The following is a 55,792-nucleotide window of genomic DNA, read 5'->3' as shown; positions in this document are numbered from 1 at the left end:
TCCTCGGGCTCATCCCCCAGCCCTTCATGGCCCTTTACGTCTCGGCGAAGCACGCGATCGAGGGCTTCTCCGAGTCCCTGGACCACGAGGTCCGCGAGCACGGCGTCCGGGTCCTCCTCGTCGAGCCCGGCTACACCAAGACCAGCTTCGACACCAACGCCGCGCAACCCGACACCCCGCTGCCGCTGTACGCGGAGCGACGGCGCGTCTTCGACGAGATGATCGCGGATGCGATGAAGGAGGGCGACGACCCCGCCGTCGTCGCCAAGGTGATCGTCACGGCAGCCACCGACAAGAAGCCGAAGCTGCGCTACACCGCCGGCCCCCTCGCCTCACGCATCAGCGCGGCGCGCCGCCTCGTCCCCACCGGGACGTTCGACAAACAGGTCCGCAAGACCAACCGGATGCCCACCTGACACCCCCATCCGGATCAAAAGGTGCCGACGCCATCCCGGTCCGGCTCCAAGGGCGGCGGTTCCGCCCGAATTTCTCCGGTGTGCCCGACATCACCGGCTCCCCTGACGACATGATCCGGGGCCGGGTCGCGACCGGCCCCGACGGTATTGCTTCCGGACGGCGGCGGTCCGGGGCGTTGCGCTTGTCGGCGAGTGCCTCGCTCAACGCGGACTTCGTGATCAGGTTCGGCAGCACTTGACCGTTGGCCGGGGTCAGATCGTCGGCCCGGATGCGACAACGTCCAGGGTGTTCAGGCGAGTCCGCGTTTGAGGATCTTGCCGGTGGACGTCAGGGGCAGTTCGTCGACGAACTGGACGACGCGCGGGTACTTGTACGCGGCGAGCCGCTCCTTCGCCCAGGCGGCGAGCTCCTCCTCGGTCGTGCCGCTCCCGGCCTTCTTCACCACGACGGCCTTGACCTCCTGGCCGTGGGACTCGTGCGGTACGCCGATGACGGCGACCAGTGAGACGGCGGGGTGTTCCATGAGCACTTCCTCGACCTCGCGCGGGTAGACGTTGAAGCCACCCCGGATGATCATGTCTTTGGACCGGTCGACGATGTAGTAGAAGCCGTCCTCGTCCCTGCGGGCGAGGTCACCGGAGCGGAACCAGCCCTCATGGATCGCCTCGGCCGTCGCCTCGGGCCGTTTGTAGTAGCCCTTCATGACGTTGTGGCCCTTGATCGCGATCTCCCCGATCTCGTCGGTACCGTCCTCGATGTCGGCCCAGTCGTCACGGATGAGCTTCATCTCCACGCCCGGGATCGGCACGCCGATCGAGCCGACGCGGGGCTCCTCCCCGAAGCGGGAGAAGGAGGCGATCGGAGAGGTCTCGGACAGTCCGTATCCCTCGAGGATCGTGACGCCGAAGCGGTCCTTGAACTGCTTGTGGATCTCGCCGGGCAGCGCTGAGCCACCGGCCGCCGCAACGCGAAGATTCGCGGCAAGGCGGGCGACGTCGACCGTGTCGTCCAGTGCGGCGAGAAGACCCCAGTACATCGTCGGGACGCCGGCGAAGAACGTCACGTCATGGTCGAGCATGAGACGCAGGGCTGAGCGCGCATCGAACCTCGGCTGCATCACGATCGTGCCCCCGAAGGCGAGAGCGCCGTTCTGGATCACGGTCTGACCGAAGGCATGGAACAGCGGCAACGCGCACAGGTATGTGTCGGGGCGCTCGGGATCCGCGGCGAACAGGTCGATGCCGGCAAGCGCGTTGTCGTACACGTTGCGGTGACGCAGCTCGGCGCCCTTGGGCCGGCCCGTCGTGCCAGAGGTATAGAGGACCACCGCCGTGTCGTCCTCGTCGCGCTCGACCGTCTGGAACGTCACCGGCTGCTCGGCGACGACCGCGGTGTACGACTCCGGCGTCCCGTCCCCGGCCCACGGAGCGCCACCGCCCTCGATCAGGAAGAACTCGCCACAGCCTTCGGCCGCCTGGAATCCCTCCCATGCCGCCTGTCCGATCGGCAGCTCCGCCGTGCCCTCGAACGCGAAGTACGCCTTCGCGTCGGAGTCGGTGAGGTGGTAGGCGACCTCGCGCGCCTTCAAGCGCACGTTCAGCGGCACGACCGCCGCCCCGGCCTTGAGAATGCCGAAGTAGATGCTGGTGAAGTGGGGCAGGTTGGGGCAGGACAGTGCGACCTTGTCACCCGGCTGAACGCCGCGCGAGACGAGCAGGTTCGCGACCCGGTTGGCCGCGGCGTCGAGAGCTCTGTATGTGATGAGTTCGTCACCGAAGACGATTGCGGCGCGCTCCGGGTACCGGGACGCGGAATCCGTCAGTACGCGTGACACGTTGCGGGTCGGTCTGTGCATCGTCGTTCTCCTGGTTCTCGAGGTGGCGGTCACGTCTGGACGAAGTCCCGAGGCGGGCACGAAGCCGTCGGCTTCCCGGCCCAGCAGCGCGGCGAACTCGATGGTGGTGAGATCACCCCCGCTCAGGCCATGCCTGCAGACCGATAGGCAGTCCGGTCCTGCCTCTGCGCGTGCGGCTCTTGCGCCTGCCGGACCGGAACCGCTCGGTCAGATCTTCGTCTTCTCCCGGACCCACGCGCCGATCTGTGCGATGGCGGCGTCGGTCTCCGGAATGCGGCCGGCGCCGTAGACGTACGAGTGCTGGCCGCCGGGGACCACGACGGTCGCCGTGTCGATTCCGGCGTCCTTGACGCGGGCGGCGAACTCCTCGTCCTCACCGGCCAGGACCTCGTACGTTCCCCAGGAGACGAGGGTCGGGGGAAGACCACTCAGGTCCGCCCGGTTCAGGTTGATCCGGGTGTCCGTGAACTCGATGCCCGTGCCGCCGATCCAGGACTCCCGGAAGAACTCCAGCAGACCCTTGCTGAGAATCTTGTCCGTCCCGGCGTTGGCCTCGATGGTCTCGTTGGCGATCTCGAGGTCGCACCAGGGGGAGATCGACACGATGGCGCCGGGCAGCGGCTGCTTCTTGTCGCGGAGGCGAAGCGCCAGGGCGACGGCGATGAACCCGCCGATGGAGTGGCCGATCGTGATGATGTTCCCCGGCTCGTACCCTTCGGAGAGCAGCCAGTTGAAGGCCGCCTCCGCGTCGTCCACCTGGGCCGGGTACTTGTGTTCCGGTGCCCGCCGGAAGTCCAGGACCAGTACGGGTGCCCCTGCGGCCTTGGCGATATGTCCGGCGAGCTTCCGGTCGACGAACGCCGACGACAGAACGGAGCCCCCGGCGTGACCGTGCAGGAGGACGTAGTCGGTGTCGGCATCGACCGGTTCGCACCAGATTCCCAGAACGCCACCCGCGTCCACCTCCCGATAGGTGACGCCTTCCGGCTCCCGGGCCTTGAGATGGACGCCCTCCGACACGATGCGCATCGCATCCAACTCGGACTCGGGAACCGCCAGTCCGGCGAAGAAGTCCGCGAACTCGGTCGCTTCCGGGCTCAGTTCAACTGCAGTGTGATCAGCCACGTGGCACCTCCATGGGGCCATTAGGGACATACCGGCCCGCCAGGACCGGTACGGCCGGGGATTGTCAGGCAGTGCGGGTGGGGTAGCCGGTTGCGTCGCCGGCGTAGAAGGTGGCGGGGTCGGGGGTGTTCAGCGGCGCGCCGGTGCGTACACGCTCGACCGTCGGGGTTGGCGAGGGACATCGAGCCCACGGTGACGACGTCGGCCAGGCCGTTTTCGATGTCCTTGACGCGGGTGGGTATGTCCGTGCCGGCCCGGTTGAGGAGCAGTGTGTTCGGCTGACGGTCCACGCGAGGTCGTTGCCGAGGATCAGCGGCCACTCGTCGGGCAGGACTTGCTGGAACTCACCTGCGCGGGCCTTTTCGCCCAGCGAGCTGAGCCCGGCGGCCTCCACCCGCACGAGCCCGTCGTGGGAGCACGACGGGCTCGTGCGAGTGGAGCTGCCGATCCGCAGCCGCGCGCGCTGCCGACCCCGAAACTGCCGGACCAACCGGCCTACCAGCGGATCATGGCGCTGCTCGCCGCGGCCGACGCGCGGCCGCTGCGGGGCGGTAGGTGTGAGAGGCGATGGACATGGATCGCGCCCAGCGACATCAACAACACCCGCCTGAAACTCAAACGGCTGACCGAGCGCGGAATCCCGGTCGAGACGAGCAGGGCCTCTTCACCCAGCCGCGGCCATAGCCGCCCGGCGACGCTGCGGCCGGCCCGCCTGCCCCTTGCGAAAGGGTGAAACAGACATCAACTCACGTCACCCTCTCAGGACTGCAACTGGGCGAAGAGCGTCGCCAGGTCGATGAGGCCCCAGTGCTCGGCGAGCTTCCCGTCGGCCACCTTGAACATGCGGAGCTCCAGCACCTTGATCGATCGGCCGGTGGCGGGAGTGCCGTTGAAGGGCCCGGTGTTCGTGCCGGTGAGGATGAAGCTGATCGCGAACCAATCGTCCTCGGCGACGACACGGACCGGCGTGGCAGCGAAGTCGGGGACCGCGTCGAGGAACGACGCCAGCACCGCGCGGGTCTCCTCGACGCCGGTGGTGGTTCCGTCCGCGGCGTAGGAGCGGAAGTCTGGCGCGTACAGGTCGAACAGGGCGTCGAGGTCACGCAGGTTGACGCGCCTGACGTACTCATCCGCAAGCCGGTGCAAGTCGGCGGTGGACCTTTGGGTTTCGACGTTCGAGGAAGACATGTGTTTCTCCATATGGATGGACGGAGCGGCTCCGCCCCTGTGACGGACCGTGGAATCAAATCGAACAGGCGGGAGGATGACCCACATTTAACTTATGACCATAATGCTATTGGGGATCATCTGTGCGTACCGGCCCGCCAGGACCGGTAGCGCCGGGGTTTGTCAGGCGGTGTGGGCCGGGTTCATCAGGCGGAGAGGGCGGGGTAATCGGTGTAGCCGGCCTCGTCGCCGCCGTAGAAGGTGGCGGGGTCGGGGGTGTTCAGGGGCGCGCCGGTGCGTACGCGCTCGACCAGGTCGGGGTTGGCGAGTGCCATCACGCCGACGGTGACGATGTCGGCCACGCCGTCTTCGACGTCCTTCGCGCGCGTGGCGATGTCGGTGCCGGCCCGGTTGAGGACCAGGGTGTTCGGCCACAGCTTGCGGAGGGTGTGCAGGAGTTCGTCGTCGCCGCCGTGGCCGATGTGCAGGTAGGCGAGGTCGAGCGGGGCGAGGGCGCGCACGAGTGCCGGGTACAGCTCGGGGGTGTCGCTCTCCGCGATGTCGTTGAACGGGTTGCCGGGAGAGATCCGGAACCCGGTGCGGCCGGCGCCGATCTCGTCCGCCACCGCGGTGGCGACCTCCACCGCGAAGCGGATGCGGTTGTCGATGGAGCCGCCGTACTGGTCGGTGCGCTGGTTGGTGTTGGTGGCGAGGAACTGATGCACGAGGTAGCCGTTGGCGCCGTGGATCTCGACGCCGTCGGCGCCGGCCGCGATGGCGGCCGCCGCGGCGCGCCGGAAGTCGTCGACCGTGGCGGCGACTTCCTCGGTGGACAGCTCGCGCGGTACCGGCATCTCCTGAGGGCCGGACGGGGTGAACATTTCGCCTGCCGGCTGGACCGGGGAGGGGGCGACCGGCTGCCGGTGGTGGGGGGTGTTGTCGGGGTGGGACATCCGTCCGGCGTGCATGAGCTGGATGACGATGCGTCCGTCGGCCTTGTGTACGGCGTCGGTGACCTTGCGCCACCCGGCGATGTGCTCCTCGGAGTAGATGCCGGGGGTGAGCAGGTAGCCCTGTCCGTCGGCGTTGGGCTGGGTGCCCTCGGTGATGATGAGGGCGTGCGAGGCGCGCTGGGCGTAGTACTCGGCGTTCAACTCGGTGGGTATGCCTTCCGGGGTGGACCGGTCCCGCGTCATGGGGGCCATCGCAAGCCGGTGCGGCAGGGAGATCTCCCCGGCGACGATCGGGTTCCACAGGGCGTTCAACATGGATGTTTCCTCAAAAGACAGAGTGACAGAGACTTGCGGGATGGCGGGCCGGATGGGCCTGGTGCCCTTCCACCGTGGAAGGGCAGACCGCTCGGAGGGGCAGTCGACGGTGCGGAGGAGCTTGCCGCGCTCATGACCGCCGCCAATGGAGGGCTGGGCCCCGGCTGTCCGTCCAGGAGGGAGGACGCCGAGTGCGTCGGTCTTCACCCACGCCCCGGGACGCATCGGTCGTGCGCGGCACCAGCCGCACCGTGGAAAAAGGACTCCCGCACCGGAGTCGGAGCGGCGGTCAGCCGCGGTAGCGATCGGCGGGGACCCTCAGCGACAGGTTCGGGACGAGCGTCTGACGCGCCTTCTCGAACGACTCCCAGTCGCTGATCTGGGGCAGCGACGGGATGGTGACGGGCTCCCCCGCGTCGAGGCCGGCGAGCGCCGCGTCGACCACGTCGTCCGCGCTCATGATCCACTCATCGGGAAACGCCCCGAGGTCGGCGCCGGAGCCGTCCCAGAACTCCGTGCGGACAGCGCCCGGCAGCACGGCCTGCACCACGACGGGGCTCTCGGCGAGCTCCTGCTGCAGGGCCTGGGTGAAGGTCAGCACGTAGCTCTTGGTGCCGCTGTAGACGGCGCTGACGGGCAGGATGTTGAGAGCCAGTGCAGAGGAGATGTTCACCACGGTGCCGTGCCCGCGGGCCGTCAGACCCGGCAGGACCGCGGTGGTCAGCCTGGTCAGCGAGGTCACGTTGAGGTTGATCAGCGCCTCGGAAGCCGCGGCGTCGGAGGTCGCCAGCGGCGTGAACAGCCCCCCGCCGGCGTTGTTGATCAGTACCTCGATGCTCTCGTCGGTGCGCAGACGCTCCTCGACCACGGAGATCTGCGCAGCATCGGTGAGGTCGGCGGTGACGACGTCCACCGCGCGGCCCGTGCGGCTGCGGATGTCCGACGCAAGCGTCTCCAGCCGCGCAGCGTTGCGGGCCACCAGGATCAGGTCGTAGCCCCGGTCGGCAAGCCGTTGCGCGTAGGCGGCACCCAGGCCGGCGGACGCGCCGGTGACGACAGCGCTCTTGTTCTGCGTGGTCATGGGGGGATCTCATTTCTGGGCTGGCGGATGAGTAGAGGGGCCAGAGCCTCGGCCCTGCTTTAGATTACGGTAGCTATCTAAAGTGCTCCGGTCAACTGCCCGCGACCTCGCCGGCCACCGCCCGCGACCGGAGACTGCAGCGGACCCACAGGCTCCCCGCCTGGCGGCAGCGAGAAAGAGCCGTACGGGAAGAGGGCGTCGCGACCGGCCGCCCGGCACTTCGCGTACGATAGATGCACTTAACTATCTAACGTGGGCAGGTGAGTGATGAGTCGGGTTTCGCAGGCACAAGCGCTCGAGAACCGCAGGCGCGCGGTCGCCGCGGCCTCTCAGCTCTTCCGGGAGCGCGGCGTGAACGGCATCAGCGTCGCCGACCTGATGAAGTCCATCGGGCTGACCACGGGCGGCTTCTACAAGCAGTTCCCCTCCAAGGAGGCCCTGATCGCCGAGGCGGCTCAAGCCGCTTTCGGGGACCTGGACGTACTCCTGGCTTCGTTCGACACGGACCACGGCGATCACGACACCGCGCGCGGTGCCCTCGTCGACTTCTATCTGTCGGCCGAGCATCGTGACCAACCCGGCACCGGTTGTCCCACCGCGGGATTCGCAGGCGACATGGCTCGCGAGCCCCTAGCCGGGGAGGTGCGCGAGACGTACGCAGGGGGAGTCCAGGAATTCGCCGCGTGGATGTCCACCGACGCCAACGACGGCCTCCCCATGGTGGCCACACTGGTCGGCGCGATCCTGCTCGCCCGGGCCACGGCGGGCACAGAACTGTCGGAGAAGATCCTGGAATCGACCCACAAAGCCCTGACTGCATCACAGGGCCTCGAACCGGAATCCTGAGACGGGCCATTCGACTGCGGCAACGCCACGGGCGAGCGGACCTGAGCGCCCCACACTTCCTGGACCGCTCTCCCGCCCGCAACCGCCGCCGACGCTCCATGTCCCGCTGCGGCAACCGCACCGAGGTCCGCCCCCACCAAGCCCGCGGCCAGGCGGAGCGGCCACACCCCGACGGCCTGAACCCACCGGCGGACTGAGCCACCACGAACACCTGGCGCAACCGCGCACAGCTCACTCGGCGGGCCTCATGCGAAATGCGGGGCCGGGGCGCTCCCGATGTCCTGCGCCTGCACGGCGTGGCCCCGTTTGCAGCGGATCTGGGCGTCGACGCGCGCGCCGCAGAGGTACCCGAGCCCACCGTCGGGGACCGCGACGTCCTGGTCAGAGTGAGCGCCGCCAGTATCAACCCGCTGGACAAAATGGTCCGCAACGGGGAGTTCAAGCAGCTCCTGAAATACAAGCGTCCGTTCGTGCTCGGCCACGACGTGGCCGGCGTCGTGACGCGGGTCGGATCCGCCGTACACGGCCTCGAAGTCGGCGACGAGGTCTACGCCCGTCCACGCGACCTGCGGATCGGCGGCTTCGCGGAGTTCATCGCGATCGACATGGACGATGTCGCGCCCAAACCGGCCTCCCTCACCCTCCACGAGGCAGCCGCGGTGCCGCTGGTGGCCCTGGCCGCCTGGCAGATTCTCGTCGACCGTGCCCACGTGAAGCCGGGACACAAGGTGCTCATCCACGCCGGTGCCGGCGGCCTCGGCTCGACAGTCATCCAACTCGCCAAGCACCTGGGCGCCACAGTGGCGACGACCACGAACACCGACACCGAGAAGCTGGTCAGGAGCCTCGGCGCCGACATCGTCGTCGACTACACCAAGGAAGACTTCTCCAAAGTGCTGTCCGGCTACGACCTGGTGCTGGACTCCCTGGGCGGAGCGAACCTCGAGAAGTCGCTGACCGTGCTGAAGCCCGGCGGCCTGGCCATCAGCGTCGTCGGCCCGCCGGACGCCGGCTTCGCCAAGCAGCTCGGCGCCCCCTCCTTCCTGGGCCTGGTCATGAACACCCTCAGCCGCAAGATCCGCAAGCAGGCGAAGGCGCTCGGCGTGCGCTACCAGTTCTTCTTCATGCAGGCCAACGGCTCCCAGCTGCGCAAACTCGGCGCCCTCTACGACAGCGGGAAGCTCCGCCCGATCATCGACAGCACCTTCCCGTTCGACCAGACGCTCGAGGCGATGGCGCACGTCGAGCAAGGCCGCACCAAGGCCGGCAAGGTCGTGGTCTCCATGGGGCCCGACAACGACTGAGACCGGACCGGCCACAGACCCTCCGTCCAGCGCAGTCACCGGAGGGGCGACGACCCGTCGGCGATCCCATGGCGCCTACGGTCGCGTAGAGCCGCCGCTGTAGGCGTCTCGGTGTCACCGGCGCGCCATATGGCTCGCGACACAGCGCGCCACGCGGCTCTACACCGGCCCGAGCCGTGGTCAGGCTCCCGCACCCCGTTGCGTGTCTGGAGTGTGATCATGGCGGGCGGCCCCCTCGCCTGCGTGAGCCCGCCCAGGCAGAGAGACGAGGATCTCCCCGGTCGGGCGAGACGCACCGACGGCTCGCACGCCGGCCCCGCCCCCACCCGCCGCATCGCCCACGACCAGCCCCTTACTCCGGTACGCCGGGCAATGTCCTGCCCACGGCGGACATGCTCAGGACGGCAGCGTCCGTCCACCAAGCGACGCACCTTGCCAGTGGGGAGTGCGGTCCTTGTCGACCAGGGCCGCACGGACGCCCTCCAGGAAGTCCGGCGTGCGGATGGTCGTGCGCGTGAGGGCGAGTTCGTCGTTGAGGCACTCGCGCAATGTGTGCTGCCTGCCCCGGGCCAGCAGGGCGTGAGTGATCTCCAGACTCTGCGGCGAGGCGGACTCCAAGGCGGCCAGCGCGTCTGCCGCCCAGGGGGTGTCGAGGTGGCGCAGGCGTTTCTCGATCTCGCCGAGGGTGGGCGCGCCGAACGCCCGGTCCACGTTCCCGCGAACCTCTGCCAGCCTGCTGCCCGCCACCGGGGAACGGCCGGCCAGGCGGTTCAGGACCACGTCCACCGGGTCGCCGGGGGTGTCGGCCAGCGCATCGCCGACCGCCTCGAGCCCGTCCGCGGGGACGAAGTGCGTGGCCAGCCCCGTGTACAGCGCGTCGGCCGCGTCGAGCCGGTGCCCGGTCAGTCCCAGGTACATGCCGATCGCGCCGGGCAGCCTCGGCAGAAAGTAGCTGGCCCCGACGTCCGGGAAGAACCCGATCCCGGTCTCGGGCATCGCCAGCACCGCGCGCTCGGTGACGACGCGGAAGCTGCCGTGGACGGACAGGCCGAGACCGCCGCCCATGCACAGGCCGTCGATGAGCGACACGACCGGCACGGGATATTCGGCGATCCGGGCGTTGAGCCGGTACTCGGAGGCGAAGAACCGCTCACTGGCCTCGGCATCCCCGGCGAGGCTGTACTCGCGGATCGTACGGATGTCTCCGCCGGCACAGAAGGCCTTCGTGCTGGTACTGGCGATCAGCACAGCGGACAGCGACAGGTCCTCCCACGCGGCGAGCACACGGTCGATGGCGACGACCATGCCTGTCGTCAGGGCGTTGAGCGCCTGGGGCCGGTTCAAAAGGATCCGGCCGACGCCCCGGTGGACGTCGACGACAATCTCGGCCGCAGCGGTGTCAGTCATGGGTCAGCACCTCGTAAGCCGCGCGGACCTGGCTGTCGTGGCCATCACGTTCCTCACTCGCCGGGTGTCAGGCGTAGATCTGCGCGTAGAGATCCTGGATCTCGTCCACGGTGGGTACGACGGGGTTGTTGGCGGGGGATCCGGACGCGAGCGCCTGCTCGGCCATGAGGGGCAACAGGCGGAACCAATCGTCCTTGTCGATGCCGTGGGCTCTTGGGGTGGGCACCTCAAGATCCTGGCACAGGGCTCGGAGCGCCTCCACGAGCCTATCGGCGGCCGAGGCGTCACTGTCGCCGTCGGTGGCGGCTCCGAGGGCGCGGGCGCAGTCGGCGTACCGGCTCTCGGCGGCGGGCACGGAGAACGCTGTCACCGCGGGGAAGAGCATCGCGTTCGACAGACCGTGGGCAACGTGGAAGTGAGCACCGATCGGACGGCTCATGCCGTGCACCAGCGCCACGCTGGAGTTGGAGAAGGCGATGCCGGCCTGGGTCGCGGCGAGCATCATCGCCTCGCGCGCCACGAGGTCTGCCCCGTCGGCGTAGACGCGGCGGAGGTGCTGGCCGATGGTCCGGATCGCGTTCAGGGCAAGGCCGTCGGAGAACGGATTGGCCCTGCGGCTCACGTACGCCTCGACGGCATGGGTGAGCGCGTCGACACCGGTGTCGGCGGTCAGCCGGGCGGGCATCGACAGGGTCAGTTCGAAGTCGACGACGGCGGCGACGGGCAGGAACGCCGGCCCCGGACAGAGCATCTTCTCGTCCGTGGCGCTGTCGGTGATGATGGTGAACTGGGTGGCCTCCGAGCCGCTGCCTGCGGTCGTCGGGACCGCGATCACCGGAAGCGCCGGACCGAGGTTGGTGTGCGGCGCCTTGTAGTCCCGCATCCGGCCGCCTTGGACGCCCAGCAGGCCGAGGGCCTTGGCGGTGTCCATCGGGCTGCCGCCGCCGAACCCGATCACCGAGTCCGCCCCGTGTTCCCGCAGCACGGCCAGGCCCGCCTCGAGCGAGTCGGTCGTCGGATCCGGGACGGTACCGGCGAACAGACACGGTTGCAGCCCGGCGTCCCTCAGCGCCGACATCAGGCGTTCCGCCACACCGGTCCCGGCAAGGAACGCGTCCGTCACCAGCAAGGGGCGGCGCAGGCCCAACCCTGCGACGACGTCACCCAGTTCGCCGACGGCGCCGCCGCCGACGCGCAGGATCCGCGGGAGGGAAAGGCTGGCAACCATGGCGGCCCTTTCGGCAAGAAGCGGAGCATGTCGCGCCCACTGCCCCGACTGTGCGGCCCCGCACCGTGTGCAAACAACTACCAATGACGCACACCCACTGTGCGCAATTGCAGATACGGTTCGGGCCGTGCGCCCCCATTTCCCGGACGAGAACGCTGCCCCGCAGCCGGCCGACCCCCATCGCTCCGTCGATCCGCGCAGACTGCGCGCGGACGATCTGCGTTATCTGCTCGCGCTGTCCCGTACCGGACGCCTGGTGACAGCCGCCGACGCGCTCGGCGTGGATCACACCACCGTGTCACGCCGTGTCGCCGCATTGGAGAAGAGCATCGGCCTGCGCCTCATCGAGCGCGGCCCGGAGGGATGGACGCTGACGGACATCGGGAGAGCGGTCTCGGAGCACGCGCGTTCGATCGAGGAGGCCGTCGACCGCGTCGCCGACACCGTGGCGGGTCAGGACTCGCCGTCCCTGCACGGTACGGTGCGCGTCAGCGCACCCGACGGCTTCGGTACCGCCTTCGCCACACCCGCCCTCGTACGGGTACGCCGCCGGCACCCCCGCCTCCAGGTCGAGCTCATCACCGCGACACGGCAGCTCGCTCTGCGCCCGTCCGGTTTCGATCTCGCTCTCGTCATCGGCGTTCCCTCCAGCAGCCGCCTGGTGACCGAGCACCTCACCGACTACACGCTGGGGCTCTACGCCTGCGACGACTACCTGTCCAAGTACGGCCGGCCGGAGACGGTGGCCGAGCTGCGCGAGCACCCGCTCATCTTCTACATCGAGTCGATGCTGCAGGTCGGCGACCTCGACATCGAACGCCACCTCCCCGGAATGACTGCGGCCTTCTCCTCGACGAACGTCTTCGCCCAGCTCGAAGCCACCCGGCAGGGCGCCGGCATCGGCGTCCTGCCGGCCTTCATGACCCAGCGGACGCAACTGCGCCGACTCCTCGCCGACGAGATCGACATCCGGCTCCCCATCACCCTGGCCGTCCGCCGCGAGGCCGTGACACACCCCGCCGTGCGCGCCCTATGGGCTGCTCTACAGCATGAGGTCGCCGAACGGGCCGACGAGCTGATGCCGGAGTGAACGCCAACGTGATTCCGGTGCGGTGAACTCCCGCCGATCGAACCACAGGCCGCCAGTCCGCGACCGTACGGGTTCGGGGTCATTGATCGCTTACCGAGGGACTGGCGGGGGTCTGGTGTTGTCGTCGGCGCGGGGGGGGGGCGACGTCTGCCTCCGCCGCCCCCTCATGAGCGTGCTGCGGGGGCGGCCCCGCAGCCTTGGACGGCATGATGTCCGGTCCCGGCCAGACAGCGGCGGCTGTCGCCGTCAGCAGACCAAGGCAAAGCCGGCCTTGTGGAGAAGGCGATCGGCCAACTCCGCCGAGTGGGGCCTCCGCGATTCGCGCTGTCGCGGAACGGACGGTCGTGTCCGCCACCTTATCTCTACGAGGACCCGGACTTCCGCGCTCTCGTCCAGCGGCCGTCGCCGACAGCAAAGGCGGCGCAACCGGCGGGCGGGGAAGAGACATACAGGCGATGTGGGAGCCGAAGGCGCCGCCGCGGTCAGGATCAGAGCCATGACGCAGCCGAAGACCAGCCTGATGATCGCCCGGCCCTGAGGCTGGGCCACGCTTCAGCGAGGCAGCAGGACGTCGACCTGCCTCCGGATGTCCTGCACGATCTCCTCGACGCTCAGGGCGATGTTCACGCTCGCCGCCGTGCTGAGGAACATCACGGCGGACACGATGTGTGCCAACGTCGCGGCGTCGCCCTCCGTGACCCGCTCGTCTCGGCGCAGCACGGCGGCGATGGCCTCCTCGGCCTGCGCGACGATGGCGAGTGCCGCGCTGTGCCGGGGCTCCTCGGGGTCGCCGAAGACCATCTCTCGCAGGTAAGTGCGTCCGTTGTCGATCTGGGTGCGGTTGCACTCCACGATCGGCCGGACGATCGCCATCACCGCGTCCAGCACGCCCGGGATGACCTCGGCGTCCGCCCGGCCCTGCTCAAGTGCTTCGGCGTACTTGGCGTTCTGCACAAGCAGGAGGAGTTCACCCTTGGTCTTGGCATAAAGGAACAGGGTCCCGGTGCCGATGTCGGCCTTGTCGGCGATCTGCTGGGTCGTGACCTCATCGACGCCGTGTTCGGCGAACAGCTCAGTGGCGGCAGCGACAATGCGGTCGAATTTCTCCTGCTTGTTCCGCTCGCGCCGTCCGACCGACTGGGAGGCGACAGACATGGCGGTGTCCTCCAGGAATAGATTCTGACTGCAATCAGTTATGATTGTAGTCAGTACTGTGGGGGCTCGAATGTGGCTCCGCTCATTCTCCCACGGCAGGGCGAGGAGTCATTGCTCCGTCCGTGCACAGCCACGCACTTCACATCCCCTTGGAAAGAAGGAACACCCATGCCCTCCCTCGATGGAGCAGTCGTCCTCGTCACCGGCGCCAATGGCGGCATCGGCACCCACTTCGTCCACGACGCCCTGGCTCGCGGCGCCGCCAAGGTCTACGCCACCGCCCGTTCCCCCCGCGTCTGGGACGATGAACGCATCGTCCCCCTGCCCCTGGACGTCACCGACCCCGCGTCGATCGACGCGGCCGTCGCCGCCGCGGCGGACGTCACCGTGCTCGTCAACAACGCGGGCGCCATCCCGCCGAGCGCGAGTCTGCTGGACGTCACCGAAGCGGACATCCGGGCAAACATGGAGACGAACTTCTTCGGACCGGTCTTCCTTGCCCGCGCCTTCGCACCGATCCTCGCCGGCAAGCAGGGGTCAGTCCTCATCGACGTGCACTCCGTTGCCAGCTGGTACGCCTTCGGCGGCATATACAGCGCGTCCAAGGCCGCACTGTGGTCGGCCACCAACGCGCTGCGCATTGAGCTCGCACCCATGGGCATCCATGTGACGGGTGTGCACATGGGCTACGTCGACACCCGTATGGCCGCGCACGCTGACGGACCCAAGATGCTGCCGACGCAGCTGGTGAACACGGTCTACGACGCGGTCGAGGCCGGCGAGTACGAGGTCTTGGCCGACGAGTTGACCCAGGGGGTCAAGGCGGCTCTGAGCGGGCCGGTTGAGGCGCTTTACCCGGGCCTGCACAGCACGAACGCCTGAGCTTGTTCTCCGGTCCCGACATGATCTCTTCACGCCGGCCCCCGTGATCCATGACGTTCGAACGATTGGCCGGCGTCGAGGAGGCGTGCACCGTCGCGGCCGTCGAGCCGCCGATGATATCGGCGGTCGCCCCGGCAGCAGCCCGATCAGCAGTGCGGCACCACCGTGATGACAGACCGTCGCGGCTGTCGGGCCACGGACTCAGGCGGTGTCAGGGGCCGCGAGTTCGGCCCGGTCGGTGTCGGTGAACTCGGTCAGGCCGTGCTCGCGAGCACTTCGTCGAGCATCTCCCGGTGTAGTTCGTCCAGCGACCGCCAGGGCACTTCCCCGAACGCCACCCGCAGCAGTGTCGGCGGGTACCGGCTGCGCCACGCGGCGGTGAGTCCCAGCCAATCGGCCTGTACCCCGACGCGTGTGCCGACGCGCTTGCATTCGCCCGCGATGCTGGTGCGCCGGTCGACCACGGTGCCGAAGGCGTCGAACACCACCGCGTCCACAGCGGCGCCGATCCGTCGGCCGTCTTCGGTGGTGACGGGGCTTCGCGCCGCGCCATTGCTCTTCTCCCTCATCGGGCACGGATACGACGACGAACCAGGTGGGCCCCGCGACAAACGAGCACCGCCGCGGCATCTGCTGCGTCGGTGTTCGTTTCGTGATGGGGTGTCAGAGTTGCTGGTTGGCGATGCCGATGTACTGCCCCAGGCGGTACTCGAAGTCGATGCCGGCCTTCTCGACGACGGCCTGCGTGCCGGCGGCGCGGGTGAGGAACCCGGGGAGGGTGAGGGAGTGGGCGAACTCGCCGTAGGCGGCGATCAGGTCCGCGTCCGGGGGCAGGGATGCCCGGTTGATCTGGGCTTTGGCCGAGGCGAGTGAGGTGCGGTCGAAGGAGGCGAGCCGGCCGACGAGCGTGTCGACGAAGGCGTCGAGTTCGCTGTCGGGGAGGGCGCGGGTGATCCAGCCCCAGCGTTCGGCGGTGGCGGCGTCGTAGTCGTCGCTGGTGAGGATGGCTTCCAGGGCGCGGTCGCGTCCGATGGCCCGCGGGAGGCGTTCGGTGCCGCCACCGCCGGGGAGCAGTCCGCTGCCGACCTCCGGCTGCCCGAAGATTGCCTTCTCCCGGCTGGCGTACCGCAGATCGAGGGCAAGGGCGAGCTCGTTCCCACCGCCGCGGGTTCGTCCGCGGATGGCCGCGATGGTGATGTAGGGCGCTTTGGAAAGTTTCAGGACCAGATCCGTCCATACCGGCACCGCGTTCTCGTCCTCGGGGGCGGGGAAGTCGGCGGCGGCGGCCAGGTCGAAGTGGTTGTAGAAGAAGTCGGGGGTGGCGCTGTCGAACACCACGACCTGGATGTCCGGGTCAGTGGCCAGTTCCTCGACGATCTCGGTGAGGCGCAGGACGGTCTCGCCGACGATGAGGTTGACGGGCGGGTTGGCGAAGGTGATCTTCGCGACCTGGGGTGAGGTGCGCTCGTAGCGGATGGTGCTTTGCTCGCTCATGGTCCGGCTCCGGATGTGTGAGGGATATCGGATGGCGACGGGGCGTCAGTGGGGCGGGGACGCCTGGGGCGGATGGGGTACCGAGCAGGTCCGGCGGTCTTGCTCCCGGCCGTTGCCGCTCACTCCTGGTAGTGCGGGAGGATGTCGCCGTTCTTGACGTAGGTGAGGGCGGCGGTGACGTCGTAGGCGTGGATCGCGGAGACCAGCGGTGCCAGCTGGTCGGACAGGCCGTGGATCACGTTGCCGGTGAAGAAGGCGTCCCGTGCTGCGGTGTCGGTGAACCCGAGGATGAGGGAGGCGTGGAAGTGCTGGTCGTGGGGGTTGTCGTGGGCGACGTTCGGGGTGTCCCAGAGCTTTTCGATCCAGGGCAGAAACGTCTGCGTGCGCAGCTCCTTCAGCACTCCGGTGCCGGCGAGTGCGGGGACGAGCTGCTTCTTGACGAATTTCCGGAACTCACCCGCGCCGGCCCCGTCTCTGCGGCGCAGGTAGACCAGGACGCGGGCACCGACCTTCTCTCCCGGGCCTGCGACGTCATACCAGCGGGATGAGTTCGGCGGGCCTGCGTAGAGCAGGGTGCGGCGGAACACGTTGATCTCGTCCTGGTAGGCCAGCTTCGTCTGCTGGCGCCCCTGCGAGGGCGCAAGCGCCGACTTGAAGGTGACTTCCGCGACGCCGTCGATCTTCCGGTCGACGGGGATCGAGGTCTCCACTCCGCCGGTCGCCGGCCACCGGCCGGGGTTGTGCTCGGCGAGGTGGATCTGGCGGTACTCCTCCAGGCCCGGGGTGGCGGAGATGATCCCCGAGTGCGGGCCCTTCCAGTAGTCCATGCCGGTCTGGCGGGGCTGGTCGGTGCGCACCCACAACAGGATCGAGGAGGTGAAGTGCTTCTTCACGTCCAGTTGTACGGCGGCCGGTGGCATGCTCATGGTGTTGCCTTTCTCTTGGTCACATGGTCAGGCGGTGGTCATCGGGCGAGGAACTCGACCGCGAGCGGGGCGAACTCCTCGTGGTACTGGAAGATGCCGCCGTGACCGGAGTCGGGGTAGATGATCAACTCGCTGTCCTTGATGCGCCGGTGCAGGTCCTCGGAGAGGATCGAGGGGACCATGCGGTCGTTGTCGCCGTTGGCGATCAGCGTGGGATGGGTGATCTTCGACAGGTCGTCGGGGGCGGAGCGCCCCCACTTCTGGATCGCCTTCAGCTGCGTCCGGAACGCCTTGACCTTGATCTCCGCGTCGCGGTCGACGGTGCGCTCCTTGAGCCGGTTGACGAACGCGCGCGCGGCGGCCTTGCCGACGGAGTCGCGGTTGAAGAACAGGAACTCCTTGGGATCCGACCGGGTCAAGGTGGCGCGCAGCGTGTCCCAGTACGTGGTGGCGACCACCTTTTCGATGTCCTTGCCGCCCTTGGGCCCGGTGCCGGTGAGGACGAGTTTGCGGACGAGCTCGGGGTGCTTCACCACCAAGGCCTGGGCGACGAAGCCGCCGAGGGAGAAGGAGAAGATGTCGATCTTGTCGAACCCGAGCGCCTTGATGAAGGTGTAGGCGTCGTCGGCCATCGCCTCGACGCTGTCCGGCACCTGGCCGGTGGATGCCCCGACACCGCGGTTGTCGAAGGCGATGACGTGACGGCCCTTCGCGACGGGGTCGATGATGCGCGGGTCCCAGTTGTCCAGGGTCGCGGCGAGGTGGACGAAGAAGACGACAGGGATGCCGCCCTTGGGCCCCAGCTCGCGGTAGGCGTAGGTGACACCGCCGGCGGTGATGGTGCGGGCCGGGGCATTCGCGTAGGAGGTGATGACGGCTTCGTTCGGGGTGTCGGTGCTGCTCATGACGGATTCTCCTGGTCTGTTTTGTGTCGCCCGTCGCGGTTGCGGCGGGTCAGCCGTTGCCAATGACGGCCTTGCCGCGGATGCCACCCTGGGACAGGGACTGCAGCGCCTGCGGGGTCTGGTCGAAGCCGACCACCTTTCCCACGACCGGGCGCACCACGCCCTGGTCGATGAGGGTGGTGATCTGGCGGAGCTGGTCGCCGCTGGCGCGCATGAGAAGGAACTCATACGTCACGCCGAGCTTCTTCGCCTGCTTGCGAATCTTGCGGCTCAGGCCTGCGACCGCCAGGCGCAGCAGCGGGTTCAGGCCGGCCTCGCGCGCGAAAGCGGGCTCCGGGGGACCGGCGATCCCGATGGCTTTGCCGCCGGGCTTGAGCACCCGCAGGGACTTCTCGAGAGTCTCCCCACCGAGGCTGTCCAACACCAGGTCGTAGCCGGTCAGGAGCTGCTCGAAGTCCTGGGTGCGGTAATCGATCACCGTGTCCGCGCCGAGCGCGCGCACGAAGTGCGCGTTGGAACCGCTGGCGGTCGTGGCGACGCTCGCACCGAGGTGTGCGGCGAGCTGGATCGCGATCGAACCGACCCCGCCGGCGCCGGCGTGGATGAGAACCTTCTGCCCGGGCCGCACCTTCCCGCGCTCCACCAGCGCCTGCCACGCTGTGAGCGCCACCAGCGGCAGCGAGCCCGCCTCTTCCATGCTGATCGAAGCGGGCTTGAGCGCCAGGTCGCTTTCCGCGACGGCGATGCGCTCGGCGAACGTGCCGATGCGGCCCTGGTCGGGCCGGCCGTAGACCTCGTCTCCGAGCTGGAAGCCGCGAACCGCCTTCCCGACGCCGATGACGGTGCCCGCGACGTCGTTGCCCAGGATCAGCGGCAGCTTGTAGGGCAGGATCTGCTTGAACTCACCGGCGCGGATCTTCTCATCCAGCGGGTTCAGCCCGGCGGCCTCCACCCGCACAAGCACGTCATGCTCCCCCACGGTGGGCTCGGGGACGTCCGCCTCCTGCAGCGGCTCCTTGTACTTGGTGACGACGAACGCTCTCATGAGGCGTCACTCCTTGCCTTAGTCCAATTTATCCAGGTCTGAGACCAGGTCGGCCAATTCAGCGCGACACCCGAGGTCTCGCCTCACTCAATCAATCCGAGTACACTCAACTATGAGTCCACTCAGAATTATTGTCAAGGGAGGTCCCCATGGGAAGCGGTCACATGCCGATCGGGCGCCGCGAGCTGGCCAAGCAGGCCAAGCGCGAGCGCATCATGACCGCAGCCCGCGAGCTGTTCGCCGAACACGGCGTCGGCGGGGTCACGACGCAGCAGATCGCCGACCGAGCCGATGTCGCGATCGGGACGCTCTACCTGTACGCGTCCACGAAGGCCGAGTTGCTGATCATGGTGCAGAACGAGAAGTTCGCCGCCGCCATCGACGACGGCCTCGCCGCCGCGAACGCCGCCGTCGGGCAGGGCGTGCTGGAGCCAGTCGTCGCTCTCATCCGTCCCGTGGTGGAGTGCGTGAGGGAGCACATCGAGAACGGCCGCACATACCTGCACGAGCTCGTCTTCGGCGACCCGGTCGAGCCCTACCGGAATGCGGGTCTCGCCCTTGCCGGCCGCCTCGAGGACGGCGTCACCGGCCTGCTCACCCGCGACGAGTACATCGGTGCCGCCGACGCGGCAACGCTGGCGCGGGTGATCACCGCGATCATCCACATCAACACCACCGCCACCGTGTACCTGCACCGCAGCGACGAAGCCGTCCTCGCCGACATCCGCGACCAGATCCACGCCACCCTGGCGCCCCACGACCGCGCCGCATGACCACTCGCTCCACGAGCCAACCATCGAACACCCGGGAAAGGGGGCACCTGATGAGCACGCATGACGACGACGTCGCCTTCAGCGCCGACCCCAACGGTACGTCGCCGCGATCCGTGCCGCACAACTCGGCAAGACCATCCAGCCCTGGTCCAGGGCCGCGTACATAGCGCCGCGTCCAGGCTGATGCTCGGCCGCCATCGACACCTCCCCCCGGGCCCTGACCAGCCCGTCCGCGCACAGGACCGCGTCGATGAGTTTGAAGAGCGCGTCCACGTGGGCGTAGTGGGAGTCGTAGCACTCGAGCCGAAAGCGGGACAGCAACCCCAACGCCTCGCCTCTGGACACCTCGACGGGGACGCTCATGGACAGCGGCCGTTCTCTCGCACTTCGTTACTCGACCTCGAAGCGTGAAGAACGGCCGCGTCTCCCCCGCCGCATCAACGGCTCGGAACCGCAGCCGCTTTGCGTCAGTGTCTGACCATGTGGTGATTGGGCTCGCGTCGGTCGGCTGCAGTCAGGCTCCCAGGCCCCGTGCCTCCGACTGGTCGCTGTCGCCGTGTGTCAGTGACGCGAGAATTTCCTTGCGGCAGACATCGAGGATTTCGTCCGCCAGCAGAGAACCGTCCGGGCACGCCCGCGACAACATGATCGCGCCGATCGAATGGGCGAGCATGCCGATCACCATGCTGCGGGCCGCGCGCTGGTCAGCATCCCCCGGCGTATCGCTTTGGGCCTGAAGGGCCGTCAGCAGGTTCTCGATCCCGGCTTCGAACTCTGCCCTGATGTCCGCCGACTGACGGGCGGCGTCGCCGCTGAGGGCCGCGATGGTGCAGCCGTCACCGCGCCCGTCGCGATGCTCCCGGGAGACGTAGTTCTCGACGAACTCGGCGGGGTCCAGACCTTCTGCCCGTGCCGCAGTCCGCGAGAGCCCGCTTGCGGACGCTTCGGCCATCAGGTCGGCCTTGGAGCGAAAGTGCTTGTAGAACCCGCCATGGGTGAACCCGGCGGCTGCCATCAGTTCTGCCACGCCGACACCGTCATAGCCGCGCTCACGGAACAGCCTGGATGCTGTCGCGACTATGTGCGCACGGTTGCGCTCCGACTGTGCCTTGGTGACCCGCATGTCCAGCCGCCCCTTCCTCGGTCGACGCTCGACAGTCCAGCGTGCTCGACAGTCCAGCGTACATAGATGTCGATCGACATCAAAGCGGTTGACTTTTTGGATGATGACCGTAATCGTATGACGCACCCGCTACAGAAAGGGGCAGGCCATGAGTGACACGCACCTGACTGCACCGACTGGTTTCATCGAGGTCGACGGCGACCGATTCGCCTACCGACGCTGGGGCAAGCCCTCCGGCGTCCCGCTCTTCTTCGTCCAGCACCTCCGCGGGGGGATGGACCACTGGGACCCCCTGCTCACCGACGGCCTGGCCGAGGGCCGTGAGGTCATCCTGTTCAACGGGCGCGGCATCGCCTCGTCATCCGGCAAGCCGCGTAACCGGATGGAGGACATGGCCGACGACATCGCCGCGGTCATCCAGGCGCTGGGGCTGGAGCAGGTCGATCTGCTCGGCTTCTCGATCGGCGGTTACCAGGCACAGGAGGTCACGCTGCGCCACCCCCAGCTGGTGCGCAAGCTCCTCCTGCTCGGCACCGGCCCCCGAGGCCTGGACCCGACGATGGACCCCAAGGTGGCCGAGGTCGCACCGCGTCCGGTCCCCACCCTGGAGGACTTCCTCTTCCTCTTCTTCGGCCGCTCGGAAGCCGCGCAGGCAGCGGGCCGGGCCTTCTGGGAGCGACGCCACCAGCGTGCCGACCAGGACCCGCCGAGCTCGCCCGAAGTCGCACAGGCGCAGATTGAAGCGGTGATGGCCTACGGGGAACCGCTGCCGGGCGAGAATCCCTACGCCCACCTGAACGCGATCACCCAGCCGACGCTGGTCCTCAACGGCGAGAACGACGTGATGGTCGCCTCGATCAACTCCTGGCACCTCGCCCAGAACATCCCCAACGCTCAACTGCTGATCTACCCCGACGCCGGGCATGGAGCACACTTCCAGCACCCCGAGCGGTTCCTGAAGCACGCCGTTCAGTTCCTCGACGAGTAACACCTGCACAGTCGCTGATGCCCGGTTCGCGATGGCGGTCCAGCCCATCGGATCCCCGGACCGCGACAGGCACGCCTTCCCGTCCATGGAGTCCTGTACGCCTCCGCGGTCATCAACGGAAGACAGTCCGGTGGCCGGATCGTCGCCGATCGCGTCGACTTGACCAGCTGCTCGACAATCCGGCAGGCCTGCCGGTGCGGCCGGCCGAGAGGGCGAACCCGCGCGATTCGGGCGGGGCGCGCTGACGCCCGGCCGTCGCGCCCGCACCCACCGCCACGCGACTGCACCGAAGCCAAGCCCGGACGCGGCGACAGAATCCCCGGATTGCCGACGCGGACACCGCCCACAGGCGCGTTGCACGCACTCGTCGCCCCCGAGCAGTCCGGTCCACAGGTTGCGACCGGACCGACAGCCTCTCTGAAGAGTCCATGCCCGATGCCCCATAAAACCCGATGCCCCATAAAAGGCGTCCGTGCATCCATGGGGTGACTCCGACCTGACCTAAGTTTACTTTCCTATACCCAGCCAGTAGCGTCATGACCAGCACATCGACCCGACTGCCGCGAGGAAACCCGGCACGGCACCCGTCCGAGAAGGAGCACCACCATGGGAGTAAGCCCAGAGGCACACGAGTTCGCGGAGTTCCTGGCGAGCGTGAGCGCAAAGTCGTCGACACCCGGCCTCGACCTGGCCATCGTCCGCGACATCGTCGACTCGAACCACAAGGCGTCGACCGAACCGGAAGGCGTCACCTACGCCGAAGTGGACGCGAACGGCGTCCCCGCCCTCTGGGCCATCCCCGAGGGCGCCGACCCCGACAAGGCACTGCTCCACTTCCACTTCGGCGGATCCGTCACCGCCTCCATGCACTCCGACCGCAAGGCCGCCGGCCACATCGCCAAGGCCGCCGGCGCCCGCTCCCTCGTCGTGGACTTCCGCCTGGCACCCGAACACCCCTACCCCGCGCAGCTCGACGACGCCGAGACCGCCTACCGCTGGCTGCTCTCGCAGGGCTACGAGCCGCGGAACATCGGCAGCACCGGCCACTCGATCGGCGGAACCCTCGCGGTGATGCTCCCGCTGCGCCTGCTCGCCAAGGGCGAGGCGACCCCGGGCGCGATCGTCAGCGTCTCACCGTGGACCGACCTCACCATCCAGAACGCGTCGGTGGACGAGAACGAAGACAACGACAAGATGCTCAGCAGGAACACCCTCGAGCTCTTCCGGGGAGCCTGGCTGCAGGACCCCGCCGTGGACTTCACCGACCCGCAGATCAGCATCGCGAACGCCGATCTGACCGGCCTGCCGCCCACGACCGTCCACTACGGCGAGTACGAGACCCTCGCCGACGACGGCGCCCAACTCGGACGCCGCCTCGCGGACTTCAAGGTCACCTCCGAGGTCCACCCAATGCCCGAAGGGCAGCACTCGTTCGTCCTGGGCGCCGGGCGCGTACCCGAGGTGGACCAGGCGATCCAGCAGATGGGCCAGTGGCTGCGCAAGCACCTCGGCGCGTGAGCAGAAGCTGTACCTGACGGCGGGCCTGTTGACGGCCAGGCCGCCGCACCACCGCCATGCCGGTGACCGGTCCGCCGGTCACCGGCATCCTCGACCATGTCGGCCGGCATGCGGTATTCGTGTCCGGCACCGTTCTGTACACCGCCACACGCCTGTCCCTCGATGCCACGAAGTAGTGCGCGATGGGAACATACGAGGATGCCTTCCGCGCCAGCACCGAAGACCCGGAAGGTTTCTGGCTGAAGGCGGCAGAGGGCATCGACTGGGATGTCGCTCCACGACACGCCCTGGACTCCTCGGGCGCGCCCTTCTACCGCTGGTTTCCCGAGGGACGGCTCAACGTCTGTTTCAACGCGGTCGACCGGCATGTCGAAGCCGGCCGCGGCGACCAGGCCGCGCTCGTCTACGACTCGCCCGTGACCGACACCCGGCGCACCTACACCTACGCGCAGCTGAGGGACGAGGTGGCGGCCTTCGCCGGAGCCCTCGCTCAGCTCGGCGTGGGGCACGGCGACCGCGTGGTGATCTACATGCCGATGGTTCCCGAGGCCGCCGTCGCGATGCTGGCCTGCGCGCGTATCGGCGCGGTCCACTCGGTCGTCTTCGGCGGGTTCGCCCCGCACGAACTCGCCCTCCGCATCGACGACGCCGCCCCCAAAGTGGTCGTCTCCGCCTCCTGCGGCATCGAGGGCAAGCGCGTCATCGCCTACAAGCCCCTGCTCGACCGGGCCATCGAACTCGCCGTCCACAAGCCGGAAAAGCGCGTGATCCTGCAACGCCCGCAGGCGCCGTCCGCGCTGGGGCCGGACGATCTCGACTGGGCCGACCTGGTCGCTACCGCGCCGCCGGCCGACTGCGTTCCCGTCGCCGCCACCGATCCGCTCTACATCCTCTGCACGTCGGGAACGACCGGAAAGCCCAAGGGAGTCGTGCGTGACTGCGGCGGCTACGCGGTCGCCCTGCACTGGTCGATGGGAGCCGTCTACGACGTGGGCCCGGGCGAGACGATGTTCACCGGCTCCGACATCGGCTGGGTCGTCGGGCACTCCTACATCGTCTACGCACCCCTGCTGGCCGGCGCCACGACGGTCCTGTACGAGGGCAAGCCGGTCGGCACCCCGGACGCGGGCCAGTTCTGGCGCATCGCCGCCACATACCGGGCCAAGACCATGTTCACGGCGCCCACCGCCTTCCGGGCCATCAGGAAGGAGGACCCCACGGGGACGCTCACCGCCGACTACGACCTCTCCCACCTGCGCTATCTCTCATCCAAGCGGCTCCCCTCAAGCCCGGCTCCCCCACCCGCCCGCTGCCGGGCTGGGACGTCCGCGTCCTCGACGCTTCGGGCGAGCCGACGCCCGCGGGCGTCGACGGCGCGATCGTCGTGAAGCTCCCCCTGCCGCCCGGCGCACTCCCCACTCTCTGGAACGACGACGACCGCTACATCTCCTCCTACCTCTCCGCCTACGCCGGCTACTACCTCACCGACGACAGCGGCCACATCGACGACGACGGCTACGTCTTCGTCATGGGCCGCACCGACGACGTCATCAACGTCGCCGGACACCGACTGTCCACCGGCAGCATGGAAGAGGCCCTGGCCGCCCACCCCGACGTCGCCGAATGCGCCGTCATCGGCGTCGCCGACCAACTCAAGGGACAGATCCCACGCGGCTTCGTCGTCCTGAAAGCCGGCACCGACCGCGAACCGAGCGAGGTCGAGGCCGAACTCGTCCAACTCGTACGCGAGCGCATCGGCGCCGTCGCCTCCCTCAAGGACGTCACGGTCGTCACCGCCCTGCCCAAGACCCGCTCCGGAAAGATCCTCCGCAAGACCATGCGCGGCATCGCCGACGGCCACGACGAACCCATCCCCTCCACGGCTCCCGGCGCTGCTCGGTTAGATTCGCATCCCCGAGCTACCGAGAAGCCCTGTCTTCATGCGCGCACAACAGGAAGATCACCCCGGCGGGAAACAGTGTTCATGGTGGGCGGCCTGGTGGTCATCGTCCTCATCAACTCCTGGTGGTCCAGCAGGTGCGACTCGTCGATCACGACCGCGGTGCGTCCGCGTTCGTCGACCTCCGCGGCCAGCGGCGGACGCCTGAACTGACGGGCATTCACCTCGCGCGGTTCCTACTGGACCCGTGCGAGGTACCGGTGGAGGTCACGGATTACCTGGCGGGTCGGCTGGATATCGCCGACGCCGGAGCATCACCTGCTGGAACTGGAGCTGGCGGCCGCCGCCGAAGTCCGGCAGACGGCGCGCAGCCGCTGACTGGGGAACGGCTCACTGGATCAGCTCGATGTGCGGATGGTCCGGGGATACCGGGCAGACGTGCAGCTGCAGATCGTAGCCTCGGGCGAGGTCGAGCATGGTCGGGTTGTGCGGTTCGGGATGGGTGGTGGATGACAGAGAGCGGGCTCGGTCCTCGTCGGGAATCCAGTCGGGATAGTTGGAGTTCCATTCGCCCGAGGCGATGGTCAGCAGCGGATCCATCTCGGTGCCGCATGAGGGGCAGAGCCGGGGTAGGGGATCGGTGAGGCCCCAACGGGTCCATCCACCGACCTTCCAGCCGGGAGCGACGGACATCCTGCCCGTGTAGAGCTCGTTGTAGAAATCCTTCGAGTAGGGCGTGTCAGAGCTGTCCAGCGGGTACGGCGTGTTGTCCAAGCTGTCCAGAGCGGCGCCGGCCGTCTGCCACCTGCGCCAGTCCTCCAGCTGCCGCTGGAGCTCCTTGCCCAGTTCCATGATGTTGGGGTATTCGGTGATCTGCTACGGCGCGAGCAGGCACGGCTCCGGCAGGTAGCCGGGGAACTGGATCGCGGGCGGCTCGGGGGGTGTGTCGAGGATGTCGGTGACTGTGGCGGCGGACCGCCAGAACAGCGCGGTCTCGGGCTGCGCGGGGTGGTCGAAGGGGCACCACAGCACTTGGAGCAGATCTGCCTCGGCCTGCTTGGGCGGGCGCAGCAAGGGGACGTCGCGTACGTACAACTGGGCCACGGGCAGCATGGCGATCGGGCCCTCGGGCCACGGGCGGCCGGCCTTGATCCGCTCCTCGATCGCCAGCTCCTCGGGCGTGTACCGGGTCCCCGGGGGATCGCCGCCCGGCCGGTTCGCCACCGCTGCCCGGATGCGTCGCCGCTGCCGCACGTCCTCGGGCGAGAGGATCTCGTTCCACCCGTCCCACTCGTGCGGTCCCTCGCAGTGCGGCCACGGCTCGTCGGCGGGCCACAGCAGCGGCCCGCCGACGGAGCTGTCGTACGGCGTGGGCGACCCGGGGCGGGGATGCAGCCGGGTCGCCGTGCGTGCCAGCGGGGCCAGTTGCGGGGCGACCGCGGTGACGTCGACCAGCCGCGGCGGAGTGGTACGGATACGGAGTGCGGCGGCAATGCTCATTGCCCGCTCGGCGCACACCGACCGGATCTCGTCCAGCAGCTCGGGGTAGTGCTCGCCGTACGTGTTCAGCGCATGCCACACCGCGTCCAGTGCTGCTATGAGCGGGGCGGGCTTGGCTGCGGCGAGCACGGCGGGAAGAGCGAAGTGCGGCTGTGAGATCCGTCCCGGGGTGCGCGGCGTAACGGCAAGGGGCACCACGACGACCTTGCGCCCTGTGTCCGCGAACGGCGGCGGGACGTACGGCGGCCACTCCGGAGGTATCGCTTCGAGCACCGCCCTGTCCGGTACACGAGGGTCGGAGCGCAGGGCCTCCCACATCCGGGCCGGGTCGTCGAACGGCGGCGGCAGAGGGCGTCCCTCTGCCGACTCCGAGAGCGCCTGGGCGACCCACGGCACATCGGTCAGGCCCGCAGCCTCGCAGGCCCGCCGCGCGGCCAGCAATGCCACTGCACGCTGGACCTCGGGACCCACGACATCGAGGGCGTGCACCAGGTCGCTGTCGAAGCGGAGCAGACCGAGGACGTTGCTCTCGCGGGCACCGCGCAGCCTCTCGCTCGGCAGCCGCCCGCCCCACTCCCACTCCTCGTGGTGCAGGCGGCGCCCCTCGGCGGCTTGTTCGGCCCGCTCCTCGGCCGCCCGTTGGAACACCTGGCGAGTCAGGCGTTCGGCCTCGGCGAGCTGCTCGGGCGTACGCGCCGTCTGGCGCACGTTCCAGTGCAGGTCCCCGGCCATCCGCGAGGTGTGGCGGATCACCTCGTCCGGGCGGGGTGGGGCAGGCCAGAACTGCAGGAGGTAGTTGTCCGCCCGGGACTCCCCAGCCACTCTGGTGGAGAGTTCCCGTCCCTCGTCCATCCCCCGGGCGCAGTACCGGACCCGGTAGTCGGTTCGGGCGAGACCCAGGTCCCACGCGGCCTCGCCGTCCCCCTGCACCAAACTTGTGCGTTCCGACTCGGGGCGGAAGGACACCTCCATCACGTCATCCCAGACCGGGTCCAGCACAGGGGCTGCGTCGTGGACTTCCACGACAAAGCCGACGTCGCCCGCGTACAGCCCGGTGGACAGGACGATCACACCTGGGACCGCAGCCCCGCACAACCCCCCGATCTGGTACGCGAGCGCCTTGGCGAGGTCAGGTCTGGCGCTGTCCGGATCGCTCTCGACGTAGATCTGACGATCGTGAACACGCACCTCGCCTGCGACCGGCCTACGCACAGCACTCCCCTCGTCGAGGACGGCCTCAAAGCCCCTGTCGGGCAGGCCGTCACGTGCCCCGCATCATGCCGCAGGCCACTGACAACACGGCCGACGACGCCGCGAGGCCGACGGTGACATCGATGATGCGGCCACTGACGCAAGAGGGTGTCGGTCACGATGTGCCGTTTGCGGCCCGGCGCCTTCTTGCCGCCGTCGTAACCGCGTGAGGCTGCCGACACCGTCGCGGCGGCCCGCACCGACTGCGCGTCGATGCCCCCGCCGTGGGCCCTGCCTCGCGGCCCTCCCGTTCACGGACTTCCCGCGCAGCCGGTCGTGGAAGTCTGTGATCAGCCCGCGCTCGCGCCAGCGGCGGAAGAAGGCGCGGACCCGACCCCAGCCGGGAAAGTCCGCGGGCATCGCCCGCCACGAGATCCCGCCCGTGGCCAGGTGACGGATCACGTCCAGCAGCTGCCGGTGACAGTGACCCTCGGGCGATCCGCCCCTCCCCCAAAGCCAGGCCGGCACCGGCAGCAGAGGCCGGACGGCCGCCCATTCCGCGTCCGACATTGTCGGAGGGATACCGGCGTTCCCGGTCCCGGTGGCCGACCGCGTTGCCGTACGCGTGCGCGAGGTGATCACACGATCGTGCAGCCGCGTTGGACGGGAGGCGTTCGGAGGCGCACAACAACGACATCAGGGCCTCCCGGCACTGCTCGGTTGGATTCACATCCTCGAGCTACCGAGAGGCCCCGTCTTCATACGCGTACGACGGGAAGATCACCCCGGCGAAAAACCTGTTCGACCCACACGTTCCGTGATCGGTTCAGATACGGCTTCTAATCTTGTTCCTTAACATCGGGCTCGGTCACGTGGTCACTCTTTGGAGTGATCGCAGGGTATGAGGCGGCCTTCCTCGTGATCCTGAACTCTGCGACGAGATCCAGGAGTTCACGAGGAAGGCCGTGGGATGAGTGTGCTGGCGCGTGCCGGCGAACGAGACGCGTTCGCGGAACTGTCACGCTTTCGGACGGCCTTCTACGGGTCTCTGACCGCGCGAGCGGATGCATTCTTCGAACTGACCGACGCGCTGCTGTGCGCAGACGGCCCGACACGGACGCCGGTGGAGCTGTCACTGCTCGCCGAGCACCAGCGCGGCTACGTTCCCTGTACGGGGCCTTGAACCACGGCCGCCTCGACACCGATGGCTTGCGTGACCCGGTGGCTGCCGGGGGCACCGGAACGGATCTGTCCTGGCGGTCTACGCGGCATGGACCTTTCGGTTCGTCGTCATGCGGTACATGGTGCCACGATCTCGAATGGCGTCTCGAACGGCTTCACTCGCAAAGGGATTCGCCGGACGTGGGGGCGGCCTTCGTCTGACCATGTGCTCCGACCAAGGTGCACGTGTGGCTAGGCGGATGAGGGCTCGACGTTGGTGACGCTCTCGCGGAGGCGTGCTGCTGGCGGCTTCCCGGCGGCAGCACTATGCGGCCGGTGGTAGTTGTCGTGGATGGTCCACACTGCGATCGCGGCTGACCGGGCGTCCTCGCTGGTGAACTCACGGGCGCAGAGGACTCCCTCGGCCATGACGCGCTGGTAGCGTTCCGCCTTCCCGTTGTGCCGAGGTGTGTATGGCTTGGTTCTCTGATGCCGGGTGCCTTGCCCGACGATGCGGGCGAAGTCGCCGGAGCGGTAGCAACCGCCATTGTCGGTGACGACCCGGTGGATGTGGTTGATGCCGTGGGCGGCGAACCAGACCTTCCCCGGGCGAGGAAAGCAGCAGCCGTCGCGCCTTTCTCATCGCCCAGCGGTTCTGTGTAGGCGAGCCGTGAGAAGCCATCGACGACCAAGTGCAGGTAGACGTAGCCACGCTTTGCCCCGGCCGACTTCGCCTGACCAGCGACCTTGGCCTGATCGCTGTCCCGGCCATGGATCCGCCACCCGCCGCCCTCAGGGATCCGGCCGACCTTCTTCACATCCAGGTGCACCATGTGTCCGGGCCAGCGGGCAGTGATCTTCCCCGGCCTCCGGTTGTTCTCACCGCCTGGGTCGATGAAGCGGCGTTTGCCGAGGCCGAGCCGGGTCAGGTGTCGGCTGACAGTTCGCCGGTCGATCACAAAACCGATACTGACAAGTTCGTCGGTGATCCGTTGCGCGGACCACTTGAGCTCGCGGCGCCAGGACTCGATCTGCTCGATGACCCATGCTGGAGTCGCGTTCGGACTCCGGTGCGGACTCGACGGCAGGTCTTGCAATCCCGCATCACCGTGGAGCCGCCAGCAGATTTACCCACTTGCTGGCGCATGCGCGAGAGATACCCATCTCAGCGGCGACGTGGGCAAGGGGACGTGTCTGGCACCGCTTCACGAGCCGCCTACGGCCCTCGACGCTCAGGGGCGCATCGCGTGGGGCACTCGTCGTCCTCTCGAAGTCAGACGACGGCAGGCGCGACACCTATCGTGCGCGCCTGCCGCATTGCGGCCTTTCAGTCCTGCGGTGCGACGCGGATACGGTTCCCGTCAGGATCGGCTGCGACGAAGGTCAGCCCGAACCCCGCATCATGAGGCTCGCGCAGGATCGTGACCCCCTTGGACTGCCACTGATTGAAGGTCGCGTTGAGCTCGTCGGGTCCACCGTCGATGGCCAGGCAGACCTCACTGGTGCGCGGGACGTCCGGTGACAGATCCTCGAACTGGCCAGACCACAGACCGAGGTCAGCACCTGGCCCGAGGTCGAAGGTGATGTATCCCGGAGTCTCGAACGAGGGGCTCATACCGAGGAGGTCGCCGTAGAAACGAGCTGCGGTGGGAGCGTCGTTCACGTAGACGATGGACACGACGGATGTGGTCATGGTTGTTCCTTCTCACAGGTGGTAGGTACGCATCCACCAGCCTGACCGGGATATGCGCCGCATCGTGTCGCAATTCCTGAAAAAATTGGTGTGTGACCCCAGACCGCTTCTTCAACCTGATGCTGCTCCTCAAATCGAGGGATGCCGTGACCACACAGGAACTCGCCTCAGCGCTCGGGGTGTCCCTTCGAACCATCACCCGAGATCTGAACTGGCTCCGCGACGCCGGTCTGCCGGTGACCGCACACCGGGGCCGCCTCGGAGGCGTGACCATGCTGCCCGGATCCGGACTCGACCTCACGCGACTCACACCGGGCGAGCGTGATCATCTGTCGCTCACCGGGCTGGACGAGAAGCAACGTGCGGAGCTCAACGCATCGGTCGAAAGCCAGCGCGCGCTCTCCAAGATCGCCGCTACACAGCCGCGTCGAGTTCATGAGCTCCTGCCGCTCACCGACGTAGTGCACGTGGACAGCCGTCCCTGGCATCAGGCACGAGCTTCCGACACGACTCCGGCTTCACTGATCGGCGCAGTGCGGCGAGGCCGCCGGCTACGGATCGAGTACGACAGCCCACGCGAGCCATGCCCACGCGACCTGGTCGTGGATCCCTACGGGCTGTTCGCCAAGGCCGGCATCTGGTACCTCGTCGCCGACTGTGCCCGACTGCCACGGATGTACCGACTCGAACGGATCACGACGTGGAAAGAAGTCGACCAGCCACGACGGATCCGCGAGAACCAGACCCTGGCCACCGTCGCCGCAGCGCTCATTGCTCAGTGGGAACACAACCACGCGCTAGAGGTCAGCGCCACCATCGACCAGACCCAGATCGAGCGAGCGCAACGCATCTTTGGCCTACGACTCGTCTGGGACGACCAGGAACAATCCGCCACCGGCCGCAAGGTAACAATCCGCTTCCTGCATCTGGAGGACGTGCGAGCACTACTGCCGTTCGGGAGCGCCATCACTGTGCACGGCCCCACCGAAGCCAGGGCTCACCTCCGCGACCTCGCCACCAATCTCGCCCACCACTATGCGCCGTCCCCAACGTCCTGACCCGCAACAGCTAGAGGTGTCGAAGAAACCGACCGTGTGACACTCCACCAGGTGCCCGATACCGAGCCGTGACCATCACGGACGGCAGGTGTCCCTCACGAAGGGTTGACGACCGGCACTGAAGCTCAGCGTTCGGTGCTGCCGTTGAGGACGCTGTAGCGCGGGCAGGTGAGGGTCCAGGCGTAGTAGCAGTCGTTGATGTGGCTCATCGCCCGTGCATGGGAGCGCACCAGCGGGTCGGGGTGGCGCTCCTGGATGGCCGCCACCAGGGCGTCGTGCTCGTACTGGGTGTTGGCGTGGGCTGCGGCGGCCAGCGGCACGGCCGCGTGGCGGGTGACGCCGAACTCCGCGGCCAGGACGCTGAACAGGTTCACGCACGGGTCCCGGCTGTCGCGGATGTAGCAGAGCATGTCGTTCTCGAACCGGGCCAGCAGCGAGGACAGGTTGTGCAGGTGCACCAGCTCCGGCGGCAGCGGCGTTCCCGGGGGCAGCATCTCGGAGTGGGGCTCCATCCGCATGAGGAGGAACACCTGCTCGGTGTGACCGTTGCCGAACGAGGCGCGCAGGTAGTCCTCCCACGTGAAGTACCGTCCCCCGGTGCGCCATTCGTGCTCCCACATGTACTGGGCGAGGATCGCGTGCCGGTGGTGGGCCCACTGGTCGAGAGCGGCTTCGCCGCCGGCTTTGATGACCTCGTTGCGGACGTCGAGGAACGCGAGGTGGAACTGGTCCGGCTTCTGGGGCAGCGCGCCGTCGCGGATCACGCGGGGCAGGGTCTCGAGGTAGGGCTCGAAGGGCTTGCCGGGCTCCACGAGTTGGTCGTCGAAGGCGACGGAGATGATCCAGTCCATGGTGAGGATCCTCGCCATCAGCGGGGCTTTCATGAACAGCGACACGTCCAGCAACGCCAGCTGGGCACCGGCGATCTTGTACACGTTCTCGGGGGTGTGTAACCCAAGGCCCAGCGCCCACTGCGTCATCTCCGCCTCCAGCGGGCGCACCGTCTCCGGCATCGGGGTCAGAAACCACTCGCCGGTTGGGCGGCCGTCGAGGTCGGTGGTCTCGCGCCGCAGGTTGTACTTCTCCTGCCAGGCATCCGCGTGGACCCGGGCAAGGTAGCGGCGGATCCACCGCAAGTCGCCTTCCAGGTCCTCACCGCGCGAGTCCGGCACAGGGTCGAGTGCCGCTGGTGCCGGGGAACGCTGAAGGTGGTAGCGCACGGGGGTGCTCTCCTCTTCTACAGGCCGAAGCGGCGCTCGCGGCCGGCGAACCAGTCGAGTGCTTCCCGCAGGTGAGCGGGAGTGAAGTCGGGCCAGTGGGTGTCGGTGAAGTACAGCTCCGACTGAGTGGTCTGCCAGGGCATGAACCCGGACAGCCTCTTCTCGCCAGAGGTGCGGATCGTCAAGTCGATGTCCGGCTGCCCTGCCGTGGACAGGTAGCGGGCTACGGTCCTCTCGGTGATCGGCTCGAGCGCCGCGCGGTCGACGGAGAGCATCGCTTTGACGGCGGCGACGATTTCGGCGCGCCCGTCGTAGGCCAGCGCCACGTTCACCGTGACGTGGCCAAACTCGCGGGTGTCTTTCGCTATCGAAGAGAGGACGGCAGCCTGTGAGCCGCCGAGCAGGCCGGGCGCGCCGATGGCCCGGATGCGCCACCGCCCGGTGGCGGCCATGTCCGTCAGGCCATCGATGACGACGTCGAGGATGCTGCGAGCGGTGGTGTCCCCGCGCTGGAGGTTGTTGCCGGACAGCGCCCACACGGTCACGTACGGGATGGAGACCTCCTCACAGCATTGGACCAGCTCGTGGACCCGGCGCGCGCCCAGCCGGTAGGCCTCCACAGCGGGCACCTGGTGCGCGAGAGCCCAGCGGCGGTTGCCGTCGAGGATGACCGCCAGGTGACGCGGTAAGGGGTGGACGGTGTTCATCAGTCCGGCTCCACGGTGGTCTCCCGGGCGCCGAGGGCAATGACCTCCTCCAGCGCCTCCACGATCTGCGATTCGGGGATGGTGCGGACCGCCTCGCGCCTTTGACGAAGACCTGACCTTAAGCACGTTCGCCACGGTGGCCTCGCCTTCGTCAAGGGAAACGGGTCCAGCCGCACTGGCCACCGGCATTCTGCCCAATCGACTACGCCAGACATTCATATGACTACCCATCGTGTGACATCGCGCGATGTATGGCGGGCCACACTGGAATCAGCGCCGTTCAACGAGACGCGTTGCGCGGTAGTTGGCTAGCCGGGGCCGGAGTGCTGGCTCCGGAGCCCAACGCGCAGGTCGCGTGATCACGTCGGCCAGACTCGCCAACGACCTCCTCGGCGATCAGCAGCCGCAGGACCTCGGCGGGGTCCCAGCGTTGGGCTCGGGCGGTGGCCAGGACGTCCGGGGCCGCTTTGCGCATGTAGGGCAGGCGCATGCGGCGCATGAGCTTGTCGAACTCCTCGGGCAGCGCCGGGGCCTGGGGAAACGTCATGGTCGTCAATTCCTTCGTCGGTCGGGGTGAGCGCCGATAGGTTCGACGGATGATCAATATGTCGGTGCGGGGCGACCGCGGGAACGTCGTGGCCCGGGCCCAGGGTGGTGTGGAGTGGACCGCTGCATTCGCGGATCTGGACCCGGCGGAGTCTCCGATGCTCTGGGCCATGGACCCGTATGGCGACGCGGTCTTCAACCACCGGCAGGTGCCGCTGCTGCTGGCGGAACTCGACCGGCTCCCGGCCGCTCGCGGCGGTGACTGGGTCGGGCAGACCCGCGAGTTGTGCCAGGTCCTCCAGCAGAACGGGCACCGGTATCTGTGGTTCGTCGGGGACTGACCGCGGTCAGCCGGCCGTCAATTCCCTGGGGACGGGTGACGGTTGACCGAGGGCCTGCCAGCCGATGGTTCCGTTCTGGACGGAGTGGGCTTCGCCCGCGCGGACGACCTCGCCAGCGGACTTGCTGCCCGCGATGTGTCCCAGGACCGAGAGCAGGTCGTCGTCGGCGAAGCACCCGGCCGTGGCCGCCAGACCGAGGGCCTGGTCGACTTTGTCGTTGCCCAGGACGGTGGCCAGCTCGACCGCGCGGGCCGTCTTGGCGCGGATGCCGGTGGCGCCGGCGGGTCCGGCATCCTCGAGCCAGCGGCCCGCTCCGGGGCCGATGCCCACGAACGCGATCTCCGCCTCCGCACGGGGCCGCAGCCTCGGCTGGTGGACACTGCAGCCGTCCGGGTGGTCGGGGCAGTGCGCGTCGACGATCTGCGGAACATCCAGGGTGGAGAGCTGGTGGCGCCAAACCGGCCGCCTGCCCTCGCACTGCTCGCGATCCTGCGCCATACCGAACGGCAAAGCAGCGGGTATCAACGGCACCTCATCGGCTTCGCCGCAGCCAACCTCGACCCGGCTACGTGGGTCGGTCAGGAGTCACAGGAGGGCCGGCTCCGCCTGGCTACCTCGCTCGACTACCTGGTTCGGCCCACCAACGTGAGCGGTGACGGAGGGGAGTCCCTGCACATCATGAATCGACCAGGTAGGCCTTCTCCCCCATCATCAGAGGTGCCTCGGCGGGCCCCTTGATATACGGGCCCCGCCAGATCACCCGGTGTTCCTTACGGCTGGGATACCACTGCCTCACCTTGTGCATCCGCACTGGCCACCGGTGGTGGTACACCCGCTTCGTCTCCCCCACTGGATCCGACGCACGGGGCGAGGGCGCAGCGAGCCGGATGACCCGTACTTCGGGGTCGCGGGGTGCGGAGCCGTCCCCTGTGAGGGGTGCGCCCACCCCGGATGCGGCCGGAGACGGACCAACGGCCGTGACACCCTGGGCGATCAGCCGCCAGAAAGCGAACATGTAACGACCCGTGAAGTCGTCGTACGGGTCCTCCACCCGGCCGCCGCCCCACTCGCCTGTGTCGGGAACCGCCTCGGCACGCCACTGGGAGGCCCGGGTGAGGGCCCTCTGCATCTGTCGATGGAACTCGGACAGGTCCGCGAGCGTCTCGGTGCTCTCCTCCGCCAGGCACGCATCACCCCGCATCCCGTACATGCCGTCCGGCATCAGCGGGGGCAGCGGGCTGCCGGACGCGCGCGCCTGAGAGACCGCCTGCCGCCACCCGGTCGGCTGCACCGGCCCGTCGCGGTCCATGAATGTCGTCACCCGCACGCCGGCGTACTGGGCGGTGGGCAGGATTTGGTGCTGGGTGATGAACTGCCACCCGAACACCTTGATGTCTGACAGTGAGCCGGTGCGGTTGACGACCACGACCGCCTCCGGCAACACCAGCAGCCCGGTGGGCACGAGGATGTCCCGGTCACGGTCCAGGGTGCTGATGTCGGCCGGCTCAAGGGTCGCGGCCGCGGCCATGACCGCAGCATGCGCAGCCGGGGAGATGACGAGGACCTCAGCCTGCCGCAGCAGCTTCTGGATCTCCCGTATCTGCCACGCGGCAGCCTCCCCGGCTGCCCGGGGCCACGGCGGCCGAAGTCCCTGCTTGCCCAGCGTCATCGACCACGCCGCATCCCGCTCGATGTCCTCGGGCTTGTCCGCCATGTCGGCGAGATTGCTGTTCCGCAGCACGGCGTACAGCTCGTTAATGACGTTGTTGATGTTGGAGGCGAGCGTCATCTGCACCCACTGGTTACCCGTCAAAGACCGCTGGGTCTGCTCCCGCAAGCGGTGCGCCGTCCGGGCCGCACCGGCCGCCGTCCACTGCCCGGCCATTTCCCTGCTGCGCTCCCGCTTGCCCCGGCTCGCCTTCCCCACCCGACTGCCTCCCCACCACGACGGACAGTTACCGAAGCCGTACCCGACCCGCAACGGCGGGACACGGCGCGATCCAGCCGATGGCTGGTGCAACGTTCGAGGCGCACCAGCAGCACTATCAGGGCGGCGACGGTGGGCGAGGCCTGAGCTCCGCGAGCCGGAGGCCGGCGGCTGATCAGTCGGCGATCTCCACGGTGACGTACAGGTCCCCTGGCGCGCCACCGTGCTTCCCTGGCCCGCCCAGTTCCCTGACCCGGACCTTCTGCCCGTCCCGGAGGCCGGCGGGGAGACAGACCTTGTGAGTGATTTGCTCATGGATGACCTGGCCGGTCCCCTGGCACGTGGTGCAGGTGCGCGCCGCGTCGGGGTCTTCTCTGGTGGCGCATACGGGGCACGCCCGGTGGGTGGTGAAGCGCAGGGGGATGATCGCGCCGTCCGTGGCTTCTGCCCGGGTGACGAGCACCTCGGTGGCGACGTTGGGGCCGCGGATGGGCGGTGCGTCGCCGAAGTGCCAGTCGTTGATCTCTTTGAGGATGTCCCAGACCTCTCCGGCGCTGGCCGGTCGCTGGTCCGGATCCTTGGCCAGGAGCCGGGCGACGAACCGCTCCAGTTCCATGGGAGCGTCCGGGCGCAGGGTGCGCAGCGGGGCGGGCTGCTCGTTGAGGTGCTGGTTGACCAGGTGCCAGGACGTTCCGCTGAAGGGGCGTTGCCCATACTCGAGGCATGGACGAATACCCCGAACCGGTGCACGAGCCCGCCGCCGGCGCGCTGGACCCGCGTGCCGAGCTCAGCGAGTTCCTGCGCACCCGGCGGGCCCGGCTGAAGCCGGAGGACGTGGGGCTGCGGGGTTCGGCCGGCACCGGCGGGTGCCGGGGCTGCGCCGCGAGGAGCTGGCCCAGCTGGCCGGGGTGTCCGTGGCGTACTACACGCGACTGGAACAGGGCAACGGGCGGAACGTGTCGGCGGAGGTCCTCGACGCCATCGCCCGCGCGCTCAGACTGAGCGACGCCGAGCACGCCCACCTCGCGCACCTGGCGAAGCCGAAGCAGCAGAAGAAGCCGGCCGTCCGCGCCCAGCAGGTGCGGGGTCCCCTGCGGACGCTGCTGGACACCATGGACGGTGTTCCGGCGATCCTCGTGGGGCGGCGCTCGGACATCCTCGTCTGGAACCGGATGGCCGGGGCGGTCTTCGGCGACTGGGCCGAACTGCCCACGCAGGAGCAGAACTGGGCACGGCTGGTGTTTCTGAGGCCCGAATACCACGACTTGTTCGTGGACTGGGAGCACAAAGCGAGCGACGTCGTCTCTCAGCTGCGCATGGACGCCGGCTCCCATCCGAAGGACCCCCGGCTGTCCGCTCTGGTGGGCGAACCCTCCGTGAAGAGCGAGGAGTTCCGGCGGCTGTGGGCCACCCACGACGTCAAGGAGAAGTGCCACGGCATCCAGCGCCTGCACCACCCGCTCGTCGGCGAACTCGACCTCCGCCTCGAGTCGTTCCACCAGGCCGACGACCACGAACAGATGCTGGTGACATACCACGCCGAGCCCAACTCCCCGTCCGCGGAGGCACTACGACTGCTGGCCAGCTGGGGCACCGACGCGACAAGGGCGGGAGCCGGGATGCCGCCGGCACGCACGGCTTGATGAACTTCCCTTGATCATCGGTAGTTGGCTGCGCGCCACGCCCAGCGTCCTGTCGCACGCCAGGCGCCTGCGGGGGGTGTCGGATTCAGGACGGCCCGGGTGGCGCGAGCGTGCTGCGGTTGGGCAGGGGAATGACGGCGGCGCCACTGCGCAGGGCATCGTTTTCGATGGCCAGCTGGCGGATGGCCTCCTCGTACAGGGCGAGGGTGCGGCGCAGGTCGCTGTTCTCCTTCCGTAGCCGGCTCAGGTTGGCTTCCGTACGTACATCGGATCCGGAGGGTTCCGTCGCAACCGCAACCGCAGCCGCAGCCGCAGGCCGGGATGCGGGGCCGGAAGTGCACGTCGATCAGGTCGGCGTAGTGCCGGTGGAAGGTGGCGTGCGCGATGTCCAGGAACCGCTCGACTGCGGTCACGGTGGGGCGCCGTCCGCGGGCTGCGGCCTCGGCAAGGACGGTGTCGATGGCGGCTTTGCCGGTGTCGGTGTCGGTGTCGGCAGCGGTGGATGCCGCGCAGGTCAGCTGAAGGTCGCGCCATGGTCTGTCAGTTGCCTGGTCTAGCGTCGCCCGCATGGCTGAGCTCTCCTTTCTGACCGCCGTCCGCGAGTCGTACGACACGATCGCCGCCGATTACGTCGAACACGTCCCGCCTCCGGCCGAGATGGACCCGATGTCACGCGCGATGCTGGCGGGGTTTGCCGAACTGGTGCGGACGGCCGGTCTGGGGCCGGTCGCGGACCTGGGGTGCGGCCCCGGACGCGTGACGGCGCACCTGGCCGGGCTGGGGCTGTCCGTCTTCGGCGTCGATCTGTCGCCGAAGATGGTCGGGCTGGCCCGGCACGCCTATCCGAACCTGCGGTTCACCGAGGGCTCGATGACCGCGCTGGAGATGAGGGACGACGAGCTCGGCGGCATCCTGGCCTGGTACTCCACCCATCACACGCCCCCGCAGTGGCTGCCGGATGTGTTCGCCGAGTTCCACCGCACGCTCGCGCCCGGCGGCTACCTGCTCTGGGGAGACTATGTCGGCAATGAGCGGCTGCAGCCGACCCACGGCTATGGCCGTCCGGTGTCCTACGAGTCGTACCTCCTGCCCCTGGACCGCATGGTCGACCTGCTGGGCCAGGCCGGACTCGTCGTCACCGCGAGACTGGAACAGGAGCCCGGCGGACGCGTGAACAGACCGCACGCCTGCCTCCTGGCCCGCAAGCCCGAAACGCCCTGACGGGGCTCGCTCCCGGGGTGAGGCCGCTCGGCTGGACCGCCGACGATCACGGGGCGGGCGGTCAGACCGCTGGGTTGAGAGGGCAGCCGCCCCAGCGGATGCCTTTCTCGCTGCGGACACGGGCGCGTTCCCGGCACTGCGCGGCCAGGACGCCTGGATGGCGTGCGTTCTGGTTGCGCCAGTGCAAGGTGATGGCGCTTCTTGAAATTCCGCTCACCTCGTAGGCCAGACCTGCTCTTGTTCCTCACCCCGCGAGCCGGCTGTTGTCGGTGAAGCGGGTCCGCCCGGCCTCCCAGCGGTCGCGACCATGACCGGTCAAAGGGTGAGCGGACCCTTCCGGGCCGACCCTCGGTTGCCGTCCGAGGGTAGTTCCCGCCCAACGCTCACCGCGTCGCGACGTCGTGGGCGGTGCCGTCCGTGATGGCCTGAAGTTTGTCGGGGTTGGCGACGTTGTGGATGGCGGTGATACGACCGTCGGCGTCGAAGTCGAAGGTGACGGCGGCGATCACCCGGTCCGGGGCGCTGAACACCATGCCCGGACCGCCGTTGATCTCGACGAGCTCGGCGCGCATGTCGGCGGGCTGGACGCCCTGGTAGGTGACCGTGCCGATGGCCGCGAACCACGAGGCCACCGTCCGCGCTCCCACGACCGGCTTGAGCGCCTGACGGACCTTTCCGCCGCCGTCGGTCCACAGGGTGACGTCCGGGGACAACAGCTCCATCAGGGTGTTGATGTCACCACCGGTCGCTGCGGCGAAGAACCGCTCGGTGACCTCGCGCTGCCGAGAGCGGTCGGCCACAAACCGGGGCCTCCGGGCCCGTACGTGCTCACGCGCACGGTGCGCGGCCTGTCGTACCGCCGCCTCGGACCGTTCCACCGCCTCCGCGATCTCGGCGTGGCTGAAGCCGAAGACCTCCTTCAGCACGAAGACCGCGCGCTCCAGCGGGCTCAGCGTCTCCAGCACCACCAGCATCGCCATCGACACCGACTCGGCGTCCGTGACGGCATCGGCGGTGTCGCCGCTGGTGAGGATGGGCTCGGGCAGCCACGGGCCGACGTAGGTCTCGCGCTTGTGCCGGGTGGAACGCAGGCGTTCCAGCGCCAGGTTGGACACGATCCGCGTCAAGTACGCCTTGGGATCGGCGACTTGGGAACGGTCGGCGGACGACCACTTGATCCAGGCGTCCTGCACCGCGTCCTCGGCGTCGGCCGCGGAGCCGAGGACGCGGTAGGCCACGGAGAACAGCAGCCTGCGATACTCGTGAAAAACCTGCTGGTCGGCGCTCACTCGGCACCCTCGGCGACGCGGGTGAAGCGACCGCCGTGCGGCCAGAACGCGCCCGAAGCGGGCATCTTCTTCATACGACCGAAGGTCGACCAGGGCGCGGCACTCACCGTCTCCTTATACCGGACCGCCATCCGGCCGGTCATATGAATGCGCCGCGGGCTGTCGTCGGGACGGGTGAACTGCACGACTGCATCTTGCCGGCCCAGGCTCACCGGCGTGTGGTAGTAGCCGAAGCGGAACGACTTGGGCCGCTTGCCCTTCAGCGCTCGGACGATCGACACCGCGGCGTGCACACCGGTCGGCATCCCGCCCTGGCAGGTGCCATGCATGACGCCGTACCCCTGGCGGATCGCCGCGGCGTCACCGATGGCGTACACATCGGGGTGCGACACCGAACGCAGCGCGGTGTCGGTGACGATACGGCCACGTTCGTCGACGGCCAGTCCGGCGGCTGCTGCCAACGGCGACACCCGCGTACCGCTCGTCCACAGGACGACATCGGCGGCGATGCTCTCCCCGCCCGCCAGTTCGACCGACCCGGGCAGCGCCTTCACCGCCTCGACGCCGCTGCGCACCCGGACGCCGAGGCGGTCGAGCGCCGACTGCAGGTACGTCCTGGCCTTCGGGTTCATGGCCGCACCAGGTTCGTCCCGGCCCAGCAGTACGACGTTCAGCTCCGGGTACCGCTCGGCGATCTCCGCAGCCGACTCGATGCCGGTCAGCCCGCTGCCGGCCACCACCACCGTGCCGCTTCCGAGCCGCGCCAGCCGGTCGGCCAGCACCTCGGCGTCCTGGGGGCTGTTGAGGGTGTACGCGTGGTCGTCGACGCCCGGCACCGCAGTCGTGTCGGCCACGCTGCCCAAGCCGTACACCAGCGTGTCGTAGTGCAGCACCCGGTCGTCGTCGATGCGCACCGTCCGTGCGTCCGCATCCACCGCCGTCACCCAGCCACGCACGAACTGTGCGCCCGTCCCCTCCAGCAGCTCTGGAATGCTCAGTTCGGCGAGCTGCTGCCCTGTCGCCGTCATGTGCAACCGCAGCCGCTCGGTGAACCGCTCCTGCGCGTTCACCAGGGTCACCTGCACATCCTCGCGCCGCTTGACCCGGGTCGCGAGCTGTATGGCTGCGGACATGCCCGCATAACCCGCGCCCAGGATCAAAACGTCGTGGGTGGTGGTCACCGTGCCGGTTTCGTGCTGTGTGCTCATCGCTTTGCCTTCCTCCGCTCGCTGTTGACGACCAGTGGATGGAAGCTGCGAGCCAGTCCGTGACATGAGGTCAATGTGATGCGCGCCACAGTCGGCTTGGTAGGGGGTGCGCCTCCTGGTTGAGCCCGCAATCAACTCGGCGAAGAGCGAGGGTGGGGAAATTCAAGGAGTCTCAACAACGCTGGTTCGTCTCATCGAACAGCAGACCACCACAGGCCGGTCGCGCGCAGCCCTGGGGCCGCTTGCCAGCAGCGAGCATCCCGAACTCCTACTACCCGGCCAGCCCGCCAGCCGCCCACGCATCCAAGAGGCGCTGACTGAGTGACGCCCTATCAGGTAATTGCTCAGCAGCCCAGCCTGTCCGGCCCCGAGGTGACGTTGCTGGTCAGCAGGCGGTGCGCTCTCCGAAGCGTGCCAGGCAGTGCCAGACCTTCTTGAGGTCCTGAAGGCCGTATCGGCCAGTGCGGGCGGCATCCCCGATGACCTTGGGGTTGAGCAGGCCATCGACGGCGATCTCAGCACCCAGGTCAACGTATTCCTGTCCCCGGTAGCTTGAGTGACGCCGTAGTTCAGCCACGCTGAGCCGGAAACCTGGATGCCATTCGATTGGGCACGGGAGGCGATGAGCTGCGAATCCAACCTCTGTGCCGCGATAGCTGGGGTCCAGCACCAGCGCCTCGACGTCACAGTCGAACCTGACCCGTCCGTGAATCTGTGCCTCGATGTGACAGTCCAGGGCGTCCAACTTGCTCGCCTCAGCCAGTTCGATGAGCGAGCAGCGGTCGGCTATGCCGAAGTGGGAAGGCTCGGTCGAACTGTCGGGGTAACAGAAAGTGGTGCGTCTCAGGGTCTCGGTGTTGAGTCTGAAGTACGAAGAGCCGAACCGCGGTGCACCACCGACCGGATCACGGCGATAGTTCAGCGCACCGTATACGGGGCGCTGGTCAGCCGGGGCCTCGTCGTACGCACCGCCGAAGATACGACTCTCCCAACGCCACCGGTCTCCACCAGGGTGAGCGGTCAGACCACCGTTGCTCGTGCCTGTCACGAACTGTGACCGGTAAACACCGTCTTCCACCATCTGGGCCAGGATCGGACGATCCTCTGCGGGACGGTCGGGATGAAAGTGCATCGTCACTCGGAGATCCCCAGCGAGCGGCCCTCCTCCACATGAAGCCGCGACATGCAGCAGAGCCTTCTCCTGAAGCGATACGACGATGTCAGCACCCATGCGTGGAGTGTGCACGGACGGCAATGTGCAACGCACGTCAGTTTGTGAGACACCGGCAGCCTTGCTGTCGGCGTACGGCCTTGGCTCCCCTGCGGCGTACAGATGAACGTCCCCCATTGTCAGGCGGCTTCGCTCTCTCCCTCTATTGCTTTGAGACGGAGGTCTCAGGGGGAAAGCAGACGGTTGCGCGGGTGGCGGCGCGTGTCAGTTCCGGATGGCTGAGGACGTCGGTGCCGTCGATGAACTGGTCGACGTTGCCGATCGTCGGCAGGGTGCGGAGGGCCGGGTCGGTGATGCGGGTGGTCAGCGCCGCGGTGAAGCGTTCGGCGTGCAGGACCTGAAAGGGTCTGGCGTGGTAAGGCCGCGTGGTGGGGTCGACAGGGTCGGTGAGGCCGAGTTGGTTGTGTGTGGCCGCGACGGCCTCGTAGGCGTGGGCCAGGTGATGTTCGCGGGTGTGCCAGTCGGTGGCGGCGAGGGCCGCGGTGAGGACCGGGCTGAGGGCGGGTGCCTGGGGGGTGCGGGCGAAGGCGCTGCCGAGCCACTTGCTGTAGGGCGGGTAGCGGCGGTCCATGAGCAGGCAGAGTCGCATCAGATCGCGCACCAGGCGAGCGGCGACGATGGCGGAGCCGATTTCGTCGTCCACTTCGCCGCAGCGCCCGACAAAGGCTTCTTCCTGGGAGATGCGTTGCCACTGGCAGGCGAGTAGGTAGAGCCAGAGGTCGTGGGGGTACCAGTGGAGGGTGGCGCGGGCTGGTGCGAGCTGGCCGAGTCCGTCGTGGAAGACGGCACCGGCAGTGACCTCGGCGAGGAGCTGAGTGGGGGTGGCCAGCCAGTCCGCCAGGGTGATGTCCTTGCTCGGGTCGAAGCCCAGTTGCGCGGTGAACCAGGCGCCTGGGTCTGTGACTTCGACTCGGTGGTGTACCGGTCCGTCGGTCGTCTGCATGACCCGGATGCCCGATTCGCCGGTGGGGGCGAAGTGTGTCGGGTAGCCGCTGAAGGTCTTCGGCAGGCGTTCGGAGAGCAGTGCCGTGATCCTCGCTCTGTGGTGGTTGACGTCCTGCGGGTGCAGGAAGATCTGCAGGCGGGGCCCCCACTCGTGGTCGGCGGAGCGGGCGGTGTCGAATCCGAGGACTTCCGAGCCGCTGCCGAGGCGGGCGGCGGAGTGGGTAATCCCGGGGGCGGCCTCGTCCAACAGGGGCCGTACGGCTTCGAGGTAGAAGCGGCGGGAGAGTTCCAGTCCGGGGATGAAGGACGGCGTGGTCATGCTGGGGAGGGTGCCGGATCGGCGTGTGGTCGGTCGAAGGCTTTTCCACATCCGGCAGGTCGCGGTTGACTGCGCGTACGGCCAGTCCGATCCGCCAACTGCAGCTACAGACGCCCGCCGCCTGCCGGCGTCTCCGCACCCGGCACCGCCGCGGCGGCCACCACGACCCGCCCCGCAGCGGTTCACCGTCTGGGAGCTCACCCACGACCACCGGCAGAGCACGCTGGATCTGTCGACGACCGAGTCCGGCACACCCGTGACCGCCCTGGGCCTGAGCTCCGACGGCAGCGCCCTTCATCACCCGGACCCCGGCCACCGGCGAGCCGGTCAACGAGATGTGGGACAACGCCAGCCACCGCTGGACGGATCCATCACCGACCCCGGCCAGGCCAGCGGGCGGCTCGCCCTCAGTCCCCGCAACGATCTGGTCGTCGGCGACAACCGCATCGCCCGCCACGGCTTCACGCGGAGCGCCGCGCTCGACCTCGTCCAGGGCGGCCACATCAGCGCGTTGGCGTTCAGCCCCGACGGCCAGACCCTCTCCGTGGGCGGCGACGCCGGCACCCTCCGCCTCTGGGACACCACCACTCAACAGACCCTCGGCGGCCCCTTCCCCACCCCCGGCGAGCCCATCCGCTCCCTCGCCTTCAGTCCTGACAACACCACCCTCCTGGTCGGCGGCGACCGCGTCCCCCTCCAGCACTACCCCGTCGACCCCACCCGCGCCACCACCCATGCCTGCGCCCGCGCGGGAAACGTGGCCCTGACGAGGGCGGAGTGGGAGACGTACGTACCGGACGCGCCGTATCGGAGGGTGTGCGGGTGACGGCCGTACTCGTGCACTTGCCGGGCTCTTTTGATGGACCGCACGCGGGTGCCCGGGCGGGGATGTGGACACATCCCCGCCCGGGCACCCGGCGTTCAGCGGGTCAGTTGACGACCGTCAGCGACTTCGGCCAGCCGTTCTTGTCCAGCTGCTTGAACAGGCTCTTGATGTCGTTGGGGTGCAGCTTGATGCAGCCAGCCGACTTGTAGTCGCCGACGCCGTCCCAGCGTGTCTGCTCGGTGGAGCCCTGGCCGCCGCCGCTGGTCATCTCGCTGTGGATGAACAGCTCGGTGCGCAGGGTCCCCTTGCCGTTGTTGCAGCGCTTGTCGGCGAGGCGGATCGCGTAGCCCTTGATCAGGCTGCCGTTGTAGTTCTTCCAGTGGCCGCCGATGCTGTAGGTAGCGGTGGGCAGCCAGCCCTTGCCCGTGGTGCACTCGTTCGTGATGGTGCCGGATCCCGCACGGTAGCTGGCGATCACCTTGCCGCCCTTGAGGACGTACAGCTTCGAGTTGGTCACGGTGCCCTTGTCGAACTTCAGGGTCACCGCGCCCCCGCCGCCGCCGCTGCTGCCGCCGCCCCGGACGAGCGCGGCCCAGGTGTTGGCGCCGACGATGCCGTCGGCCTGGAGGCCCTTGGCCTTCTGGAAGGCGCGGACCTTCTCGGCGGTACGGGCGCCGAATGCGCCGTCGGCGTTGGTGGCGTAGCCGTTGTCGGTCAGCTGGAGCTGGAGTGCCTTGACGGCGGAGCCCTTGGAGCCGCTCTTGACGGTGACGATGAGCTTGGCCCAGGTGTTGGGGCCGACGATGCCGTCCGCCTTGAGGCCCTTGGCCTTCTGGAAGGACTTGACCTTGGCCGCGGTGCCGGAGCCGAAGACGCCGTCGGCCTTGAGGCTGTAGCCGCGCTGGTTCAGCAGCAGCTGGACGGTCGTGACGTCGGTGCCCCGCTGGCCCGACTTCACCGTCGGCCAGGATGCGGCCGCGGCGGCGTTCGCGGCGGCGGCCGGCTGCGCCTCGGCGGTGTCGAGCGGAGCGGTCGCCGTGATACCGACCGCGAGGGCGGAGGCGAGGGCAGCCGCGGCGGCGATGTGACGCCGCGTAGTCAGGGTTGAGGTGCTCATGTCAGGTCCCCGTTCGGTGTTCGTTGAGTGCCATTGGATTCGTGGAAATGAGCGAGGTGCGATCGTCAACCAGAGAGCCACGATCGTCAGCAGGGACGCGAGCGGTTGGGGTGCGGTTGCGCGAAATTCCGCCACCTATGCGGCTGCTGGTGGCCGGAAAGCGGCGCTGTTGTCCGGAGAGCGAGGAGCAGGTGCACGCAACGCGGTCGTGGCGCCCGGCGGTGACTGGATCATCCGCTGGAACCACGGAAACGTAAAAACCAGCTCGTTCGGGTGAAGGGCTCCTGAATCTCGGCGTGAGTCGTCGGCCCCCGCTGTGAAGGTGGCTTCGGGGAATGAGGTCCACGACCACGATGTCGGCAGCAGAGCTGTTCGCGCCCGCCCCCGAGGGGGCGGGCGTGGAGCAGGTCTTCGAACTGTTCGGCGCGATGGCCCCCAAGTGCTGGCGCGTCGAGCTGATCGACGGGGAGATCTGCGTGACGTCACTGGGTGGCGGACAGCATGCGGAGATCGTGTCGGAGATCGCCGCGCAGGTCGTCGACCGGCGACGCGATCAGGCCCTGCGCTCGTTCACCGGCATCGGCCTGAACGTCCCCGGGCGCTCCGTAACGGGTCACGTCGTCCCCGACCTCGTCATCGCCCCAAGGGAACTTCGACGACAAAGACAAATGGCACGACCCCTCCGCCGTCCTCCTCGTCGCCGAAGTCACCTCGGACAGCACCGCCGATCGCGACCGGGAGAAGGCGCCTCTCGGCTATGCCCGCGTCGGCATCCCGGTCTACCTCCTGGTCGATCGCGAGAAGGGCGAGGTGACGGTTCACTCCGAGCCGTCCGGCGACGCCTACGCCAAGAGCCCCCAGCACAAGCGGGGCTGACCGTGTCGCTGCCCGCTCCTCTCGGGTTCGAGCTGGACACGGCCGAGTCTGAGCGGCGACGCACTCCTCCGCCCCCCCAACCCCTGCCTCAGGCTCTCGCGCAAGTCGACACGGCGCCCTCGTGCTGGAACCAGACGCTGTCCAACTCGCGGCCGTCGGGCAGGGTGTGGCGGGGAGGTCCGGGGGCCGGGACGAAGCCTGCGCGTTCCAGGGCGCGGCGGCATGCGACGTTCGCCGTCGCCGTGCCCGCCCGTACCGTCGGCAGACCGACGTGGCCGTGGGCCCACAGCGCGCCCGCCAGGAACAGTTCCGCGCCGAGGCCCTGGCCGCGGTGGTCCGGGGCGAGGTTGCCGCCGATCTCGCCCCTGTCGTGGTCGAGTTCGAGGCATCCGGCGTAGCGACCGGTGTCGCGGCGTACACAGACCAGGAGCTCGGGCATCTCGGGGCCGGGTTCGAAGGGCTCGGCCAGCTCGGGGTTGGTCAGGAGGCGGGTGGCGTCGGCCGGACGCATACGGAGCAGAGACCGTCTGATGTCGGCGTCCGGTACGACCTGGTCGGCCTGATTCCCTTGCCAGCGCTGGGCCTCGGGGTCCGCGCCGGTGGCGATGGCCGCCAACGCGTCGAGTTGGGTCACCGGGGCGTAGAACAGCAGGCGCGGGGTGGACAGGGCGTGACGGCCGGGGGTGCACGCGTCCGGGACCGGGCGCCTCGCGTCAGCCCGTCGGCGTCGTATGAGCGACCAGACCATGGGATCCCCCGTGCATTCGTCCTGGTGTGTCCGGCCGAATGTACCGGGTGCGCGCGAACCGGGACGGACTCCGATGAGGGCCTCGCGGACGATACTTTCGTCGCAGGACAGGATGAACACCGGCTGCCGGGAATGCTGGTGGCCGGTGAGCAGGAAGCTGCGGATGGTGGTGCGGTCGTGGTCAGCGACAGCGCCCCGGGGCCGGAGCTGCTGCAAAGGGCCCAGCAGCCGGGCTGGCAGGCGGACGTGCGATGAGCGACCTGACGCCATCGGCACTGCTGCACTACGCCTGGGAATGGCGGCGCATCCGCACCACCATCGGCACCGGCGACGTCTCCTTCGAAGCCCGAGTGCTGTGGGAGATCCTGTGCGAGACCGGCCACTTCCCGCCCACCACGCCCAACACCCTGCGCCGAGCCCTGAACGGAAGAACGCACGATCTGGCCGCACTGATCAGCAGATACGAGCTGCGGAACAAGGCTGTTGAGCGACTGCTGGTGGACTACACGCGCATCCGGGTCGCCGATGGTCTGGACTTCTCCAGTACTTCGGCCCTCGCCCGCACGCTGGCGCGCGACTTCTGGCAGACGATCGAGTCTGTCAACCCGGAGCAAAATGATCTCAGGCTCTCCCCAGAGACTTACAGAGCCTGGCTGGAGCGCATTTCGGTCAAGGCCGACGGACAGCCGCGGATCGACACCGACAACATCCAACTCGCCGTGCGGGCCTTCCACCTGGACTTGTCTGCCTGGGCCACGGCCGAACTGTAACCGCCCTCGGTAAGTCACATGCAGGTTCCTTCGTGGGGGGATGTGAAGCCGGACTGGCGGGCGGAGAGCCTGGGCTGGTTCGACGGGAGCGACCGTCTCGTCGGCGTGGGACTGCTGCTGCTGCGGCCGTTGCCGAAGCTGAAGCGGTATCTCGCCTACCTGCCCGAGGGCCCGGTCGTCGACTGGGCCGCGCCTGATTTTCAGCGATGGCTGGAGCCGAGGCTCGCGCACTTGAAACGGCTGGCGGGTTCGCCTGCGGCCATGGTGACCGTCTTCGCGCTGACAGCCCTGCCCCTGGACCGGATGACATACGTCAAGCAGGTCGAGGGGGTCGGGACTCGGCTGACACTGCTCTGGTTCCTCGAGCACGATCCCCGCGACCGCCGGCGCGAGCACTTCGCGGACCTGGACGCGGCGGTGGCGACGTCGGGGCTGGGCGACGGCATCGTCGCACCGTTCATACCGACGGTGCCCGGGACAGACCGCTACGTGGATGAGCTGCGGGTGAGCACTCCGAGGCCCGGCACGCCCCGTCGGCATTGCAGTTGTGACGATGCCGTCGCCGCCACCTTCGACGAGGTGGTCGGCCCAGCCGGAGGTGACAGTCTGTGCCCGGCGGGCTGCCGGGCCCGTGTCCGCCGATCCGTCGGCGGTCGGTGCTTCCATTCGCTGCTCGCCGACCGGCTCGGCCCGTGAGCCCCCCTGGGGTCAGACGCCCAGTTACGGAATGGGGCGGAATCGGTGCTGATTCGCCACCCACCAGGCAGCGACTCGGGCGCGGGAGGGGAATGCGAGCTTGGCCAGGATGTGCTCGATATGGCGGTCCACCGTGCGTGGTGACAGGTCGAGCGCCGAGGCGATCTGCCGGTTACTCATGCCCTCGGCCACGAGTGCGGCCACTTCCCTTTCCCGGGGGGTCAAGGGATCTGAGTGGGCAGCTGCGGCATTCCTCCCCTTATCGGTTGACGCCCTGAGAGCCAGTTCGATGGCACGACCTGGACTGTCGTACTGACTGCCCTCCGTGATGGCTTTCTGGAACGCCGTCGGGCCGAGGGTGTCCACGGTTTCCTTCTCGAAATGTGCCTGGAGTTCGTATATCTGAGGGCCGAAGGCACTCATGGATGTGCCGATGCCCTGCCACAGGGCACCCACCGCACCCTGCAGAAAGGCTGCCCGCTGGTGGTCGCCGTCAGAGCCGGCGATCCAGGCAAGGAGGCCGACGAGCATCGCGCTTCCGATCGGGTCGTTGAAGCTCTGTTGAATCTCCAGCCCGGCCCGTGCCGACTCGGTGGCTGCGCCGTTGTCGCCTCGTATCCAGGCGTCGAAGCCCAGTGCCCACAGAGCGTAGGCGCGGCACAGCCGCTCCCCGTGTGCCTCCGCCACAGCCACCGCTCGTGTACCGATCTCCGCGGCGGCCGGGTCTTGGAGCTGTGCTTTGGCGGTGGTCAGCAGGAAGAGCCAGAACACCGTCGCGTGTGTTTCGCCCAGTGCCTCCAGGCGGTCCACGGCCTCCTCATACAGGCCCAGGGCCGCGTGCGGACGCCCCTGGCACAGCGCTGACATGCCGCGAAATCCCATGACCCGCGCCCGCACCCGCGGATCGTCGAATCGATCACCCAGCATCTCGGCCTCGTCGAGCCACTGGGCGGCCACTGCCAGATCGCCTTGGAGGATCGCCACCCAGGCGGCCGCCACCAGGGCGGTTGCCCGGGTCTGGGTGGGCTCGGGCGCGGCTGCGAGCAGTCGGCCGAGCCAGCGGCGTCCGTCACCAAGAGCACCGCCGGCGCACCAGTGGATGCTCAGAGCCTCGGCCAGTGCCAGCGCAGTCTGGGCGTCACCGGGCTCTGACGCCGCGGCCTCCGCCCGGTCCGGGGACTGGGCCGATGCCGGTACATCGCCGCGCTGCAACGCTGCCAGGAAATTGTCGTGTTCGGCGCGGAGCCGTGTCAGAGCCGCTTCCTGTCCGGGACCGAACCAGCCGTCTGCGGTGCGCTTGGCGAGGGCGAGGAAATATCCACGGTGCCGCCGCCGCAGGGCGGGCTCCTCGCCGGACTCCGCGAGCTTGCGCATCCCATACTGACGAATGGTCTCCAGCATCCTGTAGCGGACCACTTCCGCGCGTTCGGCCGTGAGGACGACGGACTGGGCGATCAAGGCGTCGAGGAGGTCCAGTACGTCAGGCCGGGATATCGCCTCACCGGCACAGACACGTTCGGCCGCCTCCAGGCTGAAACCGCCCACGAACACCGAGAGCCTGTTCCACAGGATTCGCTCGGCAGGGGAGCACAGCTCGTAGCTCCACTCGATCAGTGCCCGCAGGGTGCGATGCCGAGGGCGGGCGGTTCCGTTGCCGCGCGTGAGCAGGGTAAAGCGGTCTTCCAGGCGGTCCGTCAATTGTCCGATCGTCAGGGTCCGTAGCCGCGACGCGGCCAATTCGATGGCCAGCGGCAGCCGGTCCAGCGCGGCACACAGCCGGGCGGCCTGGTTTCGACCCGCGTCATCGAGCTGGAATTCCGGCTGGACGGCGGCGGACCGAGCCACCAGCAGGTCCACTGCCTCATTCAGTTCCAGAGCAGGCACTTCGAAAACGTACTCGCCGGCGATGCGCAGCGTCCGGCGGCTCGTTGTGAGGATACGCAGCCGTGGAGCGGCTGACAGAAGCATCTGGGCCAGCTCCGCACCGGCGTCCACCACGTGTTCGCAGTTGTCCAGAACGATCAGTGCCTGGCGCCGGGACAGATGCGCCGCGAGCCTTTCGAGTACGGGTCTGGAACCGACGTCACGCACGCCCAGGGCTGCCGCCGTTGCACCGGCCACGGCCTTCGGATCCAGCACGGGAGCCAGGTCCACCAGCCACACTCCGTCCGGAAAGACGTTTCTGGACGCGGCAGCCGCCTCCAGCGCCAGCCTGGTCTTACCGATACCACCTGCCCCAGTGAGCGTCAGGAGCCTCGCGGCACCGAGGAGACGACGAATCTCGGCGGCCTCGCGCCGCCGGCCTATGAAAGTGGTCAGCGCTGCGGGCAGGTTCCCCGCCTCTGAGGCAGCAACGGTCACAGCTGTCTCGCTCCCTGCTGTCTTTCCGCCCGTCAGAAAGCGCTACTGCGCGGAAGTCGACTGCTGCGGAATCGCCGCCGACCGGGCCACTCAGTACTGCTTCGTCACTTGGAATTCTCGGCGTACAGCCGGTGGCCTGTCCCGGAAATCCGCGCAAACCGTCCCCGGCAGAGACACCGACGCCATGAGTTCGACAGCTTATGCCGGAGGCGGACAGGCACGCAGCAGCCGTCCGACGTTCCGGGACACACCGGCACCGGAGCGCTGTCGCAGACGGCACGCGGCCGGATGGCGGGCAGTGCCACCGCTGCGGAACCCTGTCCGCCGCCGAGGACAGCCCTCCGGGGACAGTACGGCGCTTCTTGCGGCCGTCGCGGATGGAGTGAACGCTGCAACGCCGAACGCCCCGTGGCCCCCCTGTAGAACTACCCATAGTCAAGAAACAGGCCAGGCGTAGATGCTTTTCGGCATGAAGCAACGCCGTCCTCACCGGTGGCGCTCACGGCCGTGGCAAGCGCCGTGGACGCCCTACCGGAGGGCCCTTGCCCCCTTGCCTGGGGCCCGTACAGGTGGTCGCGGTCGGCCGAGACCGGCCTTTCCGATCTGCCGAAGCGCCGGCGCGACGGCCGACCACTACGTCCGAGGGCGCGACGAAGGCCTTCACCGACCGCATCGCGCGGCCGGACATCCAGCAGGACGCGGGGAAGGACATCGGGGGAACCGCCCGAGCCATCAGGAGCGTTGCCGGTGCCGCCAGGGGCACACGCGCGAGCCTCACCCCGGCGGCCCGGTCCGAGAACAGGTTGCGCCGACGCCATAGGACCCGGACCTACGGCGCGGCCCGTCGGCGCCAGGATCTCCGGCTGACGTAACCGGCATTGTCACCGCCTCCACACGCCACGGCAGGGCCGCCCCGGTTCCCCACCGGAGACCCTGTGAGATCTCTAAGGAACCGTCAGCAGCATGATTCCGCACACCACCGGGCCCAGTGTCCGTTACCGCCCGAGCGGCATCGCCCACGGACGACCAGGCGCCGTTACCGGCCTGGCCAACCCGGGCTGCCCGGCGATCACTTTCCTCATCGCCGGGCATAAGCCCACCAGCCTGCTGCCGTTCGTGCTGCACTACTTGACCAAACACCCCGAGGTACTGGCCCGCGCCCAGGTGGAAGTGGACGCCTTGTGGGGCGATGCGGCCGATCCCGACCCGCAGTACACGGACTTCGGCAAACTCACCTACGGCAAGGATGCCGTGCATGAGGGCAAGTCGCTCATGGCGCTGATCCCGCAGCTGCACCGAGATCCCGCCTGGGGGGACAACGTTGAGCTGTTCGCCCCGGAGCGGTTCTCGGCTGAACGCGAGTCCGCACGCCCGGTCCATCTGTTCAAGCCATTCGGCAACGGCGAACGGGCTTGCACCGGGCGCCAGTTCGCCCTGCACGAGGCGACGGACCTACTCGCCCTGCTGGTGCACTGCTTCCGTCTGATCGACCACACCAGCTACCAGCTCAAGATCAAGCAGTCCCTCACCCTCAAGCCCGGCAGCTTCACCCTGAACCTGGCCCGACGCGACAACAGCGGGCGCCGCATGCCCAGCTCCGCTGCCACCGGCGCACCCCTTGGACAGGGACAGTCTGCGGCCCGGCGCGCGGCCGGGACGAAGCTGACCGTGCTGCACGGCTCCAACCTCGGGACCTGCTACGGCATAGCCGCTGACCTCGCTGTGGACGGCGACGAACACGGCTTCGCCACCACCGTCGCCTTGCTCAACGACGCCGTGGGCGAACTCACTGACGCCGACGGCCCGGTAGTGATCGTCGCCGCCTCCTACAACGGCGGGCCCACCGACGACGCGGCCCGGTTCGTGTCATGGCTGGAGGAGCTGCGGCCCGGCTCGCTCGACGGAGTCCCGTACGCGGTGCTCGGTGTCGGCGACCGCAAGTGGGCCGCCACCTACCAGCGCGTCCCGACGCTCATGGACGAGCGGCTTGCCGCCGCCGGTGCAGCGCCCCTGCTGGAGCGCGGCGCCGCCGACGCCGCGGGGGACTTCGCCGGCACCGTCGACCGGTGGACCGGCGGCCTGTGGAACGCCCTGCTGGACAAGTACGGAAGCCCGGTACAGGCCGGCGCGGAACCGGCCGGACAGGGCGGCGGAGCCGACGCGGGCCAGAGGCCGTACGAGCTTCAGGACGCCACGGAGTCGGTCACCGGCCCGCTCGCGGCACGGCACGGCGTACAGCCCATGGAGGTACTGGACGCCTACGAACTGGTCGACATGGACCATCCGCTCGGCCGCTCCAAGCGCTTCATCCGGCTGCGGTTGCCCGACGGCGTCACCTACCGCACCGGCGACCACCTGGCGGTACTTCCGCGCAACCCGGCCGGTCTCGTGCATCGGGTCGCCTACCGCTTCGGCCTCGACCTGGACCGCACCGTACGGCCGAAGGCGCGCCGCCGCAGCCCCAACGCCCTGCCCGTCGACCGCCCGCTCACCCTGCGTCAGATGCTCACCGACTGCGTGGAACTGCAGGACACCGCCACCCAGGAGCAGGTCGCCGTGCTCGCCGAGCACACCGCCTGCCCGCCCGAACACCCCCTGGCCGAACTCGCCGCAGTCGCACCCGACGCCTTCCGCGAGCGGGTCGACGCCGGGTGCAGCCTTCTGGACCTGCTGGAGCGCTACCACACCTGCGAACTTTTGTTCGAGCGCTTTCTGGAACTGCTGCCCGTTCTGCGGCCACGGCACTACTCGATCTCCTCGTCCGCCGCGGCCGCGCCCGGCGAGGTGGACTTGATGGTGTCGCTCCTGAAGGCCCCGCACCGCGGCGGCGAGGGCATCTTCCGCGGCATCGCCTCCCACTACCTGCAGACCGTCGGCGCGGGCGACACCCTCCAGGCGCGGGTGCTCCCCCGCAGCGAAGCCTTCCGCCTGCCGCAGGACCCTGCGGTCCCCGTGATCATGGTCAGCGCGGGCACCGGACTGGCACCCTTCCGCGGCGCTGTCCTCGACCGACTGCACGGCAAAGCCACCGGGACACTGCTGTGCTACTTCGGCTGCGACCACCCCGACGTCGACTTCCTCCACCGCGAGGAACTCCAGGCGGCCCAGGACGCCGGAGCCGTCAGCCTGCGCCCCACCTTCAGCTACGCCCCCGAGGGCGGCGTCCGCTTCGTCCAGGACCGCATTGCCAAGGAGAGTGCCGAGGTCTGGTCGGTCCTGCAAGACGGAGGGCGGGTGTACGTCTGCGGCGACGGGCGCCGCATGGCCCCCGGAGTACGCGCAGCCCTCCAGGCCGTCTACCGCGAGCACACCGGATCCGCCGCCGACGAGGCCGCCAGCTGGCTGACCGCCATGACGGAGTCCGGCACGTACGTCGAGGACGTCTGGGCCGGCTGACCCCGGTCGGCACGTACTCCCTCCCCGAGACACCAGCGACAGGGATCCTTAATTCCGGTGACACCGACACGATGTACGGCAACAGCGGCAACGACGTACTGCGCGGCGGCGCGGGCACGGACAGGCTCCCGGCGGGCCGGGCACCAACAAGGTCTGCCAGTACCGAGGCCCCCGCCTCTGAGTGAGAACCCCTGGCGTGTGCGGGGAGCGCACACTCCCCGCACGCTGTCTCGCCTCGCGCTACCGCGCGGAGATGTAACCCGGCCCGCACACCTCCCGGCACGGCACATCAGGGACGTACGTCT

Annotated in this window: 50 protein-coding genes and 8 pseudogenes (1 of these 58 only partly in view); 24 read left to right on the top strand and 34 right to left on the bottom strand. The window is 68.5% G+C overall.

Annotated elements, in window-relative coordinates; genetic code table 11:
* A protein-coding gene (locus tag JIX56_RS46630; RefSeq protein WP_257550434.1) for an oxidoreductase crosses the window boundary here: on the top strand, positions 1–416 show its 3' portion. Its footprint begins 400 nt before the window's first position; the window shows 416 of its 816 coding nt (coding positions 401–816); the start codon falls outside the window, past its left edge; the stop codon is at positions 414–416.
* 290 nt (positions 417–706) lie between these two features.
* Here JIX56_RS46630 and JIX56_RS46625 read toward each other — a convergent pair whose 3' ends face one another.
* Together JIX56_RS46625 and JIX56_RS46620 are read right to left on the bottom strand one after the other, a co-directional pair.
* Entirely contained in the window at positions 707–2,272 is a 1,566-nt protein-coding gene (locus tag JIX56_RS46625) for a long-chain-fatty-acid--CoA ligase (RefSeq protein ID WP_257550433.1), read from the bottom strand.
* A gap of 207 nt (positions 2,273–2,479) precedes the next feature.
* Positions 2,480–3,397 carry an alpha/beta hydrolase gene (locus JIX56_RS46620; RefSeq protein ID WP_257550432.1) on the bottom strand — a complete coding sequence of 306 codons (918 nt, stop codon included), beginning with the start codon at positions 3,395–3,397 and terminating at the stop codon, positions 2,480–2,482.
* A gap of 508 nt (positions 3,398–3,905) precedes the next feature.
* On the opposite strand from JIX56_RS46620, the gene JIX56_RS46615 reads away from it, so the two are divergent.
* Positions 3,906–4,130 carry a hypothetical protein gene (locus JIX56_RS46615; RefSeq protein WP_257550431.1) on the top strand — a complete coding sequence of 75 codons (225 nt, stop codon included), beginning with the start codon at positions 3,906–3,908 and terminating at the stop codon, positions 4,128–4,130.
* Between the two features lie 26 nt (positions 4,131–4,156).
* On the opposite strand, the gene JIX56_RS46610 is transcribed toward JIX56_RS46615, so the two are convergent.
* From JIX56_RS46610 to JIX56_RS46600, 3 genes are all read right to left on the bottom strand, one after another.
* Positions 4,157–4,585 carry an ester cyclase gene (locus JIX56_RS46610; protein ID WP_257550430.1) on the bottom strand — a complete coding sequence of 143 codons (429 nt, stop codon included), beginning with the start codon at positions 4,583–4,585 and terminating at the stop codon, positions 4,157–4,159.
* Between the two features lie 185 nt (positions 4,586–4,770).
* Positions 4,771–5,832: an alkene reductase gene (locus JIX56_RS46605; protein WP_257550429.1), complete on the bottom strand. Its 1,062-nt coding sequence runs from the start codon at positions 5,830–5,832 to the stop codon at positions 4,771–4,773.
* Between the two features lie 289 nt (positions 5,833–6,121).
* A complete protein-coding gene (locus tag JIX56_RS46600; protein WP_257550427.1) occupies positions 6,122–6,913 on the bottom strand; it encodes an SDR family NAD(P)-dependent oxidoreductase in 792 nt (263 codons plus the stop codon).
* A 267-nt stretch (positions 6,914–7,180) separates the two neighbouring features.
* On the opposite strand from JIX56_RS46600, the gene JIX56_RS46595 reads away from it, so the two are divergent.
* The 3 genes from JIX56_RS46595 to JIX56_RS46585 all read left to right on the top strand — a co-directional run bounded on the left by JIX56_RS46595 (position 7,181) and on the right by JIX56_RS46585 (position 9,063).
* Positions 7,181–7,759 (top strand): TetR/AcrR family transcriptional regulator, encoded by a 579-nt coding sequence (locus JIX56_RS46595; protein ID WP_257550426.1) that lies wholly within the window; start codon positions 7,181–7,183, stop codon positions 7,757–7,759.
* Positions 7,708–7,956 carry a CGNR zinc finger domain-containing protein gene (locus tag JIX56_RS46590; RefSeq protein WP_257551519.1) on the top strand — a complete coding sequence of 83 codons (249 nt, stop codon included), beginning with the start codon at positions 7,708–7,710 and terminating at the stop codon, positions 7,954–7,956. Before JIX56_RS46595 ends, JIX56_RS46590 begins: the two co-directional genes overlap by 52 nt.
* 99 nt (positions 7,957–8,055) lie before the next feature.
* Positions 8,056–9,063 carry an NADP-dependent oxidoreductase gene (locus tag JIX56_RS46585; protein ID WP_257550425.1) on the top strand — a complete coding sequence of 336 codons (1,008 nt, stop codon included), beginning with the start codon at positions 8,056–8,058 and terminating at the stop codon, positions 9,061–9,063.
* 396 nt (positions 9,064–9,459) lie between these two features.
* Here the strand turns inward: JIX56_RS46585 and JIX56_RS46580 are convergent, their stop codons facing one another.
* The gene (locus JIX56_RS46580; RefSeq protein WP_257550424.1) at positions 9,460–10,470 is read right to left on the bottom strand and encodes an enoyl-CoA hydratase/isomerase family protein; all 1,011 of its coding nucleotides are present in this window, start codon (positions 10,468–10,470) and stop codon (positions 9,460–9,462) included.
* Between the two features lie 67 nt (positions 10,471–10,537).
* Positions 10,538–11,698, bottom strand: coding sequence for an iron-containing alcohol dehydrogenase (locus JIX56_RS46575; protein ID WP_257550422.1), 1,161 nt, complete (start codon positions 11,696–11,698; stop codon positions 10,538–10,540).
* 127 nt (positions 11,699–11,825) lie between these two features.
* On the opposite strand from JIX56_RS46575, the gene JIX56_RS46570 reads away from it, so the two are divergent.
* Positions 11,826–12,788 carry a LysR family transcriptional regulator gene (locus JIX56_RS46570; protein ID WP_257550420.1) on the top strand — a complete coding sequence of 321 codons (963 nt, stop codon included), beginning with the start codon at positions 11,826–11,828 and terminating at the stop codon, positions 12,786–12,788.
* Positions 12,789–13,340: 552 nt separating this feature from the next.
* Here the strand turns inward: JIX56_RS46570 and JIX56_RS46565 are convergent.
* Positions 13,341–13,943 (bottom strand): TetR/AcrR family transcriptional regulator, encoded by a 603-nt coding sequence (locus tag JIX56_RS46565; protein ID WP_257550418.1) that lies wholly within the window; start codon positions 13,941–13,943, stop codon positions 13,341–13,343.
* A gap of 168 nt (positions 13,944–14,111) precedes the next feature.
* On the opposite strand from JIX56_RS46565, the gene JIX56_RS46560 reads away from it, so the two are divergent.
* Positions 14,112–14,825: an SDR family oxidoreductase gene (locus JIX56_RS46560; RefSeq protein ID WP_257550416.1), complete on the top strand. Its 714-nt coding sequence runs from the start codon at positions 14,112–14,114 to the stop codon at positions 14,823–14,825.
* A gap of 254 nt (positions 14,826–15,079) precedes the next feature.
* On the opposite strand, the gene JIX56_RS46555 is transcribed toward JIX56_RS46560, so the two are convergent.
* The 5 genes from JIX56_RS46555 to JIX56_RS46535 all read right to left on the bottom strand — a co-directional run bounded on the left by JIX56_RS46555 (position 15,080) and on the right by JIX56_RS46535 (position 19,195).
* The gene (locus JIX56_RS46555; RefSeq protein WP_257550414.1) at positions 15,080–15,394 is read right to left on the bottom strand and encodes a hypothetical protein; all 315 of its coding nucleotides are present in this window, start codon (positions 15,392–15,394) and stop codon (positions 15,080–15,082) included.
* A 94-nt stretch (positions 15,395–15,488) separates the two neighbouring features.
* A complete protein-coding gene (locus tag JIX56_RS46550; RefSeq protein ID WP_257550412.1) occupies positions 15,489–16,319 on the bottom strand; it encodes an enoyl-CoA hydratase/isomerase family protein in 831 nt (276 codons plus the stop codon).
* A gap of 119 nt (positions 16,320–16,438) precedes the next feature.
* Entirely contained in the window at positions 16,439–17,245 is an 807-nt protein-coding gene (locus tag JIX56_RS46545) for a strictosidine synthase (protein WP_257550410.1), read from the bottom strand.
* A gap of 38 nt (positions 17,246–17,283) precedes the next feature.
* Positions 17,284–18,150 carry an alpha/beta fold hydrolase gene (locus tag JIX56_RS46540; protein ID WP_257550409.1) on the bottom strand — a complete coding sequence of 289 codons (867 nt, stop codon included), beginning with the start codon at positions 18,148–18,150 and terminating at the stop codon, positions 17,284–17,286.
* Between the two features lie 49 nt (positions 18,151–18,199).
* On the bottom strand, positions 18,200–19,195 hold the full coding sequence (locus JIX56_RS46535; protein WP_257550408.1) for an NADP-dependent oxidoreductase: 996 nt from the start codon (positions 19,193–19,195) through the stop codon (positions 18,200–18,202).
* A gap of 149 nt (positions 19,196–19,344) precedes the next feature.
* On the opposite strand from JIX56_RS46535, the gene JIX56_RS46530 reads away from it, so the two are divergent.
* Entirely contained in the window at positions 19,345–19,968 is a 624-nt protein-coding gene (locus tag JIX56_RS46530; RefSeq protein ID WP_257550407.1) for a TetR/AcrR family transcriptional regulator, read from the top strand.
* A 78-nt stretch (positions 19,969–20,046) separates the two neighbouring features.
* Here the strand turns inward: JIX56_RS46530 and JIX56_RS46525 are convergent, their stop codons facing one another.
* Together JIX56_RS46525 and JIX56_RS46520 are read right to left on the bottom strand one after the other, a co-directional pair.
* On the bottom strand, positions 20,047–20,331 hold the full coding sequence (locus JIX56_RS46525; protein WP_257550406.1) for a hypothetical protein: 285 nt from the start codon (positions 20,329–20,331) through the stop codon (positions 20,047–20,049).
* A 151-nt stretch (positions 20,332–20,482) separates the two neighbouring features.
* Complete coding sequence (locus tag JIX56_RS46520; protein WP_257550404.1) at positions 20,483–21,091, bottom strand: TetR/AcrR family transcriptional regulator; 609 nt, start codon at positions 21,089–21,091, stop codon at positions 20,483–20,485.
* Between the two features lie 148 nt (positions 21,092–21,239).
* Here JIX56_RS46520 and JIX56_RS46515 point away from each other — a divergent pair, with 148 nt between their 5' ends.
* From JIX56_RS46515 to JIX56_RS48275, 4 genes are all read left to right on the top strand, one after another.
* Positions 21,240–22,079: an alpha/beta fold hydrolase gene (locus JIX56_RS46515; RefSeq protein WP_257550402.1), complete on the top strand. Its 840-nt coding sequence runs from the start codon at positions 21,240–21,242 to the stop codon at positions 22,077–22,079.
* 606 nt (positions 22,080–22,685) lie between these two features.
* Positions 22,686–23,597, top strand: coding sequence for an alpha/beta hydrolase (locus tag JIX56_RS46510; protein WP_257550400.1), 912 nt, complete (start codon positions 22,686–22,688; stop codon positions 23,595–23,597).
* Between the two features lie 182 nt (positions 23,598–23,779).
* Positions 23,780–24,985, top strand: coding sequence for an AMP-binding protein (locus tag JIX56_RS46505; protein WP_257550398.1), 1,206 nt, complete (start codon positions 23,780–23,782; stop codon positions 24,983–24,985).
* Positions 24,982–25,710: an AMP-binding enzyme gene (locus JIX56_RS48275; RefSeq protein ID WP_443032007.1), complete on the top strand. Its 729-nt coding sequence runs from the start codon at positions 24,982–24,984 to the stop codon at positions 25,708–25,710. The genes JIX56_RS46505 and JIX56_RS48275 overlap by 4 nt, the downstream gene beginning before the upstream one ends.
* Positions 25,711–25,887: 177 nt before the next feature.
* Here the strand turns inward: JIX56_RS48275 and JIX56_RS46495 are convergent.
* The 3 genes and pseudogenes from JIX56_RS46495 to JIX56_RS47870 all read right to left on the bottom strand — a co-directional run.
* Positions 25,888–26,997: pseudogene (locus JIX56_RS46495) on the bottom strand (hypothetical protein).
* A 1,067-nt stretch (positions 26,998–28,064) separates the two neighbouring features.
* Positions 28,065–28,430, bottom strand: a complete 366-nt coding sequence (locus JIX56_RS47875; RefSeq protein WP_331597409.1) for a hypothetical protein — start codon at positions 28,428–28,430, stop codon at positions 28,065–28,067.
* Between the two features lie 157 nt (positions 28,431–28,587).
* A pseudogene (locus JIX56_RS47870) lies at positions 28,588–28,758 on the bottom strand (transposase); the annotation flags it as partial.
* 400 nt (positions 28,759–29,158) lie between these two features.
* On the opposite strand from JIX56_RS47870, the gene JIX56_RS46485 reads away from it, so the two are divergent.
* Positions 29,159–29,371, top strand: coding sequence for a hypothetical protein (locus tag JIX56_RS46485; protein ID WP_257550380.1), 213 nt, complete (start codon positions 29,159–29,161; stop codon positions 29,369–29,371).
* Positions 29,372–29,601: 230 nt separating this feature from the next.
* Here JIX56_RS46485 and JIX56_RS46480 read toward each other — a convergent pair.
* Both JIX56_RS46480 and JIX56_RS46475 read right to left on the bottom strand, forming a co-directional pair.
* A pseudogene (locus tag JIX56_RS46480) lies at positions 29,602–30,636 on the bottom strand (IS481 family transposase).
* A gap of 40 nt (positions 30,637–30,676) precedes the next feature.
* Positions 30,677–31,042, bottom strand: coding sequence for a VOC family protein (locus JIX56_RS46475; RefSeq protein WP_257550378.1), 366 nt, complete (start codon positions 31,040–31,042; stop codon positions 30,677–30,679).
* A gap of 92 nt (positions 31,043–31,134) precedes the next feature.
* On the opposite strand from JIX56_RS46475, the gene JIX56_RS46470 reads away from it, so the two are divergent.
* Positions 31,135–32,100, top strand: coding sequence for a helix-turn-helix transcriptional regulator (locus tag JIX56_RS46470; RefSeq protein WP_257550375.1), 966 nt, complete (start codon positions 31,135–31,137; stop codon positions 32,098–32,100).
* Between the two features lie 125 nt (positions 32,101–32,225).
* On the opposite strand, the gene JIX56_RS46465 is transcribed toward JIX56_RS46470, so the two are convergent.
* From JIX56_RS46465 to JIX56_RS46455, 3 genes are all read right to left on the bottom strand, one after another.
* Positions 32,226–33,320: a terpene synthase family protein gene (locus tag JIX56_RS46465; protein ID WP_257550373.1), complete on the bottom strand. Its 1,095-nt coding sequence runs from the start codon at positions 33,318–33,320 to the stop codon at positions 32,226–32,228.
* 17 nt (positions 33,321–33,337) lie between these two features.
* Positions 33,338–34,027 (bottom strand): polyprenyl diphosphate synthase, encoded by a 690-nt coding sequence (gene uppS, locus JIX56_RS46460; protein ID WP_257550371.1) that lies wholly within the window; start codon positions 34,025–34,027, stop codon positions 33,338–33,340.
* Positions 34,028–34,307: 280 nt separating this feature from the next.
* Positions 34,308–34,574, bottom strand: a complete 267-nt coding sequence (locus JIX56_RS46455) for a hypothetical protein (RefSeq protein WP_257550369.1) — start codon at positions 34,572–34,574, stop codon at positions 34,308–34,310.
* A 49-nt stretch (positions 34,575–34,623) separates the two neighbouring features.
* On the opposite strand from JIX56_RS46455, the gene JIX56_RS46450 reads away from it, so the two are divergent.
* Positions 34,624–34,914, top strand: a complete 291-nt coding sequence (locus JIX56_RS46450) for a hypothetical protein (protein ID WP_257550367.1) — start codon at positions 34,624–34,626, stop codon at positions 34,912–34,914.
* 6 nt (positions 34,915–34,920) lie between these two features.
* Here JIX56_RS46450 and JIX56_RS46445 read toward each other — a convergent pair whose 3' ends face one another.
* The 3 genes from JIX56_RS46445 to JIX56_RS46435 all read right to left on the bottom strand — a co-directional run bounded on the left by JIX56_RS46445 (position 34,921) and on the right by JIX56_RS46435 (position 37,457).
* A complete protein-coding gene (locus JIX56_RS46445) occupies positions 34,921–35,412 on the bottom strand; it encodes a hypothetical protein (protein WP_257550365.1) in 492 nt (163 codons plus the stop codon).
* A gap of 178 nt (positions 35,413–35,590) precedes the next feature.
* The gene (locus JIX56_RS46440; protein WP_257550363.1) at positions 35,591–36,841 is read right to left on the bottom strand and encodes a hypothetical protein; all 1,251 of its coding nucleotides are present in this window, start codon (positions 36,839–36,841) and stop codon (positions 35,591–35,593) included.
* A 175-nt stretch (positions 36,842–37,016) separates the two neighbouring features.
* On the bottom strand, positions 37,017–37,457 hold the full coding sequence (locus JIX56_RS46435) for a DnaJ C-terminal domain-containing protein (protein WP_257550361.1): 441 nt from the start codon (positions 37,455–37,457) through the stop codon (positions 37,017–37,019).
* A gap of 107 nt (positions 37,458–37,564) precedes the next feature.
* Between JIX56_RS46435 and JIX56_RS46430 the strand changes: the two are divergent.
* A pseudogene (locus JIX56_RS46430) lies at positions 37,565–38,484 on the top strand (helix-turn-helix domain-containing protein).
* 567 nt (positions 38,485–39,051) lie between these two features.
* Positions 39,052–39,705, top strand: coding sequence for a class I SAM-dependent methyltransferase (locus tag JIX56_RS46425; protein ID WP_257550358.1), 654 nt, complete (start codon positions 39,052–39,054; stop codon positions 39,703–39,705).
* A gap of 61 nt (positions 39,706–39,766) precedes the next feature.
* On the opposite strand, the pseudogene JIX56_RS46420 reads toward JIX56_RS46425, so the two are convergent.
* From JIX56_RS46420 to JIX56_RS46400, 5 genes and pseudogenes are all read right to left on the bottom strand, one after another.
* Positions 39,767–39,892 (bottom strand): annotated as a pseudogene (locus JIX56_RS46420) (IS630 family transposase); the annotation flags it as partial.
* Positions 39,893–40,088: 196 nt separating this feature from the next.
* The gene (locus JIX56_RS46415; protein ID WP_257550356.1) at positions 40,089–40,994 is read right to left on the bottom strand and encodes an RNA polymerase sigma-70 factor; all 906 of its coding nucleotides are present in this window, start codon (positions 40,992–40,994) and stop codon (positions 40,089–40,091) included.
* The gene (locus tag JIX56_RS46410; RefSeq protein ID WP_257550354.1) at positions 40,991–42,202 is read right to left on the bottom strand and encodes an NAD(P)/FAD-dependent oxidoreductase; all 1,212 of its coding nucleotides are present in this window, start codon (positions 42,200–42,202) and stop codon (positions 40,991–40,993) included. The genes JIX56_RS46415 and JIX56_RS46410 overlap by 4 nt, the downstream gene beginning before the upstream one ends.
* Positions 42,203–42,587: 385 nt before the next feature.
* A complete protein-coding gene (locus JIX56_RS46405) occupies positions 42,588–43,433 on the bottom strand; it encodes a DUF3626 domain-containing protein (RefSeq protein WP_257550352.1) in 846 nt (281 codons plus the stop codon).
* Positions 43,434–43,575: 142 nt separating this feature from the next.
* Positions 43,576–44,697, bottom strand: a complete 1,122-nt coding sequence (locus JIX56_RS46400) for a DUF4037 domain-containing protein (RefSeq protein ID WP_257550350.1) — start codon at positions 44,695–44,697, stop codon at positions 43,576–43,578.
* Positions 44,698–45,034: 337 nt separating this feature from the next.
* Between JIX56_RS46400 and JIX56_RS46395 the strand changes: the two genes are divergently transcribed.
* Entirely contained in the window at positions 45,035–45,523 is a 489-nt protein-coding gene (locus JIX56_RS46395; RefSeq protein WP_257550349.1) for a WD40 repeat domain-containing protein, read from the top strand.
* Positions 45,524–45,626: 103 nt separating this feature from the next.
* Here JIX56_RS46395 and JIX56_RS46390 read toward each other — a convergent pair whose 3' ends face one another.
* A complete protein-coding gene (locus JIX56_RS46390) occupies positions 45,627–46,640 on the bottom strand; it encodes a L,D-transpeptidase family protein (RefSeq protein WP_257550348.1) in 1,014 nt (337 codons plus the stop codon).
* 335 nt (positions 46,641–46,975) lie between these two features.
* On the opposite strand from JIX56_RS46390, the pseudogene JIX56_RS46385 reads away from it, so the two are divergent.
* Positions 46,976–47,275: pseudogene (locus JIX56_RS46385) on the top strand (Uma2 family endonuclease); the annotation flags it as partial.
* A 124-nt stretch (positions 47,276–47,399) separates the two neighbouring features.
* Positions 47,400–47,516 (top strand): annotated as a pseudogene (locus JIX56_RS46380) (Uma2 family endonuclease); the annotation flags it as partial.
* A gap of 88 nt (positions 47,517–47,604) precedes the next feature.
* Here JIX56_RS46380 and JIX56_RS46375 read toward each other — a convergent pair.
* Positions 47,605–48,264 carry a GNAT family N-acetyltransferase gene (locus tag JIX56_RS46375; protein WP_257550347.1) on the bottom strand — a complete coding sequence of 220 codons (660 nt, stop codon included), beginning with the start codon at positions 48,262–48,264 and terminating at the stop codon, positions 47,605–47,607.
* 251 nt (positions 48,265–48,515) lie between these two features.
* On the opposite strand from JIX56_RS46375, the gene JIX56_RS46370 reads away from it, so the two are divergent.
* A complete protein-coding gene (locus tag JIX56_RS46370) occupies positions 48,516–49,034 on the top strand; it encodes a hypothetical protein (RefSeq protein ID WP_257550346.1) in 519 nt (172 codons plus the stop codon).
* A 3-nt stretch (positions 49,035–49,037) separates the two neighbouring features.
* Positions 49,038–49,271, top strand: a pseudogene (locus tag JIX56_RS46365) (peptidoglycan bridge formation protein FemAB); the annotation flags it as partial.
* Positions 49,272–49,754: 483 nt separating this feature from the next.
* On the opposite strand, the gene JIX56_RS46355 reads toward JIX56_RS46365, so the two are convergent.
* On the bottom strand, positions 49,755–52,091 hold the full coding sequence (locus tag JIX56_RS46355; RefSeq protein WP_257550345.1) for an ATP-binding protein: 2,337 nt from the start codon (positions 52,089–52,091) through the stop codon (positions 49,755–49,757).
* A 963-nt stretch (positions 52,092–53,054) separates the two neighbouring features.
* Here JIX56_RS46355 and JIX56_RS46350 point away from each other — a divergent pair.
* Complete coding sequence (locus tag JIX56_RS46350; RefSeq protein WP_257550344.1) at positions 53,055–55,487, top strand: cytochrome P450; 2,433 nt, start codon at positions 53,055–53,057, stop codon at positions 55,485–55,487.
* Entirely contained in the window at positions 55,406–55,672 is a 267-nt protein-coding gene (locus JIX56_RS48270) for a hypothetical protein (RefSeq protein ID WP_443032094.1), read from the top strand. Before JIX56_RS46350 ends, JIX56_RS48270 begins: the two co-directional genes overlap by 82 nt.
* Positions 55,673–55,792 lie beyond the last annotated feature (120 nt).

Origin of the sequence: Streptomyces sp. CA-210063 (genome assembly GCF_024612015.1) — a bacterium.
Classification (GTDB): Bacteria; Actinomycetota; Actinomycetes; order Streptomycetales; family Streptomycetaceae; genus Streptomyces.
Note: the sequence above shows the minus strand (reverse complement) of the source record. Positions and strands in the feature narration are given on the sequence as shown.

What these genes read in the sequence shown, in the direction of transcription:
- JIX56_RS46605 (WP_257550429.1), bottom strand. Translation starts at nt 5,832, where the DNA reads ATGTTGAACGCCCTGTGGAACCCGATCGTCGCCGGGGAGATCTCCCTG.
- JIX56_RS46370 (WP_257550346.1), top strand. Translation starts at nt 48,516, where the DNA reads ATGAGCGACCTGACGCCATCGGCACTGCTGCACTACGCCTGGGAATGG.
- JIX56_RS46595 (WP_257550426.1), top strand. Translation starts at nt 7,181, where the DNA reads ATGAGTCGGGTTTCGCAGGCACAAGCGCTCGAGAACCGCAGGCGCGCG.
- JIX56_RS46535 (WP_257550408.1), bottom strand. Translation starts at nt 19,195, where the DNA reads ATGAGAGCGTTCGTCGTCACCAAGTACAAGGAGCCGCTGCAGGAGGCG.
- JIX56_RS46610 (WP_257550430.1), bottom strand. Translation starts at nt 4,585, where the DNA reads ATGTCTTCCTCGAACGTCGAAACCCAAAGGTCCACCGCCGACTTGCAC.
- JIX56_RS46510 (WP_257550400.1), top strand. Translation starts at nt 22,686, where the DNA reads ATGGGAGTAAGCCCAGAGGCACACGAGTTCGCGGAGTTCCTGGCGAGC.
- JIX56_RS46410 (WP_257550354.1), bottom strand. Translation starts at nt 42,202, where the DNA reads ATGAGCACACAGCACGAAACCGGCACGGTGACCACCACCCACGACGTT.
- JIX56_RS46445 (WP_257550365.1), bottom strand. Translation starts at nt 35,412, where the DNA reads ATGGCGCAGGATCGCGAGCAGTGCGAGGGCAGGCGGCCGGTTTGGCGC.
- JIX56_RS46435 (WP_257550361.1), bottom strand. Translation starts at nt 37,457, where the DNA reads ATGGAACTGGAGCGGTTCGTCGCCCGGCTCCTGGCCAAGGATCCGGAC.
- JIX56_RS46530 (WP_257550407.1), top strand. Translation starts at nt 19,345, where the DNA reads ATGGGAAGCGGTCACATGCCGATCGGGCGCCGCGAGCTGGCCAAGCAG.
- JIX56_RS46375 (WP_257550347.1), bottom strand. Translation starts at nt 48,264, where the DNA reads ATGGTCTGGTCGCTCATACGACGCCGACGGGCTGACGCGAGGCGCCCG.
- JIX56_RS46515 (WP_257550402.1), top strand. Translation starts at nt 21,240, where the DNA reads ATGAGTGACACGCACCTGACTGCACCGACTGGTTTCATCGAGGTCGAC.
- JIX56_RS46455 (WP_257550369.1), bottom strand. Translation starts at nt 34,574, where the DNA reads ATGACGTTTCCCCAGGCCCCGGCGCTGCCCGAGGAGTTCGACAAGCTC.
- JIX56_RS46425 (WP_257550358.1), top strand. Translation starts at nt 39,052, where the DNA reads ATGGCTGAGCTCTCCTTTCTGACCGCCGTCCGCGAGTCGTACGACACG.
- JIX56_RS46350 (WP_257550344.1), top strand. Translation starts at nt 53,055, where the DNA reads ATGATTCCGCACACCACCGGGCCCAGTGTCCGTTACCGCCCGAGCGGC.
- JIX56_RS46625 (WP_257550433.1), bottom strand. Translation starts at nt 2,272, where the DNA reads ATGCACAGACCGACCCGCAACGTGTCACGCGTACTGACGGATTCCGCG.
- JIX56_RS46575 (WP_257550422.1), bottom strand. Translation starts at nt 11,698, where the DNA reads ATGGTTGCCAGCCTTTCCCTCCCGCGGATCCTGCGCGTCGGCGGCGGC.
- JIX56_RS46390 (WP_257550348.1), bottom strand. Translation starts at nt 46,640, where the DNA reads ATGAGCACCTCAACCCTGACTACGCGGCGTCACATCGCCGCCGCGGCT.
- JIX56_RS46405 (WP_257550352.1), bottom strand. Translation starts at nt 43,433, where the DNA reads ATGGGTGCTGACATCGTCGTATCGCTTCAGGAGAAGGCTCTGCTGCAT.
- JIX56_RS46560 (WP_257550416.1), top strand. Translation starts at nt 14,112, where the DNA reads ATGCCCTCCCTCGATGGAGCAGTCGTCCTCGTCACCGGCGCCAATGGC.
- JIX56_RS46505 (WP_257550398.1), top strand. Translation starts at nt 23,780, where the DNA reads ATGGGAACATACGAGGATGCCTTCCGCGCCAGCACCGAAGACCCGGAA.
- JIX56_RS46580 (WP_257550424.1), bottom strand. Translation starts at nt 10,470, where the DNA reads ATGACTGACACCGCTGCGGCCGAGATTGTCGTCGACGTCCACCGGGGC.
- JIX56_RS46450 (WP_257550367.1), top strand. Translation starts at nt 34,624, where the DNA reads ATGATCAATATGTCGGTGCGGGGCGACCGCGGGAACGTCGTGGCCCGG.
- JIX56_RS46565 (WP_257550418.1), bottom strand. Translation starts at nt 13,943, where the DNA reads ATGTCTGTCGCCTCCCAGTCGGTCGGACGGCGCGAGCGGAACAAGCAG.
- JIX56_RS46555 (WP_257550414.1), bottom strand. Translation starts at nt 15,394, where the DNA reads ATGAGGGAGAAGAGCAATGGCGCGGCGCGAAGCCCCGTCACCACCGAA.
- JIX56_RS46600 (WP_257550427.1), bottom strand. Translation starts at nt 6,913, where the DNA reads ATGACCACGCAGAACAAGAGCGCTGTCGTCACCGGCGCGTCCGCCGGC.
- JIX56_RS46615 (WP_257550431.1), top strand. Translation starts at nt 3,906, where the DNA reads ATGGCGCTGCTCGCCGCGGCCGACGCGCGGCCGCTGCGGGGCGGTAGG.
- JIX56_RS46540 (WP_257550409.1), bottom strand. Translation starts at nt 18,150, where the DNA reads ATGAGCAGCACCGACACCCCGAACGAAGCCGTCATCACCTCCTACGCG.
- JIX56_RS46475 (WP_257550378.1), bottom strand. Translation starts at nt 31,042, where the DNA reads ATGACCACATCCGTCGTGTCCATCGTCTACGTGAACGACGCTCCCACC.
- JIX56_RS46525 (WP_257550406.1), bottom strand. Translation starts at nt 20,331, where the DNA reads ATGAGCGTCCCCGTCGAGGTGTCCAGAGGCGAGGCGTTGGGGTTGCTG.
- uppS (WP_257550371.1), bottom strand. Translation starts at nt 34,027, where the DNA reads ATGAACACCGTCCACCCCTTACCGCGTCACCTGGCGGTCATCCTCGAC.
- JIX56_RS46485 (WP_257550380.1), top strand. Translation starts at nt 29,159, where the DNA reads ATGAGTGTGCTGGCGCGTGCCGGCGAACGAGACGCGTTCGCGGAACTG.
- JIX56_RS46520 (WP_257550404.1), bottom strand. Translation starts at nt 21,091, where the DNA reads ATGCGGGTCACCAAGGCACAGTCGGAGCGCAACCGTGCGCACATAGTC.
- JIX56_RS46545 (WP_257550410.1), bottom strand. Translation starts at nt 17,245, where the DNA reads ATGAGCATGCCACCGGCCGCCGTACAACTGGACGTGAAGAAGCACTTC.
- JIX56_RS46400 (WP_257550350.1), bottom strand. Translation starts at nt 44,697, where the DNA reads ATGACCACGCCGTCCTTCATCCCCGGACTGGAACTCTCCCGCCGCTTC.
- JIX56_RS46550 (WP_257550412.1), bottom strand. Translation starts at nt 16,319, where the DNA reads ATGAGCGAGCAAAGCACCATCCGCTACGAGCGCACCTCACCCCAGGTC.